Below are 57271 nucleotides of genomic sequence, written 5' to 3'. Positions count from 1 at the left end.
GCCCGATTCGTTCGCGAGACCCAGCTCGACCGGCACCTTCGAGCCATCCTTCATGCGGCTGATGTAGTCGAGATAGGTCTGCTCGTCGGCGTCGAATTCGGCGTAGATGGGCGAAACGGAAACGAGCGTCGTGAGCGGCGCGGCGGCGGCTCCAGCCGAAACGACGTTGCCCACCGTGATCTCCGCGCGCGACACTCGCCCCGCAACCGGCGCGACGATGCGCGTGTAGCCGAGGTTGATCTGCGCGGCTTCGAGCGCGGCCTGCGCGGCCTTGAGATTCGCGTTCGCTTCACGCGAAGCGTTCTGCTTCTCGTCGTAATCGCGCTTCGCGATGGCGTTGTCGCCAATCAGGCGCTGCGCGCGCTCCCAGTCGCTTTGCGCGTAGCCCGTGCGCGCCTGCGCGGCGGCAAGCTGCGCGGCGGCCTGATCGACGGCCGCCTGGTACGGACGCGGGTCGATCACGAACAGCGTCTCGCCCTGCTTCACGAGCGCGCCATCACGGAAGTTCACCGAAACGATCGTGCCCGAAACCTGCGGACGTATTTCCACTTTTTCGACGGCGGCCATGCGGCCCGAGTAGGTCTGCCAGTCGGTGATGGTGCGATTGAGCACCGCTGCGACATCGACCTCGGGCGCAGGCGGCGCTTCCGCGGCAACGGCGGGATGCGAGTCGAGGCGGATTGCGCCGAAAGTGCCCAGGCCCGCGACCACGATCACGCCAAAGACTGCCAGCGCGATACGGGTTCGGGATTGCGAAAAGAGTGACATGTCGGACTCCAGAAATAATGGTTGATGTTCTTCACTGGCTCGGCAGCACCGCCGCTATGGCGCTTCGCTTATGACGCGCCCGCGTCGAAGCAACACTGAAAAAACCGCACGGCTTCGTTGAGCGCGGCCGGATGCGCGGCGAGGTTCGCGTGCGAGACGCTCGGGTAGCGCACCACCTGGGTGCGCACACCCGCGTCGATCAGTCGGCTTGCGTACTTCTCCGCTTCGATGTGCAGCACGTCGTTCTGTGCGGTCACGATGAGCGTGGGCGGCAGGCCGCCAAGGCGCAGCGATTCGAGCGGCGCCGCGTACGGATGCATGCGCTGCGCCGCGTCGGGCAGATACGCGCGATAACACGCCGCGCATTCGCTTGCGGTGATATCGGAACTCAGGCGCGCCTCGTCGCCAAGACGCGTGAGGCTCGGGTCCAGCATCGGCGCGAACAGTGCCTGCGCCGCGAGCTTCACGTCGCCGCGATCGCGTCCCATGAATGCGAGCACGTTGGCGATCTGGCCGCCTGCGTCGTGGCCCGCCGCGATCACGCGTTTCGGGTTGCCGCCGAAGGCGCGCGCCCGCGTGAGCGCCCACAGCGCTGCGCGATGCGCGTCTTCGGGTGCGGCGGGAAACGGGTGCTTCGGCGCAAGCGAATACCCCACGCTCACCACCAGCGCCGGTAAGCGTTCTGCGAGAAAACGCCCAACCGCATCCGCCTCTTCAATCGACCCGCGCACGAAACCACCGCCGTGGAAATACAGCAACACCGGCAGGCCGTTCGCAGCTTCGGGGCGGTACAGACGCAGCGGAATCTGCTGCGCGTAGCCTTCGATCACCACGTCGGTCGTGAGCAGCGCGCGCGCCTTGCTGGGCCTGGGGGACGCGGTAACAGGGACAGCCGCCGGAACTTCGGCCAGCGGCGCTTCATCCGCGGAGATCCAGGACGTTGGGCGTTTAAAGACATCCATGTCAAATCGGCGCAATGCGCGAGAGTAGATTCGAATGGAACGAATTGTGGGTTCGGCAGACTTCCAAATAAATGCCTATAATCCGGCAACACAATTCGGCGCACCTGAACAATCTGTCTCCCCTTTCTGCGCGGGCGTTTCCTGTAAACGCTGTGCGCCGTGCGACCGAAGCTTTTTGGAGAGTGGCAATGGACCGCCTTCAGGCCATGCAGGTGTTCACCCGCGTCGTCGATACCAACAGCTTCACACGCGCTGCCGAAACGCTCGACATGCCGCGCGCTTCGGTCACGACGATCATTCAGAATCTCGAAGCATTTCTCGGCGTGCGCCTCATGCACCGCACCACGCGCCGCCTTTCGCTCACGCCCGACGGCGCCGCGTACTACGAGCGCTGCGTGCGCATTCTCGCGGACGTCGAGGAAACGGAAACCACATTCCAGGATCGCAACCGCAAGCCGCACGGCAAGCTGCGCATCGACATGCCGGGCTCGATCGGGCGGCTCATCGTGATTCCGTCGCTGTGCGAGTTCCACGGCCGCTACCCGGACATCGACCTGCAACTGGGCCTCTCCGACCGCCCCGTCGACTTGCTGCAGGAAGGCGTGGATTGCGTGGTGCGCGTGGGCGCGCTGCAGGATTCGTCGCTGGTCGCGCGGCGCATCGGCATTTTCGAAGGCGTATCGTGCGCGGCACCCTCGTATCTGGAGCGCCACGGCACGCCGCAAACGCTCGAAGAACTGGCCGAACATCGCGCCGTGAATTATTTCTCGTCGCGCACGGGGCGCGTGATGGACTGGGCTTTTCTCGTCGACGGAAAGGAAGTGGAGGTCAAGCTCAAGAGCATGGTCTCGGTGAACGACGCGGACGCTTACGTGACCTGCGGCATCGAAGGCTTCGGCCTGATTCAGGGGCCGCGCTACATGGTGCTGCCGCATCTGAAGTCGGGTGCGCTCGTCGAAGTGCTGCCCGATTACAAGCCACTGCCCATGCCGATTTCAGCCGTGTACCCGCACAGCCGCCATCTGTCACCCAAAGTGCGCGTATTCGTGGACTGGATCGCCGAAGTGTTCGACCGCTGCCCGCTCCTCTCCGGCCGCGCCTCGCTCGACAAGGCCTGCACGATGCGCACGCTCGAAGAGCGCGAAAACGCGCCGGCGCTCGAAACGCCGGTGATTTCGGAGTGGGCCGCATAGGCTGGGCCGCATAGGCTGGGCCGCATAACGCCGTAGCACCGCGCCCGCCCTCTAAGCCGCGCCCGCACAGGCTTTCGCGGGTGCGGCGCAGCGATTGTTCCGGATTTTCGACAATTCCTTTCGCGTTGCGGCCGTTTATCGCAAACGGCTGCGCAACTACATTTGCTCCTGTCGCCGCGACTCACGTGGCACCAGTAGAAAAGGAGCAGATCATGAAACGCACTCTCGCAACCGCCATTGGCGCCACGCTCGTTCTCTCGCTCGCCGCCAGTGCTTCGGCCTTCGCACAGGACAACAGCGCCCCGAAAACCCGCGCCGAAGTCAAAGCCGAAATCACCGCCGCGTATCGTGACGGCACGCTGCCCTCTCTGAACAAGACGAGCTATCCCGAGCAAAGCCTGATCGGCCGCACGCAAGCGCAACGCATCGCGCTGCAGGAAAGCCACGCAAACAACGCTCAACGCGTTGCGCAGGCTGGCGAATAAACCCGCAAGACGCATCGGCATTTCGATTGCAAGACGAAACACGTAGGAGTCCAATATGAACTCGACCGTACCCTCCGAACTCGAACAGTGGGACAACACCACGCCCGTGTGGACGCCGTTTCGGCATTGAAGCTTGAAGCGCGGGAAGATGTGAAATGAAGATGTGAAAAGGCCCGGCGGTTTTGTAACCGTCGGGCCTTGGCTTTACCGGTTCACGAAATCCGGCTCGAAGAACACCCAGCGCACCACAGGAAAGCGCGCCTGCAGATCGGCTTCGATCTCGTTGATCGCTTCGACCATCGTGCGGCTGTGGTCGTAGTCGAGCATTTCGCACTGCACGGCCACCACCACCTCCTTGCCCCATTGCAGGGTAATAAGGCTGATGATGCTGCGAATCTCGGGCCGCGCGCGCAGGAACGATTCGATATCGCGCCGCATTTCCGGGCTTGCCGACTCGCCCACGATCATCGACTTCACTTCGCGCGCAATGAACCACGAAATCAGCATGAGCAGCACGCCCACGCCGATCGAGCCGCATGCGTCCCACACCGGATTGCCCGTGATGACTGTGAGCAGCACCGCGGCAAAGGCAATGGCGAGACCGGCGAGCGCGGCGATGTCCTCGCCCGCCACGACGAGCAGGTCCGAGTCGCGCGTTTCGCGCGCCCAGCGCCACAGCGATTTCGTAGGAGACCCTTTGCGGATCTCGCGCAGCGCGCCATAGAGCGAAAACGCCTCGAGCACGACGGAAATGCCGAGCACGACGAGCGCCACGTACACGAATCGGAGCGGCTCGCGCAGGATCAGACGATGCACGCCCTCGTACACCGAGAACGCGCCGCCCACGAAAAACAGCAGCAGCGCCACGAGCAGCGAATAGAAGTTGATCGCGCGGCCCGTGCCCATGGGGTGCAGCGGCGTGGGCGGCTCGCGCGACTGGCGCAGGCCGAAGAGCAACAGCAGCTGGTTCCCGCAGTCGGCCGTGGAGTGAATCGCCTCCGCGAACATCGAACCCGAACCCGTGAATGCGGCGGCTGCGTACTTGCAGACCGCAATGCCGAAGTTCGCTGCGAGCGCGTAAAAAATGGCTTTCGGCGAGTCTCCGCTCATACGGTCCTCACAGCGCTTCCACGCGCGCCGGACCTTCGCTCATCTCGCCGATCACGCGCGCGTCGTTGAAACCCTCCGCACGGAAAATCGCCAGCACTTCGTCCACGCTTTGCGGCGCACAGGCCACGAGCAGGCCGCCCGAGGTTTGCGGGTCGGTGAGCAGCGTGCGCGCGCTTTCGGGCAGGCCGGGCGCGAGCGTGACAGCGTCGCCGTATGAAGCCCAGTTGCGGCCCGAGGCGCCTGTGAATACGCCCTCATCGACGAACTTCTGCACGCCCGGCAGCCACGGCAGGTCGGCGTAGCGCACGCGCGCCGTGAGATTCGCTCCGCGTGCGATCTCGAGCGTGTGGCCGAGCAGACCGAAGCCGGTCACGTCGGTCATGGCGTGCACGCCCGGCAGTTCGGCGAGTGTCGCGCCGGGCTTGTTGAGCATCGTTGCGGCGGTCACCATGGCCCGGTAGCCGGCGTCGTCGAGAATCTCCTTCTTGAGCGCGGCGGAGAGCACGCCCACGCCCAGCGGTTTGCCGAGCACGAGCACGTCGCCGGCTTCGGCCGACGCGTTGCGCTTCACGCGCTCGGGATGCACCACGCCGAGCGCCGCGAGCCCGTAAATAGGCTCCACGGAGTCGATCGAATGGCCGCCTGCCACGGGGATGCCCGCCGCCGCACACACGTCCTCGCCGCCGCGCAGCACCTGCGCGATCACGTCGTGCGGCAGCACGTTGATGGGCATGCCCACCAGCGCGAGCGCGAGAATCGGCTTGCCGCCCATGGCGTAGACGTCCGAAAGCGCGTTGGTCGCGGCGATGCGGCCGAAGTCGTACGGGTCGTCCACGATCGGCATGAAGAAGTCCGTGGTCGCGACGATCGCCTGTTCGTCGTTGAGCTTGTAGACGGCGGCGTCGTCGGCGGTCTCGGTGCCGACCAGCAGGTTCGGAAACGCGGTGGTGAGCGGCGTGCTGCGTGCGAGCAGCGCGGAAAGCACGCCCGGCGCGATCTTGCAGCCGCAACCGCCGCCGTGCGAAAGGCTCGTGAGGCGCGGCACCGCAGCGCCGATGGCGGGTTTGTCGTTCATGTCTGGAATCGCCCTGAAAGTGCCGGATGAATTTTCCTATTATGGGGCAATCGCCAAACGGGCGATGCGGGCGGCGCCGCTGCGCAGCCGCTCAGACGCGCCCGGCGGCCTGGCCCGCGGCGTTCGCGGCCATATCGCCCGCGTGAAGCGCATCGACGAGCCATTGCGGATCGTCATGTGGCAGATCGTGCCCCGCCCACGGATGTTCCACATGTGGCGCGCCCCAGGCCCGCGCGAGCCGGGTCGAGCAAACGGGATTCACAAGCCGGTCGCCGCGCGACGACACCACGAGCACCGCACAGCGCGGCGCGCCGCGCGCCTTGAAGCGCGCCGCGGCAGCTAGCTGGCGTAGCGCGTTCGCGCGGCTCACGTGGGCGCCCGCGCGGATCTCGCGCCACGCTTCGAGGTCGGCGGCCAGCGTGTCGCGCCGCGCGCAGGTTAGGCCGTGGATCAGCCTCTCGGCAATACCGTTGCTGTCGTTGCCCTCCCAATCCCGCGCCACGCGCACGAGCGCGGGCCACGCCGAGGGCCGCAAGCGCTCGTACACCCGGCTATGCGGCCGCATGCTCGTATTCACGAGCACGAGGCGCTCGATCTCTCCGGGGTAACGCAGCGCCCACTCCGTCGCCACCATGCCGCCCAGCGACATCGCCAGCACGCGGTAAGGCGCGCTCGCGCCGCGCCGTTGCGCCTGCTCGCGCAGCGCGTCCACATAGGCGCCGACTGCTAGCGGCGAGCGAGCGTGCGCTTCGGTGCCGTTGCCCGCCAGGTCGATGGGCAACACGCCATCGCGCGCGGCGAGCAGCGTGGCAAACGCACCCCAATGGCGCGATTCGCGCGTGAGGCCGCGCAGCAAGATCCACGGTCCGCTCATACGCCCGGCCTGTGATACCAGTGCGCGATCGCGCTTTGCAGCACCTGTTCGCGCGTCACGCCCTCGGGCAGCCAGCGTTGCGACGAATACGCGGCGCGCGTGAGGAATTCGAACAGGTTTGCGTGACGCCGAAGCACGCGTGCCGTGCGATGCTGCATCACCGGATTGAACATGCCCTGGCGCGAGAAAATCTGGCGCGGATTCTTCTTGATCCATAGCCACGAGCCCAGTTCGAGCGTGAGCGGCAGGAAGATGTTGCCGGCGGGCGCACGATCGTACGCACAGTCCCACAGGTCGCCGTGCAGCAGATATTGATGGCTCTGCGGCTCGAACGTGTAGCCGTGATGCGGATGCGCGCGCTCGAACATCGTCTTGAGCACGTACATTTCAGGCAGATGTCTCATGAGCCGGCGCGTGCGCGCGTACGGGAACCAGATGCTGTCACTCCAGCCGTATCCCGAATGGCAGTCGAGCGCGAAAGAAAGCGGGCGCTGCGTGAGTTCTTCATCGACGATCTTCAGGAGCGCGCTCGCCTCGGTTTCCATGGCCGCGCCGCGCCTGCCGCGATACCACGGCAGCCACGAGCCCACACGTTGTCCGCCCGCGAGAAAGGGCACACGTTCGTCGGCGTCCTGCGGCGCGTTGCGCATGAGATCCACACCGTTCGGGTTTGCGCGCGTGGCAAGCCACATGCCCCCCGGATTGACGATCGGTGCGAGCACGATACGCACGGATTCGAGCTGATGCATGAGCAGTTCGTCCCACGCGAGACGCCCCACCAACGCGCGCATGTAGTCCAGCACCAGTTGCGAGCCGATGCGCTCGAGCCCGTGTATGCCGCCGAAAAAACCAATGGCGGGCGCGGCCGGATCGCGCGAGCCGATCGCGGCGACATGCAGTGCAAAGGTGCGGCCCCGCACTTCGACTTCGCCCGCGCTGCGAATGTCGAACCAGCGTGCGCCAGCGTCGAGGATCGCCTTGAGGTCCTCGTATTCCGCGAAGCTGTCGGGTAGGAAGCTCAGTGCCTGCATATGGCGCCGGGTTTCGTCGCTTGTCTGGATGGGTCCGCCCAACGCCGGGTCGCGCTGCGCGGCCGCATTGTCTACAACTGCCTTGCGCCCGCCGCTCCTGTCGACAATGAGTCAGCAATAAGTCAGGAAAACCAGGGACAGCATGCGCGCTGCCCATCAATATAGCCGCTTCCTCCGATATTGAGCGTGACAGATGTTTGGCGTCATGCCTCTGTCACATCTCTCGCGTTGTTTTCTCTGCGCGCGAAGCCGCAAAACATGTAGTCGTCTAGACGTCGCGACACCTTCACTCAACCGTCACAGTCGCTTCCTAGAATGAGCCCTCGACTACACAGCGACGGATTGTTATGGACGCCATTCGCATCGAACGCCTCTCGAAAAGCTTCGACAGCGGCCGCAAGGCACTCGACGAAATCAACCTGCGCGTAGGCGTTGGCGAGATGGTCGCGCTCATCGGCGCATCGGGCTCGGGCAAATCGACTTTGCTGCGTCATATTGCGGGCTTTACCGCGTCCGACCCGCAGCCTTCGCGCATCGAGATCCTTGGTCGTCCTATTCAGCAGGACGGACGCATCGTGCGCGAAGTGCGCCGCATTCGCCGCGACATCGGCTTCGTGTTTCAGCAGTTCAATCTCGTCAATCGCCTCACGGTCGAAACGAATGTGCTGATCGGCGCGCTGTCGCGCTTGCCGTTGTGGCGACGCCTCACGGGCCGCTTTCCGCGAGCCGAGCGCGAGCTGATGCTCGCCGCGCTCGGTGAAGTGGGCATTGCGCACAAGGCCCCTGAGCGCGCCGCGAATCTCTCGGGCGGCCAGCAGCAGCGCGCGGCGCTCGCCCGCGCACTCGTGCAGCGCGCGCGCCTCATTCTCGCCGACGAACCGATCGCCTCGCTCGACCCCGCATCGTCGCGCCGCGTCATGGACATGATGCGCATGCTCAACCGCGATCACGGCTTGACCGTGATCGTCTCGCTGCATCAGGTGGATATCGCCATGGAGTATTGCCCGCGCACCATCGCGCTGCGCGACGGGCGCGTGGTGTACGACGGCGCTTCTGCGGCGCTCACGCCTGCCCTGCTGCAACAGCTTTATGGCAGCGCCGCGCGCGAACTGCTCGAGCCCGATGCCGCACCTTCAGTTGCAACGCGCTTCGGCGCGCAGCCTCGCGCGGCGTAGTCACTCAACCCATTTTCAACCCGCAACGTTTCCCCTCACCACGGACCGCCCCAATGAAACTGCTCCGCTCCATGCTCTCCTGGTGCGCCGCCGGCGCCGTCGCGTTTGCTTCGCTCGGCAGCGCGGCCGCTCACGCGGAAGACCTCAGCTTCGGCATCATCTCGACCGATTCGTCTGCGGTGCTCAAGCAACGCTGGCAACCGTTCATCGACGACCTGAACAAGCAGACCGGCCTGAACGTGAAGGCGTTCTTCGCCACCGACTACTCGGGCATCATCGAAGCCATGCGCTTCAACAAGGTGCAGATCGGCTACTTCGGCAATGCTTCGGCCATGGAAGCCGTGGACCGCTCGAATGGCGAGATCTTCGCGAAGGTGCTCTACGCGAACGGCGACACGGGCTACAAGTCGGTGCTCATCACCAACGTGAACAGCCGCGTGAAGACGATCGACGATGTGTTCAAGAATACTAAGGATCTCACGCTCGGCTGGGGCGACCCCAATTCGACTTCGGGCACGTTGATTCCGGGCTACTACCTCTTCGCGCAGCACGGCATTTCGGTGAACGCGACGAACTTCAAGACCGTGCTGCCGTCGAGCCATGAAGCGAACCTGCTCGCCGTTGTGAACAACAAGGTCGATATCGCCACCAACAACAGCATCGAGCTTTCCACGCTGCAACAGAAGCACCCGGACCGCTTTGCCCAGGTGCGCGTGCTGTGGACCTCGCCGCTCATTCCGTCCGATCCGCTCGTGTATCGCAAGGATCTGCCCGAAGCCACCAAGCAGAAGCTGCGCGACTTCTTCTACCACTACGCGAAGACCGATCCGCGCGAGAAGAAGATCATGGCCGACATCACCGGCTATGCAGGCTTCGCGCCCGCCACCGACGCGCAGCTCCTGCCGATCCGCCAGGTCGCGCTGTTCCAGCAGAAAGAGAAGATCGCCGCCAACACGAATCTCTCCGACGACGACCGCAAGAGCCAGATCGCGGCCATTGACGCCAAGATCGGCGCACTCGCGAAGCAGTAATGGGCGCAATGGATTTCGACAGCTCACGCGCCGTGCGGCAGGCCGACGTTACCGAGCCCGTCGCCGGACCGGCGGTGACGCCGGCCGCCGCCGCGCCGCAAGCGGCTCAAGCGGCCCAAGCGGCCCAAGCGGCGGCCGTCCTCGCGGCGAGCAAGCAGGCAGGCAAGCGCAGCTGGTCCTCGCTCGTGCTCTGGGCCATCGTGTTCGTGCTGCTCGGCGTGGCGTGGCACGGCGCCGACATGCGCCCGCTCGACCTCTTCTCCGACTCCGCGAACATGGGCACGTTCGCGCGCGGCTTCTTCCCGCCGGACTTCACGGAATGGCGCACGTATGCCCACGAGATGTGGGTCACGGTCGCGGTGGCGCTGTGGGGCACGGCGCTCGCCATTGTCTGCGCGGTGCCGTTCGGGTTGATGTCGGCGCACAATCTCGCGCCCGCGTGGGTGCTGCATCCCGTGCGGCGTTTGATGGACGCGTGCCGCGCCATCAACGAGATGGTGTTCGCGATGCTCTTCATCGTGGCCGTGGGCCTCGGGCCGTTCGCAGGCGTGCTCGCCTTGTGGGTGCATACCACGGGCGTGCTCGCGAAGCTCTTTGCCGAAGCCGTGGAAGCCATCGACCCGCGCCCCGTGGAGGGCGTGCGCGCAACGGGCGCCTCGCCGCTCGACGAGATCGTCTACGGCGTGCTGCCCCAGGTCATGCCGCTGTGGATCTCTTACGCGCTCTACCGGTTCGAATCGAACGTGCGCTCGGCGATGGTGGTGGGCATGGTGGGCGCGGGCGGTATCGGCGTCGTGCTGTACGAGGAAATCCGCTCGTTCGATTATCAGCAGACCAGTGCCGTGCTCATCATGGTGATCGTCGTCGTCACGGCCATCGATCTCATCTCCGCAAGACTGCGTGCGCGCGTGATCTGACACCGCAGTTCGACCCAACGCACACCTCACCCCGCGCGAGCCAGAACAGAATCCTGATAAAACGGCTCGTGCATCCTCTTTTCTGGCGATTTGTGGCAATTTGTGGCAATCACGGGCAATCGGTGGAATAATCGCTTCCTTGCGGCCGCAACGGCCCGCATCCGCCCTAACCTACCGAACCAGTCTGCTGCCTCATGGCCAGTTTCGTCGTCTTGCTGGTCCTGCTCTCGGCGCTCATGCACGCGAGCTGGAACGCCTTCCTCCATCTTTCGGGCGACCGCCTCTGGCTGCTCGGCATGTTCTCGGTGCCGTACATTGTCGTGAGCGCGATCGGCGTGTGCGTGCTGCCGCTGCCCGCGCAGGCGAGCTGGCCGTACATCGCCGCTTCCGTGGTGCTGGAGTTCGTCTACTGCTTCACGCTGATCCGCGCGTATCGCAGCGGCGACTTCGGGCAGATCTACCCCATCGCGCGGGGGCTCTCGCCGATGCTCGTATTCGGCGGCGCGCTCATGTTCGCGCATGAAGAACTGCATGCGCTCGCGGCTACCGGCGTTGCACTCGTTTCGCTCGGCATCATGTCGCTCGCCTTCCGGCGCGGCATGCGTTTTTCAGGCGAGAGCGTGCCGTATGCGCTGCTCACCGGCCTTTTCATCGCGATGTATTCGGTCATCGACGGCATCGGCGCGCGCCTGGCCGGCAACGGCATCAGCTACATCATGTGGGTGTATCTGCTCTGGAACGTCCCGCAGTTTCTCGTGGTCTGCAAGCTGCGCGGCGGCGCTGCGCAGATGTTCACGTCGAAGTCCGCGGTCGCGCGCGGCATGCTCGCGGGCGTACTCGCCCTCACGGCGTATTGCCTCGTGATCGAGGCATTCCGCTTCTTGCCTATCGCGATGGTTTCCGCGCTGCGTGAGCTTTCGTCGATCTTCGCCGTGCTGATCGGCTGGCTCTTCATGAACGAGAAGCTCACGGCGCGCCGCATGGTCGCGTGCGCGCTGGTCACCTGTGGCGCGGTGCTGATCCGGTTGTGACCGGCCCGTAGTCGCTCACACGAACGCGGGTAGCGTCGTATCGATCGCCTCGGCCAGCGTCTCGAACGCCGGCGCGATTTCCTCATCGGGCACGCACGCATAGCCGATCAACAAGCCCGGGTTCGCGCGCTCGCGCGACGAGTAATACCCCGAAAGCGGCCGCACCACGATATTGCGCGCGAGCGCGGCTTCGGCCACGGCGCGGTCGTCGCTGCCCTCGGGCAATTGCATGACGACGTGCAGGCCAGCGTCGCCGCCCATGGCGGGCAATGCGTCGCCGTAGCGGCGCGAAACGACGTCGAGCAGTACCTGGCGGCGCTGGCCGTACAGCGCGCGCATCTTGCGGATGTGCGAGGTGAAATGCCCTTCGGCGATGAATTCGGCAAGCACGGCCTGCTGCAGCAATTGCCCCTCGCGATATAACTCCGCGCTCGCGGTCGCGAAGCTTTCCGCGAGCGCTTCCGGCGCAACGAGATAGCCCACGCGCAAGCCCGGAAAGAGCGTCTTGCCGAAGCTCCCCACGTAGATCACCTGCCCCGCCGTATCGAGCCCCTGTAAAGAGGCGAGCGGACGGCTGCCGTAGCGGAACTCGCTGTCGTAGTCGTCCTCGATGATCCAGCACTGGTGCTGGCGCGCGTACTCGAGCAGCATGCGGCGGCGCGCGAGGCTCATCACCATGCCGAGCGGATACTGGTGCGAAGGCGTGACGAGCATGAGCCGCGGCGGCGGCGCGGCGAAGTCTTCCGGCGACGGATTGAGGCCTTCGCTGTCCACGGCGATCGGCCGCGTGTTGAGGCCGGAGACGTGCAGCACGCTGCGCACGCCCCAGTAGCAGGGGTCTTCGGTCCAGATGGTGTCGCCGGGGTCGGAGAGCAGGCGCACGGCCAGGTCCACCGACTGATGGATGCCCGTCGTGATGATGATCTGCTCGGGCGAGCAGCGCACCGAGCGCGAGGTGCGCAGATAGTCGGCGAGCACGTGGCGCAGCAGCGCGAGGCCGCCGCCAGGCGCGTAGGTCAGCAGGTCCGGGCGCAGGCTGCGCCAGTACTTGTTGTGCAGACGCGTCCATACGCGCGAGGGAAAGCGGGAGACATCGGGCACGCCCGGCATGAACGCGCCGCCCTGACGCTTCGACACGCCCGCGCTTCCGATCAGGCGCGCGCCGCGAACCGAGAGCGAGCGCGCCGCGGGGCGCTGCGAATGGCCGGCGGCGACGGTCTCCGGGCCGCTTGCCGCTGGAACGCCAGACGCCACCGCAGCGACAGACTCCGCGCCGTGCGCGATCTGGCTGTTAGTTGCAAGCCCCCCGGCAGGCAGCACGGCTCCTGAAACATCGCCATTTTTCCGCGTCTGAATAGAGCCAATTTCCGTCGCCCCGACGATCTCGTCGGGCGACGTATCGGCCACGAAGGTGCCACGCCCCGTGGCCGACGTGACATAGCCTTCGAGCACCAATTGTTCGTAGACCTGCGTCACGGTATTGCGCGCAATCCCCAGCTCCGCCGCCAGCAGCCGCGACGACGGCACCCGCGCGCCAGCAGGCAGCTCGCGCGAAAGGATCGCCTGCTGCAGCAGCTTGTGCAGCTGCCGGTACACCGGCTGGGCGCTGCCGCGGTCGAGCCGTTGGGCCAGCCAATCGGAGAGAACACTCGCACGCATCGAAATTGGCTCCTAAATATTGCACTGAATGGCTCTGAAATTTAGAGCCAAACGTGAGTATAGTCGCGACATGGACTGTTTGCCGGTCCGCCAACCAACCCTAGAACTGACACCGATTCCACAGGAGATGAACGTGAGCAAGAACGCCGATCTGCAAAGCCGCAAGAACGCCATTACCCCGCGCGGCGTGGGCGTGATGTGCGACTTCTACGCCGAGCGCGCTGAAAACGCCGAGCTGTGGGACGTGGAAGGCCGCCGCTTCATCGACTTCGCCGCCGGCATCGCCGTGTGCAACACGGGCCACCGCCATCCGAAGATCGTCGCCGCCATCAAGGCGCAGCTCGACCGCTTCACGCACACGGCCTACCAGATCGTGCCGTACGAGTCGTACGTCTCGCTGGCCGAGAAGATCGCCCAGCGTGCACCGGGCAGCTTCGCCAAGAAAGCCGCGTTCTTCACGACCGGCGCCGAAGCCGTGGAAAACGCCGTGAAAATCGCACGTGCCCACACGGGCCGTCCGGGCGTGATCGCCTTCGCAGGCGGCTTCCACGGCCGCACGATGATGGGCATGGCGCTCACGGGCAAGGTCGCTCCGTACAAGCTCGCGTTCGGCCCGTTCCCCGCCGACGTGTACCACGCTCCGTACCCCAACTCGGTGCACGGCATCAGCACGGCTGACTCGCTCAAGCACATCGAAATGCTGTTCAAGGCCGACATCGATCCGAAGCGCGTGGCCGCGATCATCTTCGAACCGGTTCAAGGCGAAGGCGGCTTCTACCAGGCGCCCGCAGACTTCGTGCGCGGCCTGCGCAAGATCTGCGACACGCACGGCATCCTGCTGATCGCCGACGAAGTGCAAACGGGCTTCGCGCGCACCGGCAAGCTGTTCGCGATGGAGCACTACGACGTCACGCCCGACCTCATGACGATCGCCAAGAGCCTGGCCGGCGGCATGCCGCTGTCGGGCGTGGTGGGCCGCGCGGAAGTGATGGACGCCGCAGCGCCTGGCGGCCTCGGCGGCACGTACGCGGGCAACCCGCTGGCCGTGGCGTCGGCGCACGCCGTGATCGAGATCATCGAAGAGGAAAAGCTCTGCGAGCGCGCCACGAAACTCGGCGACAAGCTCAAGGCCAAGCTCAACGCGATGAAGGCCGACGTGCCGCAAATCGTCGACGTGCGCGGCCCGGGCGCGATGAACGCCGTGGAGTTCTGCAAGCCCGGCACGAACGAAGCCGACGCCGACTTCACCAAGCGCGTGCAAACCGCTGCGCTGAACCGCGGCCTGCTGCTGCTCGTGTGCGGCGTGTACTCGAACGTCGTGCGCTTCCTGTTCCCGCTGACGATCCAGGACGCCGTATTCGACGAAGCGCTCGCGATCCTCGAAGAGTCGATCAAGGAAGCCATGGGCGTGCCGGCGTAAGCCTTCACAACTTTGAGGCCCGCGTGCAGTGGACTATGTCGCGGGCCATCCACGAAACGGCACACCGGCGATTGCCGCTGTGCCGTTCGTCGTTCTAAACGAATCGAATCTACGCCTACCGGGAGTTCGGGCATGAATCTGAAAGACGCATCGCTGCTGCAAACCAACGCCTATATCAACGGCGAATGGCAAGGCGCCGAAGACGGCGCAACGTTCGAAGTGAAGAACCCCGCCACCGGCGCGCTGATCGGCACGGTGCCGCGCATGGGCGCGGCCGAAACGCGCCGCGCGATCGCCGCCGCCAATGCTGCATGGCCCGCATGGCGCGCGAAGACCGCGAAGGAGCGCAGCAGCATCCTGCGCAAATGGCACGACCTGATGATGGAAAACGCCGATGACCTCGCGCTGATCCTCACCACGGAACAAGGCAAGCCGCTTGCCGAAGCGAAGGGCGAAATCGGCTATGCCGCGTCGTTCCTCGAATGGTTTGCAGAGGAAGGCAAGCGCATTTACGGCGACACGATCCCCACGCCCGCCAACGACAAGCGCATCGTCGTGACGAAGGAACCGGTGGGCGTGTGCGCCGCGATCACGCCGTGGAACTTCCCCGCCGCGATGATCACCCGCAAGGTCGGCCCCGCGCTCGCGGCAGGCTGCCCGATCGTGCTCAAGCCCGCCGAAGCCACGCCGTTCTCGGCGCTCGCACTGGCCGTGCTGGCCGAGCGCGCTGGCGTGCCGCGCGGTATCTTCAGCGTGGTGACGGGCGACCCGAAGGCGATTGGCGGCGAACTCACGAGCAACCCGACCGTGCGCAAGCTTTCGTTCACCGGCTCGACGCCGGTGGGCCGCCTGCTCATGAGCCAGTGCGCCTCGACCGTCAAGAAGGTCTCGCTGGAGCTGGGCGGCAACGCACCGTTCATCGTGTTCGAAGACGCCGATCTCGACGCGGCCGTAGCGGGCGCCATCGCATCGAAATATCGCAACAGCGGCCAGACCTGCGTGTGCACGAACCGCTTCTATGTGCACGACGCCGTGTATGACGCGTTCGCGGCCAAATTGCGCGACGCGGTTGAAAAGCTCAAGGTCGGTCTCGGCACGGAGGCCGGCGTGACGCAAGGTCCGCTCATCAACGAAGCGGCCGTGCTGAAGGTGGAATCGCATATCGAGGACGCGCTCGCGAAAGGCGCCCAGGTGATCGCAGGCGGCAAGCGCCATGCGCTCGGCCACGGCTTTTTCGAGCCGACCATCCTCACCGGCGTCACGCCCGCGATGAAGGTTGCGCGCGACGAAACCTTCGGTCCGCTCGCGCCGCTGTTCCGCTTCTCGTCGGATGAAGAAGTGATCAGGATGGCGAACGATACCGAGTTCGGTCTCGCTGCTTACTTCTACAGCCGTGACATCGGCCGCGTGTGGCGCGTGGCTGAAGCGCTCGAATACGGCATGGTGGGCATCAACACCGGCCTGATCTCGAACGAAGTTGCGCCGTTTGGCGGCGTGAAGCAGTCGGGCCTGGGCCGCGAAGGCTCGCACTACGGCGTGGATGACTACGTGGTCATCAAGTACATGTGCATGGCGGGCATGTAAGCCCACGAAAAAAACGGGCGCCTTCGCAGGCGCCCGTTCGGATCGCACAAGCCGGCGCCACTATGCGCCGGCTTTTTTACGCTTACTGCGCCGCGCCGGCCGGCGTCACCTGCGTCGCGTAAGCGGAAACGAACACGGCGTGGATCGTGTCGCCGACCTTCAAGGTCTTGAGGTCGATATCAGGCGTGGCCTGCAGCGTGACGGTCTGATACGCGCCGCGCAACGTCACTTCACGTTTCTTCGCGTTGATATGCTGCACCGTGGCCTGAACTTCGACCTGACGCGCGGCGTCGTAACCCGACGACGCGGGCAAATAAACATTGGTGTCCACACGCTTGCGAATGCCCTTGTCCTTGCCCGTTACCTTTTCAGCGGTCACGAGCAGTGCGTTCTTGTAGAGCACGTCGACCGTGTCGCCCACTTTCAGTTGATCGAAGTTGCTCACCTGCTGACTGAGTGCGATATCGACTTCATTGCCTTGCGGGCCGCGCAGCGTGACGACGCGCGCAGCGCGATCGATGCCGACGATCTTCGCGTGAATATGCACCGGCTCTGCGTTGGCGATCACTTCCTGCGCTGCGCTGGCAAGCGCACTTTGCCCTTGCGGCGCCGACGCCGGCGCGTCGTTTTGCGCTAACGCCGCCTGCGAAATGCCTACGCCCACTACCCATGCCGCCGCCAGAATCGCTGCCTTCGTCATTCGCATTCTCCTCATCAAACCGGTTTGAATTGACTGCCGTATTTGCATCGGCGTGTGGCGCCGAAGTGCGACCGATTCTACGCGCGGCGCCTAAAACGGGGACGCTACGTGGCCGGAAGCGGATCAAGCGATCGCCAATAAATACGGCTGATTTCCAAGGGGTTTGCGGGTACTCAAATTCCTCCGAGATTGCGCGTTGAAACGAAGCGCGTAATTATTGCGTAGCGCGAAATACTTTTTTCGCACGGCTTTGCAGCAGTGTGCATCGACATGTGCTCAATACCACGCCCCCGAAGGCAGCTGGGCGAGGATCGGCGGCGTGACCGCGCCGTAGTACGACGCCGTCGTGCCACCGGCGGTCGTGCCTCCTGCGAGACCCGAGGTGAGATGCCCGATCAGGCATTTGGTGCAAGGCGGCTGGCCCTTGGAATTCGCGCAGACCGGGTTGGAGTTGCACGGCGGCTGCACGTTGTTGTTCGCCCCGATCACGTAGTCAATCTCGAACGACGCGAAGCCGACGATAGGCGTGTCGCCACCGCCGCCGGCACTCATGGTCGACCCGTCTGCGACGACCGGCAGCGTCACCTGCATCGGAGGCGTCACTGGGAAGCTGTTGTAGATCGACGTCTTCACGCCCGGCTGGATGGAGATGTTGTTACCGACCGTCAGAGAGGGGCCGTTGCCGTTGGTCATCAGGCAATCGATCGTTGGAACGCTGCTCGGGCTCATGCCTGAGCAAGGACCGTACGCCCCCGGATTCGAGTCGAGTGTGAGGGCTGTCCACTGCGCGGCCACGCCGGTGCAGTTTGAAAGCGGAGCGTAGCCGGTCATTGCTCCATTGCCGAGCTGGATCTCCTGACCCGCTATCGGCTGGCCGTTCTTCCAGTAAGAAGGATTCTGATAGACACACTGGTTCATGGCGATCGGAAAAAGAACACCCGGCAGCGCAGTGCCCGGCGCGGAGATGATGGCAACGGCCGTTGCGCTCGCCTGCACGCTTGTCACGCCGAACATCTGTCCGAGCGTGAGCGGCAAATTCTTGCCACCGGCCAGCCCGACGGTGACGAGCACGGCGGGCTTGTCGGTGGGCGACGTGATGGTTTGCGACAAAGACGTGGGAACATTCGCCGCCGGCACGTTGGCAACGTCGTAATAGCCGACAAGGATGGTTTGCGCCGAAGCCGCCTTCCCGTTGGCGGAATTGTCGCCTGCATATTGCGTGGCCGCGGTGTCCGCCGCGGTCGTGGCAGCCGTCCAGGTGGCGGGTACGGCGCTCGCCGCCAGTTGACCCGGCAATGTATGAGCCCCGGCAAGCGCTGCCGCATCCGCGGCATTTTGCAGTTGATGGCGCACGACGACCCAGCGCCCGATGTCGATCGCAATTGCGGCGGCGAAAAGCAGCATGGTGAGAAATACGGCCACCTGGATGGCGACTGTGCCTTTCTCGCGGCGCGAAAGTCGCGGCATGCGCGCCGGGTGCCGACGTCGAGTCATCTTGTCCATGTTGGACCTCACAATGTTTGCAGGTGCGTGGCGCCCTTATTCGCAACTCATCATCGTGGACGACGTGAGCGTGAGCGCGTTCTTGAACGAAGCGGGCAACGGGCTGATGGCCGCTCCCAGCACGAGCCCCTGGAACGTGTAGCTCACGGCAACCGTCAACGAGTTGCCGGAGGTGCAGCCGGTGCCTGTCGTGCAGCTGTTTGCCGCCGTGCAGTTCGTGACCGTGACCGTGGGCGTCGTCGCCTTGCCGAGGCCGATCAGCATGCTCGAAAGCCCGCCTGTCGCGATGGACTGAATTGCCGAGGCAGAGAGGTAGACCGGCTGCCCCGTCGAGGTTTCGCCAAACGCCACGCCCTGCCTCGCAGCCGCACGGCTCGCGCTGGTGATCACCGTCTTGTCGTAGAGCATGAAGCCAATCTCCGCGATGCCGAACAACAGCATCAACAACATCGGCAAGACCAGTGCGAATTCGACGATCGTCGAGCCGCGCTCGCCGCGCGGGGACCGCCGGGCAGGCCGGCCAGATGTGACGGCCTTACGCCGCCTGGCCACGAGCGCCCGATGTGCCGCGCCTGCTATCGCTTGTTTCATGTGTGTCTCCCTGCGTGTGTGCCATCCACAGCGAAATCGCGCTCAATTGCCGCCCGAGAGGCTTGGCCCGAGCGAACGGTAGATGCTGATGAACGCCGGCCCCATCAGCACGAGGAGCAGCGTCGGGAAGATGCAGAACATCAGCGGAAACAGCAGCTTCAGCGCGATCTTCGCCGCCTGCTCTTCCGCGCGCATGCGCCGGCGCGTGCGCAACGTGTCGGAGAGCACGCGCAGCGACGCACCGATGCTCGTGCCGAACTGTTCGGCCTGAATCAGCATCGTCGCGAAGCCGTCGATGTCCTCCACGCCGGTGCGCATCGCGAAGTTGCGCAGCGCCTTCTCCTTCGAGAAGCCCGAGCGCATTTCGAGCAGCATCAAATCGAGTTCGCTCGCGATCACCGGGCTGCGCAGCCGGATCTCCTCGGCCACCTTCATCATGGCCGCATCGAGGCTCAGGCCCGCTTCGACGCAGACGGTCATGAGGTCGATCGCATCCGGAAAGTCCTCGAAGATGATCCGCTTGCGCCGCGCGATACAGCGCGACAAGACAACACCTGGCAAGTAGTAGCCCACGGCGGCGAGCGAGACGAGCAGGATCGGCAACTGGCCCGGATCCAGCTGCGCCATCGCCCCCACGCGCCACGCGGCTGCCGCAAGCGGAAGCGAGATGGCCAGCACGGTGCGCGCACCGAAGTAGATGCCCACGGCGCCCGGCGCACGCCAGCCCGCGTTCATGAGCTTCACGCGCAGCGCCGAGACATGCCAGCCGTCCCTCGGCACCGAGAGCTTCGAAAGCGGCGCCGAAAGGTCCGCCAGCTTCTCCAGCCATGCCGACTCGCCGTGACCGCCTGCGCCTGCGACTGCCACAGCGGCCACGCCGCCCTCGCCCCCCTCACCGGTTGCCTGCTCGATGCGCCGGCGCATATTGCGCGGCGAGAGCGCGTACAGCGCACCGAAGGTCAGCGCGCACACGCCGCCGAACAGGCAGGCGAGCAACAGCCACTGCGTTGTGCCGAGCGTTTGCATGATATTTCCCCGTCGAAATCTGTCTTTTTCTGCTTGAAAACCAGCCCGGCCTACGCGCGGATTCTCACGATGCGTCGAATCCACAGCGCCCCGAACACCATGTCGAACGCCGCGATCTGAAGCAGCATCACGCCGGCCGGATCCGTCCACAGCGTGGCGAGAAAGGTGGGATTGGTCACGTGGATGAGCGCCGCCGAGCCGAACGGCAGCAAGCCGAGCACCCACGCCGACAGCTTGCCTTCGGCCGCGAGCACGCGGACCTTGTCGAAGAGCCGGAAGCGCTCACGGACAAGGCTCGCGATACCCTCGAGCAGCTCGGCCAGATTCCCGCCCGTCTCGCGCTGGATCAGCACGGCAATCACGAGGTAGCGCAGATCGGCCACCGGCATGCGGTTCGCGAGTCCGGTCAGTGCGTCGCCAAGGGATGCGCCATAGTTGATCTCATCGAACGTGATGCGGAATTCGCCGCCCGCGGGCTCGGCGAACTGCGTGCCGACGAGGTCGATCGCGCCGGAGAAGGCATGCCCCGAGCGCAGCGCCCGCACGAGCATGTCGCAGACTTCGGGCAACTGGCGCACGAACTGGAGCAGTCTGCGCGCGCGGCGCCACCGTATATAGACGACTGGCGAGAGCGCACCGGTCACGGCAACCGCGAGCACCGCCAACGGCGACAGATGCACGAACCATACGGCCGCGCCCCCCGCAAGCGCGAGCCCCGCGCACATGCCAAGGAACTCCATGACCGACCAGCGCACGCCCGCCTGCATGATGAAAGCGTCGAGCGCACGAATACCGGGCGTCATGCTCAGTACACGGTCGAGCAACGATGAGTTGCTCAAGCGCCGGGACTTGAGGATCGAGAGCGTTTCCTTGCGCGCTTCGCCCCCCGCCGCCAACGCTTCCAGGCGGGCCTGCAGCCGGCGGGCCACCGCGCTGTGGCGGCTGTTCCACCACTCCCACACGCCCTGGCATCCCAGCACTACGGCGACGAACAGGAGCACAGCCGCCGTGATGAATGTCGAGCTCATGCGTTTCTCCTTGCAAGGATCGAGCAGGATTCAGATCGTCTCGAAGCGACGGCCCGGGTCGAAGACCGCATCCGGCACGTTCACGCCGAAGGCGGACAGCCGGTCGCAGAACTGTGGGCGCACACCGGTTGCGCAAAAATACCCGCGCACGTTGCCGCCCGAATCGATGCCGTTGCGCCGGAACGCGAAGATTTCCTGCATGTTGACCACGTCGCCTTCCATGCCGGTGATCTCCGAGATGCTCAGGATCTTGCGGCGCCCGTCGGTCAGCCGCGCGACCTGAACGATCACCGAGATCGCCGAGGCGATCTGCTGGCGCATCGTGCGCGGCGGCAACGCAATGCCGCCCAGGCTGATCATGTTCTCGAGGCGCGTGAGCGCGTCGCGAGGCGTGTTCGCGTGAATCGTTGCAAGCGACCCTTCGTGACCGGTGTTCATCGCGTTGAGCATGTCGAGCGCCTCGGCGCCACGCACCTCGCCGAGAATGATGCGGTCCGGCCGCATGCGCAGCGCGTTGCGCACGAGCGAACGCTGCGTGATCTCGCCTTTGCCTTCGATGTTGGGCGGCCGCGTTTCGAGCCGCAGCACGTGCGCCTGGCGCAGCTGCAGCTCGGCGGCGTCCTCGATCGTCACGATGCGCTCGTTGTCGGGAATGAAGCCCGAGAGCACGTTGAGCAAGGTCGTCTTGCCGCTGCCCGTGCCGCCCGAAACCAGGATGTTCACCTTCGCGCGCGCAAGGCCGTCGAGGACCTCGGCCATGGGCGGCGTGAGCGTCTGCAAACTGACCATGTCGGCCACCTGCAGCGGCTTGACGGCGAAGCGCCGGATCGAGACGAGCGGGCCGTCCACGGCCAGCGGCGGGATGATCGCGTTCACGCGCGAACCGTCCGGCAGACGCGCGTCGACCATCGGGCTCGATTCGTCGATCCGCCGGCCCACGCGCGAGACGATCTTCTCGATCACCTTCATCAGATGAGCATCGTCGTAGAACTGGATGTCGGTGAGTTCGAGCCGCCCCTTGCGCTCCACATAGGTCTGGCGCGCCGTATTCACGAGAATGTCCGACACGCCCGGGTCGCGAAGCAGCGCCTCGAGCGGACCAAAGCCAAACATCTCGTCGTAGACGTCGATGGAAAGCTGCCTGCGTTCGGCGTCGCTGGCCGGCGCCTTGCGGTCCTCGAGAATGCGCCCGATCAGCGCCGTGATCTCCTGGCGGATCTGTTCCTGCGGCATGCGCGAGAGCCGTTCGAGCTCGACGCGTTCGAGCACCGCCTGATGCATCTCGAAGCGCAGCGCCTGATAGGCGTCGGATTGGGCGCGGCCGGCGGCGCTCCCCGCACCGCCCACCTCCGTGCGCTGCCCGATGATCTGTTCACGAAGCGACATGGCATGTCTCCGTTAAAGGGTTCCGAGCTTCGGCGTCGCCTGCCTGCCGACGAGGCGCGCGAAGAGCGACTCGCCCTTCGCGCTCGTGCTGCCGGTTGCGCGCACCGGTGCGGCGATGTTCGCGGCGAGCGCCTGCAGGCTGCGCGTCACGGGGCTGCCGCGCGCGGCGTCTGCGATCGGCACGCCCTGATTGAGCGCATCGGCAACCGCGCGCGCGTCGTCGGCAATCACCTGCTGCGGCTTCATGCCGAGCACGCCGGGCGCCGCTTCGCGCGCCTGTTCGCCGTAACGCGTATGGCGGTTCAGCACGACGCGGATCCTGTCGTGGCCGTAGCCGAGCGACTGGAGGATATCCATGAGCCGGCGCCCCGCGCGCAGGTGCGGCATGCTCGTCTGCAGCACGACGTGAATCTCGTCGCTGCGATCCAGTGCGAGCATCGAAAGCGGGCTGATCGACTGCCCGAGATCGAGGATCACGCAGTCGTAGCGCGGTATCGCGACGCCGAGCACCCATTCGAGCCGCTCCGGACGGATCTCGCCTGCCTTGATCGGATCGCCGGCGCCGGCCAGGATGTCGAAGTGGCTGCCGACATGCATGACACTCGCATCGAAAAACGCCGCGTCCATGCGGTCGACGTGCGCACAAAGCTGATCGAGCGTCGAAGGCGGCGTCTCGGACGTCACGAGGAACGCGGCATCGCCGTAGAGCTGGTTCAGGTCGATCAGCAGCACGCGTTGCGCATGCATGGACGCGACGAGGTGCGCGACGTTCGCCGCGATGAAGCTCGTGCCTGCACCGCCCCGGCAGGACATGAACGAAACGATGCGCGTGGCGCGCGCGCCGCGCTGGCCGCGCCGCCCAGCGGCACGCTGCAGCGCCTCACCGATCGCGCCGCGCTCGGGCCTGCCGGTCAGCACGTCGCGAAAGCCCGCCCGCATCGCTTCGATCAGCGCCTCGGGCGACGCCTCGGGGAGCAGCAGGATGCACGTGAGGTGCTCATGGCGGCGGCACAGTTCGCTCACCGCCGCGAGGTCCGCGCCCTGCACCGACTGCGCGTCGACGATCAGCGCGTCGAACGCTTCGAGCGTGTCGGCGCGGCCGGCGAGTTCGAGGGGCCGGCCGTTCACCCGCGTGGTGCGATAGGTGCCGCATTCGGCGATCAGGCGCAGCAGCCCGACAAGCCGCGCCTCATCCGTTGAGGTAACGAGTATGTCGATCATGTTCGTATCCTTGCACTGAAGATTGCCCGCGGGTCTCCCACGCCGGCCGCCTCACTGGCCGGCGCTCCCGTTCACGCCCATCGAGTAGGCGTGGTCGGCGACAGGCGGCTGCTGGTAAGACTTGTCGTAGAGCGTCATCGCCGAGTCTGCCGCTTTGCCGTCGATGCTCAGCGGCGACGAGGCGTGCTGCGCGGCGTCGGGATCGATGATCTGCGCGCGCATCGACGTCCTCACGGCGTCGCCGAAGTGCGCGTCCCAGATGGGCGTGCTGGTCATGCAGCCACCGAGTGCGGCCGCTAGCGGCACGATCAGCAGTGCCTGGCGAATGAAGGCGATAAGTTTGAGTGTCATGACGTTCCCCTGGGCACGGATCAGTGAACTTCGGCTGCGGTCGCGGCGATGCGGGCAGCGTCACGCTCGATACGCTGAGCGTCGCCTGGCGGCTGCGGCGGCGTGAGCGGGGCCGCAGTGACCGGCTGGGTGGCGACGGCCTGCGCGACGACCACGGCATCGCTCTCGTGCGGGGGCGCCATTTCGCCGACTGTCGCCGGGCGTGCGACCGGCGTCGCCGGAACGCTTCCCGCCGCGGGCTGGGCCGGTGCCGACGGTGCCGACGGAGCGGGCTGCGGCGTGCCGGCAGGCTGCTGCGGTTGCGCGGACTGCGGCGCGGCAGGCGCAAAGCGGCCTGTGTCGCGTGCATGACGCCCTTCCATGTTGCCGGTCGCGTACACATCGGCTTCGTTGACCTGCGTGAAGCTGTCGGTCGGCATCGGCAACTGTGCGAGCGACTTCACCGGCCTCACGAGATGCGGCGTGATGATGAAGAGCAACTCGGAGCGGTCCTGCTGGAACGACGTGCTGCGCATCAGCGCCCCGAGCACGGGAAGCTCGCCGAGGCCCGGAATCGCCTTGAGCGAACCCGTGATGTTGTTGCTGATGAGGCCGCCGATGGCGAAAGACTCGCCGTCGGCCATCTGCACGGTCGTCGAGGCGCGCCGCGTCGTGATGAGCGGCAGGATCGTCGAGCCGTTGATGTTCGACGCGGTCAGCGTGACGCCCGTCGGCGACAGCTCCGACACCTCCGGGGCCACCTTGAGGTTGATGCGGCCGTTGCCGACCACCGTGGGCGTGAACTTGAGCCCCACGCCGAACTCCTCCTTCTGCAGCGTGTACACGTTGGCACCGGAGCCGCCGCCGCTTTGCGGCACGGGAATGAAGACCTCGCCGCCCGCCAGGAAGGTCGCCTCCTGGCCGCTGATCGTCACGAGATTCGGTTCGGCGAGAATCTTGACGAGCTGGTCGGTTTTCTGCGCATCCATGGCGAGCTGGAACGGCTTGTTGTTCGCCTTCGAAAACGCGAATGCACTCGACACGCCCGCGAGCAAATTACTCACGAGCGCACCGGTCCAGGACCCGAAGCCGCCCTGGATGTTGATCGCCGAGCCGAGCTGGTCGATCAGCGTCTTGTCGACTTCGGCCACCTTCACTTCGAGCATGACCTGCTGCGGCGAATCGACGGTGAGCATGTTGATCACGCCGCCCGTCTTCGTGTTGGCGCCCGGGGCGCCCGCCGGGGTCACACCGAACACCTTCGCGATTTCGACGGCCTGCTGCGCCGCCTGGGCGCTCGACACGTGTCCGGCGAGCACGAGATTGTCGGCGGCCGTGGAAACGCGAATGTCGCGCTCGTCGGGCAGAAGCTGCGCAAGCGCCTGGTGCAGGCCGCCCGCGTCCGCGCTCACGATCACGTCGATCACCTGGCACGTCCCGCTGCGGCCCTGCACGATCATGTTGGTCGTGCCCACCGACTGGCCGACGAGATAGAGCGTCTTGGGCGACACCATCGTGGCCTGCGCGATCTCGGGGTTGCCGAGCGTGCGGTTGCGCACCGGCTCGTCAACGGGCACGAGAATCGATTTGCCGAGCGGCACGACGACACTGCGCTCGCCGCTGATCTCCCCCGCGCAGTTCGGCCCGCGCAGCGGCCCGGCGACTGCCTTGGGCGCGCCGGCGCTGCCCGGCGTCGGCCCCATGCTGATTGTCATCTGCATCGGTCCTTTGCCGATCTGCCCCATTTGCATCGGCGCGGCGGCGGTGCCCTTCGAGAGTGCGCCCTCTTCGGCCGCCACCTGTGCGCCTGCGGGTCCCGCACACATGAGGCCGGCGCTGACCCAGATCGCCGTGGCGATCGTCCATGGACGGTGACCTCGCTGGTCGGTCCCGAGCCGCTTTACTTTATGGTCGTTCATCTTGTGGTCCCCCGTAGCAGAGGGTGTGGATCGGCATCCACACGCTCCTCACGTTATGTACCTGTCACGGCTCGCATCTAACGTGCGTAGCCGCTCCAGATGGATTCAAAAGCATTCCTGACTTCCCTGCACACCCGAAAGCACGCCGACGCAGTCTCGTTTCGGCGCCACACGTGCGTGATACTTCACCTTCACCGGCTTGGGCGCTTCAACCGGCAGTGGAACGGGCACCGGCTGGCCAAGCAGCGTTTGCTTGGTCGCACCGTCCGTCTTGAGCATGTCGTGGTCCACCTGGTTGCGCAGCACCAGCGACAACGTGCCGACGCTGCGCGCGAGATCGAGTTGCTCCGCCTGTTCCGGCGTCACTTCGAGAGTGACCGCGTTGACGACCTTCGGCGCGGTATCGTCGCGATTGACCTGCTGCGCCACGGCCAGCACGAGGATCTTTTCGAGGACGATCTTGGAGATGCTTTGACCTTCGTTGTGGTTGGCGCCCTGCTGGGTATTCACGATCACGTCGACATAGTTGCCCGGCAGCGTGAAACCCGCCACGCCCACCACGTCGTTCACGCGCACCGTAATCGCGCGGTGCCCTTCGCCAATCACAGCCGAGAGACCGCCTTTCGTTCCCACCGGCGCGAGCTTCGACTCGAGCACCGGTTCGCCGCGCGTGAGACTCGTGCGCACCACGCGCCCATCGAGCGACTTGGGGATAGCAAAAGCGCCGGGCGGGACGCTGTCCCTCGGCCAGTTGATGGTGCGAACCATCGCTTCGTTCAGCGGCTGGCCGAGATTGATGTCGTCGGCAGCGACGGTAACGGGCACCGTTGTCCCCGATGATGTCTGAATGAGCCATCGCGACGCGAATAGCACCGCGGCAAAGCCGGTAAGCATGGCGATTGCCAGCATGGAAAGAGCTCGCCTGTTTTTCATGTCGTCCTCCTAATCAAATTGCGTCGTTCGGCGACATGCCGTGCGGCGCCTGGCTAATTGCGTGTGAGTGGGTTTGAGCGGCCGGACTATGCGGCGCGGGATAGCACGACGATGGTCCCGGCAGCAATGGCGGCCGCATAGGGAATCATGCCGACCGACCCGCCCGGAATCTCGTCCAGGCGAATCAGCTTGCGGCGGCCGTAGCGCAGCGAGCCGAACAGGCATGCGACGTTGCCGAGCAGCCTCGGAAGCCGTCCGCGCACGAGAACCAGTGCGAGCGCCCAGCCGCCGCCGAAGAGGAAGGTCATGATCGCGACGGACAAGGTGGCCTCGGCTCCGACCCAGGCGCCGACGAGCATCAGGAGCTTCACATCGCCCGCGGCTGTGCCGCCGAGCAGATAAACAGGAAAGAGCAGGGCGAAGCCCGCGAGAACGCCCTCGATCCATTGGGCGAAACCCGCGAGCGGGCCGCTCAGCCAGATCTGCACCACAAGCGATGCGATCAGCCCGAATGCGATCAAAGGATTGGGTACGCGGCGTGCCGTGAGGTCTGTGCTGGCCGCCAGCACTACGGTCAATGTCACCGCAAGCGGAATGGGCTGCGGCGGAAGTTGCGCGATGATCATGGTCTACCCCGTTTCGGTTTTTATGTAGTTCAAGCGGTTGCGGGAAGGTGTCTCTTGGCTGGACACGCCCGGCGCGCTGCTTGTTCTATCGTCCGGCACACCGATCGCCGGACATGTGGTCATTTATTCGTATTCGGGTGGACGCCTTCAGGCGCCCCCCGAACGATGCTGCGGTTACAGCGCGGTCACGATTGCCTGGAATGCCGTGTTGATCTGTCCGCCGAGCGTCTTGACAGTGGTCACGATGACCGCAGCGATCAGTGCGACGATCAAACCGTACTCGACTGCCGTTGCGCCTTCTTCGTCGTTGATGAAGCGCTTGGCCGTAGCGATGATGTTTTGCATGTCTAACTCCATTTGATTGATAAATTGGTCACCCCGACCTGCCCGTCTTCTCGTGTGATTCGATCAACGAGTTCGTCGAGCAGGTGATTACTTTTTAGTTGATTTCTCACCGGGGAATTGTGCGCTCAGCAACGTTTATGAACGGTTTGTCTGCGGCGCGCTTTTAGCTAAATCCTCCATTGAACAAAGGCCTTCAGAAACCGATGAACCGCGCGAGATAAGGCTCTCGGGTAAGCGATATCAGGGGAAGCCAGTAGAAAATCAACGAGTATCGGCCACAAGCACGGGTTAGTTCTTATGCAACTTGTAGCAACGCTGGAAACGGCCGGAAACGCTTCCACAATAGGCGGAAGCGTTTCCATTGCGATATCTTAAACTCCCATTTATTTAGGCATCCATATTTTTTTATGCCTGTTTTTAAGCACTATTTCTATCATTCAGTCAAAAAGATTGCCTCTGACCACGAAAATTTTGCTTGACTTAACAACTATCTACACGAAGCAGATACGCACCGACGCAGTGCACCAGCGGATGGCGGACCGATATGAGTGGAATCCCTTACGCGCACACGAGATTGCCCAGCCAGGATGCAGGAGAGCCATGTCGCGGGCTTTTGTAAGTTGGCACACCAAACGTCCAGCACTGTCGTGCAACCGCAACGAGAGACAACACCAACAGACTCGATACAGCACTTACAGACGATTACACATGGGGCACACCTTGCGACCGGTGCTGCTCATACAATCGACGCGTCGAAAGCGTTAGGGAGACAAACGTGAGAAAAGCACGAACGATCATTGCAACGGCGGCCTGCTTGCTGGCTTGCGCTTCGGCTACGGCTTATGCGCACGGAGGCGGGAACGGCGGTGGCAGCGGTGGCGGGAACGGCGGTGGGAACGGTGGTGGAAACGGCCATGGCGCCGCGTTGGGCGCGGGTGTTGGCCATGCGGATGGGATGTCATTTGGCCATATGAGCCACACGGGGTTCAGCAACACGAACAGCCACGTTTCGGCGGACCGTGACAAGGGACTCGCGCGAGCGGGCGACCGGGCGGGACATCACGCGCGCGGCCACAGTCTCCATGCGGACGGAAGGTCGGCAAGTCATATGAGCGAGCGCGGCTTGAGCGAAACGAACAGCCACATCTCGGCGGACCGTGACAAGGGCGACGCCAGAGCGGCAGACCGTTCGGCGTTGCCGTCGCTGCCGCACCTGGCCGACCCAACCTGAGCGACACCGCGCCGAGGAAAAACCAGGGCGCACAGCACAACAAAAAAGCCGCGGATCCAATCGATCCGCGGCTTTCGCGTTTCAGAGCGACCGAAAATCAGACACGCTCGATAGCAATCGCAATCCCCTGTCCCACGCCGATACACATCGTGCAAAGCGCGAAGCGCCCTTGCGTGCGATGGAGCTGATACGTTGCGGTCGTCACGAGCCGCGCGCCGCTCATCCCAAGCGGATGCCCAAGCGCAATCGCGCCGCCATTGGGATTGACACGAGGATCGTCATCGGCAACGCCGAGCATGCGCAGCACAGCGAGCCCTTGCGAAGCAAAAGCTTCGTTCAGCTCGATGACATCGAACTGATCGATGGTCATGTTCAGACGTGCGAGGAGTTTCTGCGTAGCGGGCGCGGGACCGATGCCCATCACACGCGGCGCGACGCCGGCCGTTGCGATGCCCAGCACGCGCGCACGCGGCACGAGCCCGAAGCGCTTGGCGTTTTCCTCATTGGCGAGCAGCAGCGCACAAGCGCCGTCGTTCACACCCGAAGCATTGCCAGCCGTGACCGAACCGTCCGGGCGCACGACGCCCTTGAGCTTGGCCAGCGCTTCGAGGCTCGTCTCACGCGGATGCTCGTCACGCGAGAAAACAATCGGATCGCCCTTCTTCTGCGCAATCGTCACCGCGACGATCTCCTGCGCCAGCGTGCCGTCGGCCTGCGCGCGCGCCGCCTTTTGCTGGCTGCGAACCGCAAACGCATCTTGATCGGCACGGCTCACGTTGTAGTCGACCGCGACGTTCTCGCCCGTTTCCGGCATCGAGTCCACGCCGTATTGCTGCTTCATCAGCGGATTGACGAAGCGCCAGCCAATCGTCGTATCGTAGATCGCGGCATCGCGAGCGAAGGCGCTCGCCGCCTTGCCCATGACGAACGGCGCGCGGCTCATGCTTTCCACGCCGCCCGCAATCATCAGCCCGGTTTCGCCGGACTTCAGCGCGCGCGCGGCAATGCCCACAGCGTCCATGCCGGAACCGCACAGGCGGTTCACCGTCGAGCCCGGCACGGCTTGCGGCAAGCCAGCCAGCAGCGACGACATGCGTGCGACGTTACGGTTGTCCTCGCCTGCCTGGTTCGCACAACCGTAGATGACGTCGTCGACCGCCGTCCAGTCCACGTCCTTGTTGCGCTCCATGAGCGCCTTGAGCGGCACGGCGCCGAGGTCGTCGGCGCGAACCTGAGCAAGCGCGCCCGCGTAGCGGCCGATAGGCGTGCGAATCGCGTCGCAGATGAATGCTTCCGTCATGTGAGTCTCCTTTCGATCGCAGGCTCTTGATGCGATCCCATGCCAAGATGATTGAGATTGACTGACTGCGCGGGCGAAAATGGGAGATCGAACGCGCACGTCCTCGTGCGATTTGTTCGACTAGCGAACCAATGATCGTTAATCGAACAATTTGACGGCCATAATAGGCGCGTCCTGGGACGGGTGTCAAGCACGCGGACATGTGGCGCCAAAAGCGAAAAAGCCGCACAGGGCGAGTGCCCGTGCGGCTTCGCGAGTTCAGGCGGGCGCGAAGCGCCGGCCAGTGCGTCTAACGCTTAACGCGACATCATGAGCATGCCGACGTTGTGCATGACCCAGATCGTGCCGAAGATCAGGAATGCGGCGGCCAGCACCGTGTACGCGAGCGACAGCACGTTCCAGCCCTGCCCCGGCGACGTGTTCAGATGCAGGAAGAACACAAGGTGTACGACCACCTGCACGAAGGCGAGCACGGCGATCGCGATCATGGCCGTGGTGGCGTCGAGTGAGCCGTGCAGGACAACGCCGAATGCGCCGGCAGTCAGCAGCACAGAAAGAATGAAGCCCGCCACATAGCTGCCGAGGCTGCCGTGCGACTCTGCATGAGCATGAGATTGAGCCATTTAGAGCACGCTCCCCAGATAGACAAAAGAAAACACGCAGATCCACACCACGTCGAGAAAGTGCCAGAAGAGGCTCAGGCACGTGAGGCGGCGGATTTCCTGCTCGCCGAGCTGCCGCGCGCGAACCACCTGGATCATCATCACGAGCATCCACACGAGGCCAAAGAACACGTGCAGGCCGTGCGTGGCGACAAGCGTGAAGAACGACGAAAGGAACGCGCTGCGTTGCGGGCCGGCGCCTTCTGCGATCAGGTGCGAGAACTCGCGCAGTTCGAGCACGAGGAACGACGCCCCCAGCACGAAGGTGACGGCGAGCCAGCCGAGCACCATGCCGTTCTTGCGCTGCTGCGCGCCGAGCATCGCGAAGCCGTATGTGATGCTCGAAAGCAGCAGCACGGCCGTTTCGAGCGCAACACCCGGAATATCGAACAGGTCCTTGCCCGTCGGGCCGCCCGCGAACTGGTGGCCCAGCACGCCGAACGTGGCGAACAGCGCCGCGAACAACACGCAGTCGGTCATCAGGTAGACCCAGAAGCCGAATACCGAGTGCGACTCAGGATGATCGTGGTGATCGAGTTCGGCAAGGGTTGCCGCATTGGTTTTCTGCAACATCAGATTGCCTCCTCGGCGACCAGGTCACGCTTGGCCACGGCGACGCCGGTGCCGAAGCGCCGTTCCTCGATCTCGCGGACCTTCGCGGCCGGAATGTAGTAACCGTCGTTCTTGCCAAAGCTCTTGATGATGATCGTCAGCACAATGCCGACGAAGGCGAGCACCGCAAGCCACGTGATGTGCCAAACGGCGGCAAAGCCCAGCACGAGGCTAAGAATGCCGATGATGAGGCCCGCCGCCGTGTTGGACGGCATATGGATGTCCGTGTATTTCGCGGCGAGCCCGTACCCGCGGCCCGTTTCCTTCATATGCGCGAAGGCGTCGATCTCCTCAACCTGCGGAATGATCGCGAAGTTGTAGACCGCCGGCGGCGAGGACGTTGCCCATTCGAGCGTGCGGCCGTCCCACGGATCGCCATTCACGTCCTGGCACTCAGCCTTGTTGCGGTTCACGAAAGCCATCACCCACAGCAGGACCTGGAACACGATGCCGAGCCCGATGATCGCTGCGCCAATGGCGGCAACGACGAAGTACGGATGCCATTCCGGCACGTCGTAGTGATTCGTGCGGCGCGTGGCGCCCATGAAGCCGAGTACATAGATCGGCACGAAGGCCACGTAGAAGCCGATGAACCAGCACCAGAACGACGCCTTGCCGAGCTTTTCGCTCGGCTTCAGGCCAAACACCTTCGGGAACCAGTACTGCAGGCCCGCGAGGTAGCCAAACACCACGCCGCCGATAATGGCGTTATGGAAGTGCGCGACGAGGAAGAGCGAGTTGTGCAGCACGAAGTCCGCACCCGGAATCGCCATCATCACGCCGGTCATGCCGCCGATCGAGAACGTCACCATGAAGCCGATGGTCCAGAGCACCGGCGCGGTGAAATGGACGCGGCCGCGATACATCGTGAACAGCCAGTTGAAGATCTTCACGCCGGTTGGAATGGCGATGATCATCGTCGCGATGCCGAAGAACGCGTTGACGTCGGCGCCCGAGCCCATCGTGAAGAAGTGGTGCGCCCACACGAGGAACGCCAGCACCATGATCGCGCACGAGGCGTAGACCATCGTCTTGTAGCCAAACAGCGGCTTCTTGCAGAACGTGGCCATCACTTCCGAATAGATGCCGAACGCAGGCAGCACGAGGATGTACACCTCGGGGTGGCCCCACGCCCAGATCAGGTTCAGATACAGCATGGCGTTGCCGCCGCCGTCGTTCGTGAAGAAGTGCGTGCCGACGTAGCGGTCGAGGCCAAGCAGCGCCACGGCGATCGTGAGGATCGGGAACGTGGCCATGATGAGCACGTTCGAGCACAGCGCCGTCCACGTGAACACCGGCATCTTCATGAGCGTCATGCCCGGCGCGCGCATCTTGATGATCGTGACGAAGAAGTTCACGCCCGTGATCAAGGTGCCGACGCCGGAGAGCTGGACCGCCCAGATGTAGTAATCCACCCCCACGTCCGGACTGAACTGCAACTCGGAAAGCGGCGGATACGCAAGCCAGCCCACCTTCGCGAACTCGCCAATCACGAGCGACAGGTTAATGAGGATCGCGCTGAACACCGTCATCCAGAACGAAAGCGAGTTCAGGAACGGGAACGCCACGTCGCGCGCGCCGATCTGCTGGGGCACGACAAGGTTGAAGAAACCGACCATGAGCGCCATCGCCATGAAGAAGATCATGATGACGCCGTGCGCCGTGAAGATCTGGTCGAAGTGGTGTGGCGGCAGGTAGCCGGGCGAATTGAACGCCAGGGCCTGCTGCACGCGCATCATGACCGCGTCGGTGAAGCCGCGCACGAGCATGAGCACCGCCACGATCATGTACATCACGCCAATGCGTTTGTGGTCCACGCTGGTGAGCCACTCGGTCCAGATGTACTTCCACTTGCCAGTCACCGTAACGAGACCGAGCGCGCTGATCACGATCAGCGCCATGAACGCCGCCGCGATCACAATGATGGGCTGATCGAACGGGATCGCCTCTAATGTGAGTTTTCCGAACATGCTGCTTACCCCTTGGTCACGCAAGACGGGTCAAAATTCGTGACGTGCCCGTTGTTGTACTTCGCGATGATGTTATTGAAGAGCTTCGGGTCGACGGTCGAGAAGTACTGCACCGGCGCCTTCTCCTGCGGCTTCGCAACCGTTGCGTACTCGTCCATCGAAAGCTGGGTGGACGACGCCTTCACCTTCTGCACCCACGCGTCGAAGTCCTGCTGGCTCGTGGCGAGCGTGCGGAACTTCATGTCCGAGAAGCCCTTGCCGCTGTAGTTGGACGAGAGACCGTCGAAATCGCCTGCTTCGTCGGCGATCAGGTGCAGACGCGTTTGCATACCCGCCATGGCGTAGACCTGGGTGCCCAGCTGCGGGATGAAGAACGAGTTCATCACCGCGTCCGACGTGATGCGGAAGTTGACCGGCGTGCCCACCGGCACTGCAAGCTGGTTCACCGTGGCAATGCCGAGGTCCGGGTAGATGAAGAGCCACTTCCAGTCGAGCGCGACGACTTCGACGTTGATGGGCTTCACACTCGACTCCAGCGGCTTGTACGGGTCGAGTTCGTGCGAGGTGCGCCACGTGAGGATGGCGAGGAACAGAATGATCGCGGCCGGAATGGCCCAGACCACCACTTCGATCGCCGTGGAGTGGGCCCACTTCGGCGCGTAGGTCGCGTTGCGGTTCGAAGCGCGGTAGCGCCACGCGAACACGAGCGTCAGGATGATCACGGGCACCACGACCAGCAGCATGGCCCACGTGGCCGTGAGGATGAGCGACTTCTCGGCCGCGCCCACGCTGCCCTTCGGGTCCAGCACGGCGAAATTGCCGCTGCACCCCGCAAGAGAAACGAGCAGCCCGCTGCCGAGGGGGATTAACCACCTTTTAAAGGCTTTTCTGTCTTTCATGTTTGCCTGTTCTTCCGTTGTCCACCAAAACGCGAAACACCCAACACATTTGCATCGCAAAATCGCCACGCAAAATGCACCCGTATCGTATTCAGCGCGATTCTACGGAAAGCACCAATCTCAAAATTTGATCTTTGCTAAGGATTCGCGAGCGGGACAAAGCTCGCCCAGGCAAGCGCGACGGAAAGCCGCAATTATCTTTCTAATAGCTTTCATACCGAGAACGGCCGCTGCACGGCGGTTTCAGCACGACGCCCTGTGCACGCGCAGGCAAAGAAGGGGATCGAAGTGATGCGCGGAGCTGCCGACGAATTGTCAGAAAATATGCCAATTCATTCGAATTTCGACGTCGCTTTTATCCTGATTTTAATGTCATGACATGCCAATATTCAGACTTAAATAATCGGCTCATACGTCAATATTTTTCGACCACAGTTAATTGACTGAAATCAAATAATTGAATGTCAATTGATCCAATGTGCGCATTTGACGCATGTCATGGCACGCCGTGCGATCGACGTTTGCTCGGGCGCCCCGCCCCGAAGGTTTGTGCCCCCTTCAACCCCGCCGCTTGTTGGCGAAACCGATCGCTTGCGCTATCTTGATAGCCTCCCAAGCGCCGCAGCAAGATCGACCGCCACGCCCATGAATTCCGCTTCCAGTGCCTCGCCAAACCGCTCCGCCGACCAGCAGGAGATCCCCGAAAAGCCGGGCGACTCCTATGTGCAGTCGTTCGCGCGCGGGCTTTCGGTCATCCGCGCGTTCAACGCCGAGCATCCGGAGCAGACCTTGACCGACGTCGCCGCCGCCACGGGCCTCACGCGCGCCGGGGCGCGCCGAATTCTGCTCACGCTGCAGACGCTCGGCTACGTCGAAGCGGAGGGGCGGCTCTTTCGCCTCACCCCGCGCATTCTCGACCTCGGCTTCGCGTACCTCACGTCGATGCCGTTCTGGAATCTCGCCGAGCCGGTGATGGAGGCGCTTTCGCAGGAGGTGCACGAGAGCTGCTCGGCGGCTGTGCTCGACCGCACCGAGATCGTCTACGTGCTGCGCGTGCCCACGCACAAGATCATGACGATCAACCTCTCGATCGGCAGCCGCCTGCCTGCGTATTGCACCTCGATGGGGCGTGTGCTGCTCGCCTCGCTCGACGACGCCGCGCTCGACGAAACGCTCGGCTCCTCGCCGCTCTACGCGCATACGGCGCGCACGGTCACCGACGTTGGCGAACTCAAGAAGATCATCGCGCAGGTGCGCCAGCAGGGCTGGGCGATCGTCGATCAGGAACTGGAAGGCGGGCTCATCTCGATCTCCGCGCCCATTCGCAACCGGCAAGGCCGCGTGATCGCCGCGATGAACATCAGCGGCAACGCGCAGCGCACTTCCGCCAAGCAGATGGTGAAGACCTTCCTCGATCCGCTTCAGCAAGCCGCGGCGCGCGTGTCCGGCATGGTCGCGCGGCGCACCTGAAGGCGACTGTTCGCCGCTTCCCGCAACTTCTCGCAACTGAGCGCGCCACCCGGCGCGCTCGAAGCCATTTCAGGCGACCTCGGCAAACACCTGCACGAGCCAGTCCGCGAAAGCGCGCACGCGCAGCGACAGCTGGCGGTTCTGCGGATACAGCACCGAAACTGGCAACGGCGGCGGCGGGTGGTCAGGCAGCACCACGCAAAGCTCGCCGCTCGCGAGCAGTTCGCGCACGCGATAGCGCGGCACCTGCACGATGCCGAGCCCCGCCAGCGCGCCTGACGTGTAGAGTTCCGCGCCATTCACGGCCACTGGACCCGGCAGCGTCACGTTGAGGACACCTTCGGGCGTCGTGAATTCGAGCGGAAGTGCACGGCCCGTCGCCGGCGAAACATAGTTCACGGCCCGATGGCCTGCGCGGCCAGGATGTTCCGTGCGTGTGCCCGCGAGCGCCTCGATCGACTCCGGGTCGCCGTGCCGTTCGAGATACGCGGGGCTCGCACAGGTCACCTGCTCGAGCAGCGCCACGCGCCGCGCGATCATCGACGAGTCGGCCAGTTCGCCCGCGCGCAGCACGCAGTCCACGCCCTCGCGCACGAGATCGACGAAGTGGTCGCCCGAGCCGATAAAAAGCTCGATGCGCGGGTAGCGCGCGAGAAAGTCGGGCAGGCGCGGCATCACGAAATACTGCGTGAGCGTGCCCTGCATGTTCACGCGCAAACGCCCCTGCGGATCGGTGTCGCGAAACGCCTCCTCGGTTTCCTCGAGGTCGGCGAGCAGGCGCATGCAGCGCTGGTAATAGGCGTCGCCGTCGAGCGTCGGCTTCACCTGGCGCGTGGTGCGCTCGAGCAGGCGCACGCCCAGGCGCGCTTCGAGACGCTTGATCGAATTGGTGACCGTCGCGCGCGGCAGGTTCAGATCCTCGGCCGCCTGCGTGAAGCTGCGGCGGTCGACGATGCGCGTGAAAATCTGCATCTCCTGGAAACGGTCCAAGGGCATTCTCGTTGAGTTCTCGGGTCGCCTGAATCTTCTCACGGCAACCGCACCCAACCAAAAATCCCCCAGCCCGTTCGAGCCCTTAAGCGGCTGTTAAGCGCGGCGCTGGCTACCCCGCCGCCGCCTGCCGCACGAGTTCGACGAACGCCTCGCCCGCTTCCTCCAGATGCCCGGAGTTGTCGATACGCGCGAACGCCGCGCCCGCCGGCACCTCGAACGGCGCGCGCCGCGCGAGGCGCGCCGCAACCTGCTCGGGCGTTTCGCGCGCGCGGGAAGCGAGGCGCGCGGCCAGCACGTGCTGCGCGGCCTCGATATGCACGAGCGTCATGCGCGGGTAGCGCTCGAACGCCTCGCCGGCGTAGGCACGCGAGCCGTTCACCACGACGGTGCAGCCAAGCGTCATCCACTGGTCGATCTCGACGCCCACGCCATAGTGCAATGCATGGCTGCGCCATTGCAGCGCGAAGAGGCCGCGCTGCGAGCGCGCCTCGAACTCGGTTTCGGTGAGCGCGACGTGGTTCTCGCCGCCGCTGTCCTCGCGCGTGATGTAGCGATGCGCGAACACGACGTCCTGACCCGACAGGCGCTCGCGCGCGTACCGCAGCAGCGTGTCCTTACCCGCGCCCGAAGGCCCCATTACGTAGATCAGACCGCCCTTCATGCGCGCTCCCCCGCGAACGGCAGGCGGCGCCACAGCGCGAACGGCGCGCCCGGCTCGGGTTCGACGAAGAGCGCCGCGCCCTGCACCGGCAGCGGGCCGGCATCGCGCATCTGCGTGTTCCAGGCATCGACGAGTTGTGCGCACGTTTGCGCGTCGTTCAGCGAATCGGATAGCGTCATGTGAAAGCGGAATTCTTCGAACACGTACGGGTAGCCCCACTCTTCGACGTACGCGCACTGGCGCGACGTGAGCGGCGCGTCCAGGCGCTTCGCAAGTTCGGCGGGCGTTTGTGGAGCGCGCAGCGAACCGAGCGCGCGCAGTGCGTTGGCAGCCAGTTCGCGCAATGCGGTTTCGCCGGCATCGTCGGGGCGCAACGCCACGAAACGGCCGAGCAACGCCGCCTCGACGTTGGCTTCGAAGCGCGCCTGCTCCTGCGCCCACTGCTGCGCGGCGGCAAGGAGCGCCGTGGGCGTGACGCCTCGCGCGAGACGGAACGGCGGCACGAAGGTGCCGTGCCAGCCATAGCGGCGTGGCGCGACCGTGAGCGTTTCCAGCGGCTGCGGCAAGCCGGTGAGCCACGGCGGCGGCGCGAGGGTGTCGCCGGTTTCCGGATCGCGGCCAAGCCACGCGCAGCCCGCCTGCCACCACACCGACTCGCGCGGCGGCGCATAGTAAAGCGCGAAGCGCGCGGCGGAGCGGAAGGCTTCGTGCAGCACGCTCATAGGTCGTGCTCCACCATCAGCTGCACGCGGTCGGCGGCGAAGTGCGTGACGCCGTACTTGATCGGCACGCCGTCGAGATCGACGTCGACGTTCTCGACCCACAGCACCGGCTGCTGCCGGTTGATGTTCAGGCGGCGCGCCACTTCGGCATCGGGCAGCACGCTGCCAATACGGCTCCACTTGCGCAGATAGTCCGTCACGCCGTATTCGGCGAGGGCCTTCGACGTACTGTCGACACGCTCCATGACGACGGGCAGATCGGCGAAGCGCGCGGCGGGATACCAGCTGCGCGCGTACGTGAGCGGCACGCCATCCGACTCGTGCAGCGTTTCGAGCCGGTACACGAGCGCGCCCGCGCGCAGCCCGAGCGCCTTGGCGACCGTGGGGTCCGCCTTGCCGCGCGACGACGCGAGCAGCTTGCCCGCCGCCGCATGCTGATGACGCTTCAGATTCTCCGTAAAGCGCGTGCGCTTGCCGATGGTGTAATCGATTGCGCCGGGCTGCACGAAGGTGCCGCGCCCCTGCTCCACGCTCACGAGGCCCAGCGCCGCGAGGCCCAGCATCGCGCGCCGCACCGTGTGGCGGTTCACGTCGAAGCGGCGCGCAAGCTCGCCCTCGCTAGGCAGCCGGCCGTCTTCGCCAAAGCCCTTCGCAGCGATCTCAGCCGCGAGGATCTGTTCGATCTGCCGCCACACCGCCACCCCCGCGCCGCGCTCAAGCAGGCTGGACGGCGCCTCGTCGTTCGATGTCATGGTGCTGTCATTCCTCTCGGTTCCAATAGCGTTTTGTGCATTGTAGTGCGCAGGGCGTGATGGAAATATGAAAACCTCCGTTGCGCTCGCGTTGGACGACTGTACCACTAAACGTCTAGACGTTTAGATGAATAGATGGTTCAATCGATGTGCAGACCCGTGCTGTTCGCCAGGCGCAGTTGCCATGTTCGTTCTCACCCGTTCACGACACAGGAACTCCGATGAACGCTTCCTCCACCCCATCCTCCGCGGCGGCCACCCGGCGCGCATGGATGGCCGTTCTCGCGCACACCCCGCGCGCCGAGCTTGAAGCGGCGCTCAGCGACGCGCTCGCCGGCGCACCCGAGCCCGCTTTCGACTGGCTGCGTCCGCCACAAACCGGACTTGCCATGGTGCGCGGGCGCATTGGCGGCACCGGCGACGCCTTCAATCTGGGCGAAGCCACCGTCACGCGCGCCACGCTGCGCCTGCGCGACTCAAACGCCAATGGCATTGAAGGCGCCGATGCCAATGCGCCCGGCCCGGTCGGCGTGGCCTGCCATCTGGGCCGCGATAAACGCCGCGCCGAGCTGGCCGCGCTCGCCGACGCGCTGCTGCAATTGCCCGCACGCCACGACCAGTTACGCGTGCAGCTGATCGAACCGCTCGCGGCGCGCCTCGCCGCACGACGCGACGCACGCCGCGCCGACGCCGCCAGCACGCGGGTCGAGTTCTTCACGATGGTTCGAGGTGATGCATGAGCAACGAACGCAATGCCATGACGCCCGATTTGCTCGCGGCGCTCGCGCCCGGCTTCGGCGATCCCGTTCACGACACGCAGACCGTGTTCCGCACACTGCTCGACGCGCTCGCGCGCCCCGGCACGATCGGCGTCATCGAAACGCCGCTGCCCGCGGCCACGGCGGCGAATGCCTCGCCCGCGCGCGCCGGCCTCGCCGCCTTCGCCTCGCTGCTCGCACTCGCGGATTACGCCACGCCGGTCTGGCTCGCCCAGCCCGACGCCGCGCTCGCGGCCGCGCTGCGCTTTCACGCAGGCGCGCCGTTTGCGCAGGAAGCGCGCGAAGCCGCGTTCGCCTACGTTCATAACGCGGCCGCGCTGCCGCCGCTCGAAGCCTTCGCGTGCGGCACGCCCGAATCGCCGGAGCAGTCGGCCACCGTGTTCGTGCGCGTCGATTCGCTCACGGGCGGCGCGCCGCTCACGCTGCGCGGCCCTGGCATCGAAACGACCTGCAGCATCGCGCCCGCCGGCCTGCCCGAGCGCTTCTGGCGCGAACGCGCCGCCCTCGCGCCGCACTTCCCGTGCGGCATCGACTTCTATCTCGTGTGTGGCGACCGTCTGATGGGCCTGCCGCGCACCACTCTCGTGGAGATGCACTGATGTACGTCGCCGTCAAAGGAGGGGAACGCGCGATCGAAGCGTCGTGGCGTCTGCTCGACGAAGCACGCCGCGGCGACACGCGCGTGCCCGAGCTGAGCGTTGCGCAGATCCGCGAACAGATGCGCCTCGCCGTGGCGCGCGTGATGGCCGAAGGTTCGGTCTACGACGAAGAACTCGCCGCGCTCGCGATCAAGCAGGCAGCAGGCGATCTCGTCGAAGCGATCTTCTTGCTGCGCGCCTATCGCACCACGCTGCCGCGCTTTGGCTATACGCAACCGGTCGAAACGGAAAACATGGTGGTGGAGCGCCGCATTTCCGCGACCTTCAAGGATGTGCCCGGCGGCCAGGTGCTCGGCGCGACCTACGACTACACGCAGCGCCTGCTCGACTTCGCACTGCTGGCCGAAGGCGACAGCGTGGAGACCGCCACGCCCGAGGCGCCGCGTGCCACGCCGCCCGAAGAAGCCATGCCGCGCGTGGTCTCGCTGCTCGACAAGGAAGGCCTGATCGAACAGGAAACGCGCTCGCCGCAAGCGCGCGAACCCGGCGACCTCTCGCGCGAACCGCTGGCGTTCCCCGCCGACCGCACGGTGCGCCTGCAGAATCTCGCCCGCGGCGACGAGGGCTTCCTGCTCGCGATGGGCTATGCCACGCAGCGCGGCTACGCGCATTCGCACCCGTTCGCGGGTGAAATCCGTTTTGGTTCGGTCTGCGTAGAAATGATGCTGGACGAACTCGATGAACCCGTCGAAATTGGCGAGATCGACCTGACCGAGTGCCAGATGATCAACCAGTTCGCGGGCGCGAAAGACGTGCCGCCGCAATTCACGCAAGGCTATGGCCTCGCGTTCGGGCACGCGGAACGCAAGGCCATGGCGATGGCGCTCGTCGACCGCGCGCTGCGCGCCGAGGAGCTGGGCGAGACGATCGCCTCGCCGACTCAGGACATCGAATTCATGCTCTCGCACAGCGACAACGTGGAAGCCTCGGGCTTCGTTCAACACCTGAAGCTGCCGCACTACGTAGATTTTCAGGCGGAGCTGGAACTCGTGCGCAAGCTGCGCGCGCAGCACGAAAGCGGCGCCGATGTCGACGCCGAAGCGCAAAACAAGGAGGCCGCATGAACGCGCCCGATACCTTGCAATCTCCCGCAGCCGAACTCGCGTCGCACGAAACACAGGCCGTCTCGGGCTATAACTTCGCGTACCTCGACGAGCAGACCAAGCGCATGCTGCGCCGCGCGCTGCTCAAGGCCGTGGCCGTGCCGGGCTACCAGGTGCCGTTCGCCTCGCGCGAAATGCCGCTGCCGTATGGCTGGGGCACGGGCGGCATTCAGGTGACGGCGGCCATCATCGGCGCGAAGGACACGCTCAAGGTCATCGACCAGGGCTCGGACGATACCACGAACGCCGTGAACATCCGCCGCTTTTTCGCGCGCACCACGGGCGTGGCCACCACGCGCCGCACGAGCGAGGCGTCGATCGTCCAGACGCGGCACCGCATTCCGGAAACGCCGCTCACCGACAAGCAAATCCTCGTGTACCAGGTGCCGATGCCCGAGCCGCTGTTCCGGCTGGAACCGCGCGTGGCCGAATGCAAGAAACTGCACGCGCTCGCCGACTATGGCCTCATCAGCGTGAAGCTTTATGAGGACATCGTGCAGCACGGCAGCATCGCCACGACTTACGACTACCCGGTGACGGTGAACGGCCGCTATCTCACGTCGCCCTCGCCGATTCCGAAGTTCGACAACCCCAAGCTCCATATGAACGCCGCGCTGCAGTTGTTCGGCGCGGGCCGCGAGCGCCGCATCTACGCGATTCCGCCTTACACGCCGGTGAAGAGCCTCGACTTCGACGACCATCCGTTCGAAGTGCAGCGCTGGGAGCATGCATGCGCGTTGTGCGGCTCGCGCGAAAGCTTCCTCGACGAGATGATCGTCGACGACGCGGGCAAGCGCATGTTCGTGTGCTCGGACAGCGACTACTGCCATGATCGTCGCGACCATATCGATGCGCACGCAACGAACGAAGCAGGAGAAAACGCATGACGCCGCTGTTAAGCGCAAGATCGCTCACGAAGCAGTACGGCGGCCGCAACGGCTGCCGCGACGTGAGCTTCGACCTGTATCCCGGCGAGGTGCTATGCATCGTCGGCGAGTCGGGCTCGGGCAAGACTACGCTGCTCAACGCGCTCGCGCTGCGCACGGAGTCCGACTCGGGCACGCTGCACTACACGAACGCGAATGGCGAAACGCTCGACCTGCGCACGCTTTCCGAGCCGCGCAGGCGCCTGCTTGCACGCACCGAATGGGGTTTCGTGCAGCAGAATCCGCGCGACGGCCTGCGTGCCGGCGTTTCCGCGGGCGCCAATATCGGCGAGCCGTTGATGGCCGTGGGCGCGCGCCACTATGGGCAGATCCGCCACACGGCGCAGCAATGGATGCAGCGCGTGGAGCTGGACGCCCAGCGCATCGACGAATTGCCCTCGGCGTTTTCGGGCGGCATGCAGCAGCGCCTGCAAATCGCACGCAACCTCGTCACGGGGCCGCGCCTCGTGTTCATGGATGAGCCCACGGCGGGCCTCGACGTGTCCGTGCAGGCGCGCCTGCTCGACCTGCTGCGCACGCTCACGGGCACACTGCATCTTTCAGTGCTGATCGTCACGCACGACATTGGCGTGGCGCGCCTGCTCGCGCATCGCCTGATGGTGATGCAAGGCGGCACGGTGGTCGAATCGGGCCTGACCGACCAGGTGCTGGACGACCCGCAACATCCCTATACGCAGACGCTGGTGGCCTCCGTGCTGCCGGTCTAGGATGATCGACATGACTTTCACTTCATCATCGGCTGAATCGTCGGCGGCGCGCGAATCCCGTGGCACGCGCGCGTTCATCGAACGCCCCGCGCTCATGCTGCGCGCCGAAGACGTGCGCAAGACCTTCACGCTGCACGGCCAGGGCGGCATCGGCATCGAAGCGCTCGCAGGCGTTTCGCTCGACGTGGAGCGCGGCGAATGCGTCGTCCTGGTCGGGCCGTCGGGCGCGGGCAAGAGCACGTTTTTGCGCTGCCTGTACGGCAACTATCTCGCGAGCGGCGGCTCGATCGCGATCCGCGACGAGGGCGCGCCACTCGAGCATCTGGAGATCACGGGCGCGGCGCCTCACGACATCCTGCGCCTGCGCCGCAACGTGGTGGGCTACGTGAGCCAGTTTTTGCGCGTGATTCCGCGTGTGAGTGCGCTCGACATCGTGGCCGCGCCGCTCGTTTCGCGCGGTGTGGAGGAAGACGAAGCGCGCGAGCGCGCGCAAACTCTGCTTGCACGCCTGAACGTGCCGCAGCGCCTCTGGCCGCTCGCGCCCGCCACGTTCTCGGGCGGCGAGCAGCAGCGCGTGAACATCGCGCGGGGCCTGATCGCGCAGCACCGCGTGCTGCTGCTCGACGAACCCACGGCCTCGCTCGACGCGGAAAACCGCGAAGTCGTCGCGAGCCTGATTGGCGAGGCGCGCGAGCGCGGCGCGGCGATCGTCGGCGTGTTCCACGACGAGGACACGCGCGAGCGGGTCGCCACGCGCGTGCTCGAACTCACCGCGCCGCGAGCGAGCGCAAACGATGCGCCGCTCACCGCTGCAGCCTGAATACCGCCTGAACGGCACAACCCGATATCTGATACGGAGCCTGACGATGTTGATCAAAAACGCTCGCATCGTGACGCGAGACGAAGTTTTCACCGGCACGCTTAGCGTGGAAGACGGCAAAATCCGCGACATCTCGCGCGGCTCGACCGCCGCGAGCGAAGCCGAAGACTGGGAAGGCGACTTCCTGCTGCCCGGCCTCGTCGAACTGCACACCGACAACCTCGAAAAGCACCTCGCGCCGCGCCCCGGCGTGCACTGGAACACCGACGCCGCATTCGTCATTCACGACGCGCAGATCGCTGCCGCCGGCATCACCACGGTCTTCGACGCGCTCGCCATCGGCACGCGCCTCGCCGTGGGCGTGCGCGGCCGCGACGTGCAGCTTGCGAGCGCCAACGCCCTCAAGCGCTTTTCCGAGCGCAACCTGCTGCGCGCGGAGCACTTCCTGCATCTGCGCTGCGAAATCGCCACCGAAGACGTGATCGAGCTATTCGACACGCTCAGCGACCACCCGCTGCTGCGCCTCGCCTCGGTGATGGACCACACGCCGGGCCAGCGCCAGTGGCACGACCGCGAGCAGTGGCGCAAATTTCAGGAGCGCCACGGCAAGTGGACCGACGAGCAGACGAACACCATGCTCGCCGAAATGGCCACTGAGCAGGAGCGCTACGCCGACGCACACCGCCTCGAAATCGTGCAGCGCTGCCGCGTGCGCGGCATCCCACTTGCGAGCCACGACGACACGCTCGTCGAACACGTCGAGCAGGCCGCCGCCGAAGGCATCGTGCTCGCCGAGTTCCCGACCACGCGCGTCGCCGCCGAGGAAGCGAAAAAGCGCAGCATCGCGACGATCATGGGCGCGCCGAATGTCGTGCGCGGCGGCTCACACTCGGGCAACGTCTCGGCGCTGGAACTGGCGCAGGCCGACCTGCTCGACATCCTCTCGTCCGACTACGTGCCGTCGAGCCTCCTGACCGCCGCGTTCGACCTCGTGACCAAGGCAGACTGGACACTGCCGCGCGCGCTCGCCACGGTCTCGTGGGAACCCGCGAGCAAGTCGGGCCTGCACGACCGCGGCGCGATCGAGCCTGGCCTGCGCGCGGACTTCGTGCGCGTGACGATGCTCGACACGCTGCCCGTGCCGCGCGCGACGTGGCGCGCAGGTGTGCGCGTGGTCTGACGCAGTCCTCGCGGTGCAACCGCTCATTCTGCTGCACCGCGACAAAAACGGCGCGCCGGTTGGCTTCATCCAGACCGAAAGCCGACGGCGCGCCATCGATTCGATTTCAATCTCCCTTCATATCGTTGACGACGCCGCGCTCACGCCGCCTCGCATTCCTCCGACTGTTGCGGCCGAGCATCGTGCAACCCCTCTAAAGCGCCTCGCAACGGCCCGCCCGTACTGGCTCGTACGCCTTATCCCACAAGGCTTTGCGTTAAATCGTACAAGCGCACGGGCGTACACTTAGCGGGTCACTTTCCCGCTATCCGGTATTACACTAGCGACGCAGCAATTTTGACCTGGTAAGCTTGCCGCGCTTTGCTGGCTGCAGGCTGGCGGGTCCAACAATAATCCAGCGCGAGCCGCGCCGGAAAATGCGCCTTGGCGGCACGACCGCACGCGGCGCGCCCTGAACCATCTCGAGGAGTACCCATAGTGAAGAAACTGCTTGCCACCCTCTCGGTTGCCCTGCTCGCCGTCTCGGCCGGCGTCGCCCACGCGAAGGACTGGTCCACCGTGCGTTTCGGCGTCGACGCCAGCTACGCACCGTTCGAATCCAAAGCACCCGATGGCAAGCTGGTCGGCTTCGACATCGACCTCGGCAACGAAATCTGCAAGCGCCTGAACGCCAAGTGCGTGTGGGTCGAGCAAGACTTCGACGGCATGATCCCGGGCCTGAAGGCCAAGAAGTTCGACGGCGTGCTCTCGTCGATGACGATCACCCCGCAGCGCGAGCAGCAGATCGCCTTCTCGGCGAAGCTGTTCAACACGCCGACGCGCCTCGTCGCCAAGAAGGGCTCGAGCCTCGCGCCGAGCGCTGACTCGCTCAAGGGCAAGTCGGTTGGCGTCGAACAAGGCACGATCCAGGAAACCTATGCCAAGGAAAACTGGGCACCGAAGGGCGTGAACGTCGTTCCTTACCAGAACCAGGACCAGGTCTACGCCGACCTGATCTCGGGCCGTCTGGACGCAGCGCTGCAGGATGAAGTGCAAGCGGATCTGGGCTTCCTGAAGACCCCGCGCGGCGCTGGCTTCCAGTTCGCCGGCAAGGAAATCCCGACGGGCGCCGCCGCTATCGGCCTGCGCAAGGAAGACGCCGACCTGAAGACGAAGATCGACAAGGCGATCGCCGACATGATCAAGGACGGCACGTACAAGAAGATCGAAGCCAAGTACTTCGACTTCGACGTGTACGGCGGCTAAGCACCCTAAGCACCGCATCGCGCCGGCGCTGCATCACGGCGCACGAAGCCCGGACTAGCGTCCGGGTTTTTTCTTTTGCGGATTTTTATTTCGGATTCCGTATTTTATGGGCGATGCCGGACATGCGCTCGGGCGGGCTGGTTCCGGCGCTGCGCTGAATCGGCTAAGATCGGTCTACGGCCCCTGCGTGTTCCTGCGGGGCCACATTCACTCCAACACCTTTTGCGGGCCGACGCGCCTCGCGCATTCATCATGCAAACCCGAAACCACCCGTTGATCGCGCCCGCCCTCGGTACCGCGCGGGAACTTGTCAGTTTCCACTACGGCAAAGCCGGCGCTAACCAGAAGGTCTACATCCAGTCCTCGCTGCACGCCGACGAGCTGCCGGGCATGCTCGTCTCGTGGGCGCTGCGCCGCAAGCTCGCGGAGCTGGAAGCCGCGGGCCGCGTGCGCGGCGAAATCGTGATCGTGCCGGTGCCCAACCCCGTGGGCCTGAATCAGCACTGGCTCGGGCACATGATCGGCCGCTTCGAATCGAACACGGCGCAGAACTTCAACCGCAATTTCCATGAGCTCACCGCGCTCGTTATGCCCAATATCGAGGCGCGTCTCGGCTCCGACGAAGCGGCGAACCGTACGGCCATCCGCGCGGCCATGGGTGAAGCGCTGGCCACGCAGCAGCCGAAGACCGAACTCGATTCGATGCGCCTCGCGCTCCAACGCCTTTCGTACGACGCCGACGTCGTGCTGGACCTGCATTGCGACTGGGAAGCCGCCATGCACATCTACACGAACCCCGAGCTGTGGCCCGATGTTGAACCGCTCGCGCGCTATCTCGACGCGAAGGCGTCGCTCCTCGCGCTCAACTCGATCGGCAATCCGTTCGACGAGATTCACAGCTTCTGCTGGTCGGAGCTGCGCGAACATTTCGGCAAGCGCTATCCCATTCCGTACGGCTCGATTTCGGTCACGGTCGAGCTGCGTGGCCAGCGCGACGTTTCGCACGAGCTCGCCGAACACGACGCCCAGGCCATCGTCGACTATCTGATCGGGCGCGGCGTGATCGAAGGCACGGCGGCGCCGCTGCCGCCGCTCGCCCATGTGGCCACGCCGCTCGCGGGCACGGAGCCGATCGTCGCGCCTGCCAGCGGCGTGCTCGTGTTCCGCGTGGATTGCGGCACGTGGGTGGAGCGGGGCGCGGCAATTGCCGATGTCATCGACCCGCTCGCCGACACTGTGACAACGCTGCACGCGGGCGTGAGCGGCGTGATGTACGCACGCCACAGCGCGCGCTTCGCGACGGCCGGCATGGAAGTCGCACGCATTGCCGGTGAAAAGCCCATTCGCAGCGGCTCGCTCCTCTCGCTGTAACGGCAACGCCTTACCGTAAAAGGGCTCGCACCACCGGTGCGAGCCCTTTTTTCATGAGCTTTCCCCGTCATTTCAATTATTTCGGATAGCTAATTTCAAACTTCCATGAATCGATGGCAATCAGCCATGTAAAGCGCGCATTGATCGGCCGTTAATGCGTTCTTGAGATTAATCAATTCCAACTTGAAGCCAGATTCAAAAGATCGATTAACCCGGCAAATAGAAGAAAGCTTAGAAAAAAATTTTATATGGCCGAATGCCGCAATTCGGCCTTTCAAATTGACAGCAAAATCGGCCGCAAACCCTGTATCGGCGGGCTTCATGCGCCGTTCTCCCCGTGCGCAAGCCGTGTGTCGCATCCACACAACAGAACGACGACAATTTCCCTACAAAGCCTTACTGTCACATTCCTTTCGTTGTCGACCCTTAAATTGCAGCCCGTCGCATTGACCGGCCCATAAGAGGCTGGAGTAGTCATCTTTCCTTTACCCGGAGAAACAGTTGAAAAAGAAAATTCTGACCACCGCTATTCTTGCCTCGATTGCAGGCGTTGCCCACGCACAAAGCAGCGTGACGCTGTACGGCGTGATCGACGCGGGTGTGAACTACATCAGCAACGTGAAGAATGCGACGAACGGCAGCTCGCATCAGTTCTCGTATGGTGACGGCGTAGCTCAAGGCAGCCGTTGGGGCCTGCGCGGCACGGAAGACCTGGGCGGCGGCCTGAAGGCGATCTTCGTGCTCGAAAACGGCTTCAACAGCGGTAACGGCACGGCTGGCCAGGGCGGCGCGATGTTCGGCCGTCAAGCGTTCGTCGGTCTGACGCAATCGAACATCGGTTCGCTGACGTTCGGCCGTCAATACTCGTTCAACACGGACATTCTCGGCTCGCAGTACTCGACGGGTGGCAACACGGTTTCGGGTAACTGGGCCTACCACTTCAACGATATCGACCAGCTGACCTCGAGCCGCATCAACAATGCGGTCAAGTTCCAGAGCGTGAACTTCTCGGGCTTCACGTTCGGCGGTCTGTATGGCTTCTCGAACTCGACCTCGTTCGCCGGCGCACCGGCAACGGGCACGACGGCCAACCCGGTCGCCGGCTCGTCGCGCGCATACAGCTTCGGCGCGAACTACGGCTACGGCCCGTTCAGCCTCGGCGCTGCGTACACGAACATCACGTACCCGGGCCAGACCACGCCGTCGACGACGACGACGATCGCCAACGTGCCGCAGGGCACGCTGCGCGACCTGCGCTCGTTCGGCGTGGGTGGCCGCTACATCGTCGGCCCGGCAACGCTGTGGGCCCTGTGGACCAACACGCTGCTCTCGCCGATCGCCGGTTCGTCGACGCTCTACAACGCGTACGAAGCAGGCGGCAAGTACGCCTTCACGCCGGCTCTGTCGGCAGGCCTTGGCTACACGTACTCGCGCACCTCGGGCAGCCAGACGGCTCACTGGAACCAGGTCAACGCATCGCTTGACTACGCGCTCAGCAAGCGCACCGACGTGTACGGCCTCGTGTCGTACCAGGACGCGTCGGGCACGCTCGCGAACGGCCAGAAGGTTCAGGCGCAGATCGGCGACTCGGGCTCGAACATTTTCCAGCCGTCGGGCACGGGTTCGCAGGATCAAGTCGCGGTTCGCGTCGGTATCCGCCACAAGTTCTAAGCAACAGCGGCAGCCGGCGGCTCATCCCGCCGGCTCTGCTCGGCGCGCCGCAGCGCACGCTGCACGCCGCGCCTTACCGGACGGGGCATCCCTTGGGATGCCCCGCTTTTTTTGGTTCATCGCAGTTCTGCCGCGGCGCAAGGGCAAAACCGGCGGACGCTGGACGCCCTTCGTCACGCCTTCTTGACGAACTCCGACTTGAGGCTCATCGCGCCAAAGCCGTCTATCTTGCAATCGATATCGTGGTCGCTGTCCACCAGGCGGATATTCTTCACTTTGGTGCCCATCTTGATCACGCCACCGGAACCCTTGAGTTTCAGGTCCTTGATGACCGTGACGGTATCGCCGTCCTGAAGGACATTGCCCGCCGAATCGCGATACACCCTGCCCGCCGTTTCGGCCGGCGCGGCGGCTTGCCGCGACCATTCGTGCGCACACTCCGGGCAGATGTAGACGTCTCCATCTTCGTAGGTGAACTCGGAATTGCATTTCGGACAGCGTGGCAATGCGCTCATGGTGAATCCCTGGTGCCGACGGGGGCAATAAAAGCGCGCAAGTATAGCGGCTGGCCATGCGCGCGGCCTGCGACGTTATGCCCGCCACGGCCCCACCCTGGCCCCGCTTCTGGTACGCTGCGCTCTCTCACCTCGCAGCTATCGAACCGATGGAACTCCCTTTCAACGAAGCCGCCGTCTCGGTCACGCGCAACGCGCTCTCCGCAGCCGGTCAGGTCTTCCCCATGCGCGACATCGAAGACGTGCGCATCGTCATCGGGCGGCGCAGCCGCGCCGTGCCCATCGCGATCAGCCTCGTCGGCGCCGCCGGCGCTGTCGTGGGCGGCGTGCTCGGCTCGGCGGCCGGTCTCGCGTGCGGCGTGATGGTGATCGTGGTGGGCTGGCTCGCGTGGCTCTGGCAAGAGGCCATCCATCGGCTCTATGTCGTGACGGGCGGAGAATCGCGCGAGGCAGTCACGAGCCTCGACCCGGCATTCCTCGAACGCGTGGTCGAGGCAGTACGCATCGCCAAGGCCGCGCAAGCGGCCCAGGCCGAAGGCGGCACGACGCGGCCAACGGCGCCCTGATTCTGCCGGTGGCGCGGCAGACCTGCCCCTCACTCCATCTCGATCGATTTCACGTGCCAGATATCGCGGGCGTACTCCGCGATCGCACGGTCCGATGAGAATTTCCCCATTCCCGCCACGTTTTCGATCGCGCTCGCGGTCCACGCCGGCACGTCCATGAAGCGCTGGTCGGCGGCTTCCTGGGCCTCGATGAACGCCGAGTAGTCGGCCAGCACGAGGTAGTGGTCGCCCCAGTCCACGAGCGTGTGGAAAATATCCGTGTAGCGCGCAGTATCTTGCGGCGAAAAGAAGCCCGTGCGGATCTGGTCGAGCGCGCGGCGCAACTCGGCGTTTTCCTCGTAGACCTGGCGCGGCCGGTAGCCCGCGCAACGCAACTGGTCCACCTGATCGGACGTGTGCCCGAAGATGAAGATGTTGTCCTGCCCCACGGCCTCGCCGATCTCGATGTTCGCACCGTCCAGCGTGCCCATGGTGAGCGCGCCGTTGAGCGCGAGCTTCATGTTGCCGGTGCCCGACGCTTCGGTGCCCGCCGTCGAGATCTGCTCCGAAAGGTCCGCTGCGGGTATCAGCATTTCGGCCACGCTCACACCGTAGTTCGGCACGAACACCACCTTGAGGCGATCGCCCACCACGGGATCGTTGTTGATCTTCGCGGCCACGTCGTTGATGAGGTGAATGATCATCTTCGCCATGCGGTAGGCCGAGGCGGCCTTGCCCGCGAACAGCACGACGCGCGGCACCCAGTCGCGCTCCGGCGCTTCCAGAATGCGGTTGTAGCGCGTGATCACGTGCAGCACGTTGAGCAACTGACGCTTGTACTCGTGAATGCGCTTGACCTGCATGTCGAACAGCGCGTCGGGATTGAAGACAATGCCCGTGCGCTGCAACGCGCGGTGTGCGAGGCGCACCTTGTTGCTGCGCTTGGCCGCGCGGAACGCGGCTTCGAACGCGGCATCGCCACGCAGCTTGCGCAGCGCGCCCAATTCGAAGAGATCGCTGCGCCAACGCGGCCCGATCGCTTCGTCCACGAGGTGCGCGAGTGGCGGGTTCGCCTGCGCGAGCCAGCGGCGCGGCGTGATGCCGTTGGTCACATTCGTGAAGCGGTCGGGAAAAAGGCGCGCGAAGTCGGCGAAGATATCGCGCGTCATCAGTTGCGAGTGCAACTTCGAGACGCCATTCACCTTTTGGCTCGCCACGATCGCGAGATAGGCCATGCGCACGCGGCGCTGGCCGTATTCGTCCACGAGCGAGATGCGGCGGATCTGGTCGAGATCGTGCGCGCCGCGGTCGCTCGCTTCGCGCAGGAACGCCGCGTTGATGTCGAAGATGATTTCGAGGTGGCGCGGCAGCAAACGCGCCAATAGTTCGACGTCCCAGGTTTCCAGCGCTTCGGGCATCAGCGTGTGGTTGGTGTACGAGAACACGCGGCGCACGTGGGCCATCGCATCGTCCCACGGCAGATGATGCACATCCACGAGCAGGCGGATCAATTCAGGAATCGCCAGCACCGGGTGCGTGTCGTTCAGGTGCACCGCGACCTTTTCGGAGAAACGCCCGAAGGTGCTGTGCGTGCGCAGATAGCGGCGAATCAGATCCTGCATCGTCGCCGAGACGAAGAAGTACTCCTGGCGCAGGCGCAATTCGCGCCCGGCCATCGTCGAGTCGTCGGGATAGAGCAGCCGCGAGACGTTTTCGGAGATGTTGCGCGATTCCACCGCGCGCTGATAGTCGCCCTGGTTGAACGCCGAAAGATCGAGTTCTTCATCCGCGCGCGCGGACCACAGCCGCAGCGTGTTGGTCGCGCTCGTGGCGTAGCCCGGAATCACCGTGTCGTACGCCATGGCGTTCACATGCTGCGTGTCGACCCATTCCACATGCCCGTTGCGCTGCAAGGTGCGGCCGCCAAAATGCACGGGGTACTGGACCTCGGGCCGCGGAAACTCCCAAGGGTTGCCGTAGCGCAGCCAGTAGTCGGGCGCTTCGACCTGCTCGCCGTTCACGATCTGCTGGCGGAACATGCCGTAGTCGTAGCGAATGCCATAGCCAAAGCCCGGAATGCCGAGCGTCGCCATCGAATCGAGAAAGCACGCCGCCAGCCGGCCGAGGCCGCCGTTGCCGAGCGCGGCGTCGGGCTCGTAATCGAGCACGGTCTCCATGTCGACGCCCACGCTCGCGAGTGCCTCTTTCATCTGCTCGTGAATGCCGAGCGCGATCAGCGCGTTCGAGAACGTGCGGCCGATGAGAAACTCCATCGACAGGTAATAGACGCGTTTGACGTCCTGATCGTACTGGCGGCGCGTGGTGATCATCCAGCGCTCGACGAGGCGGTCGCGCACGGCGAGCGCCGCGGCGTGCAGCCAGTCTTGCGGACGCGCCGTCACGGCGTCCTTGCCGACACCGTACATCAGGCGATTGGAGAGAGAACGGCGCAGCGCTTCGACGCTGCTTTGCAACTGATCGAACTCGAGACCGATGGCTGTCATCGACGACTCCTGTCGAAGAAGCAGAGCGTCCCAAAATGGTGCAGGACGCGCGGTTGTTCCGGGCCTGCGCCGCGCGGGGCGGAACGGGACGATGACGCATCGGCGTCGCGGCGCAAAAGGCCGGCACCGCTCGCCAGCGAGCGCAGATCAATTTGCAGAGTAGTGCATTTTCAAATCGTGTGCGGCGGCGCGCAAATCGCTCGCGGACCCTGGCCGCCCGGCAGGCGGAACCCGCCGACCGCCTCGATCCCTTGCCATGCGGACGGCTCCGCGCGCGCAGCGCGGCGGCACGCGTGCGCGTGACGGGACTGGCAGTTAGTTGCGATATGACGGCGCTCGATGGCATTCGACGACGATTGCGCGCGGCCCAAAGCCTTACAGTCACCCCACGCTCTGAAGCGTCTCCTGCAAAACCAGCCGGGCTCTGTAACAATCGCAAAGTTCGTCCGTGCGGCCCGCGCCGCAGCCTTCATCGTCCCACCCGCCCGAGACTGTCTTGTCCGAAACCCTTTCCGCGGCGCGCGAATCCCGCAATACCGGCCATACCGAGCCCCCCGACGCGCCCATGTCCGCGAAGACCCGCCGCGCCATGGGCGCGGTGATGCTCGCCGTCGCGCTCGCCACGCTCGACACCGCCATCGCCAACACGGCGCTGCCTGCCATCGCCACCGATCTGCACGCGGCCCCCGCCGCCTCGGTGTGGATCATCAACGCGTACCAGCTCGCGATGGTCGCCACGTTGCTGCCGCTCGCGGCGCTCGGCGACATCATCGGCCACCGGCGCATCTATATCAGCGGCCTCGCGATCTTCACGGTCGCTTCGCTCGCCTGCGCGCTCGCGCCGACGCTCACCGCGCTCGCCGGCGCGCGCGTGCTGCAGGGGCTCGGTGCGAGCGCCATCATGAGCGTGAACACAGCGCTGATCCGGTTTCTTTACCCGCCGCACCGGCTGGGGCGCGGGCTCGGCATGAACGCGCTGGTCGTGGGCGTTTCATTCGCCGTGGGCCCGACCATGGCCTCGCTGATCCTCTCCGCGGGCACCTGGCCTTGGCTCTTCGCGATCAACGTGCCTCTCGGCGTGCTCGCGCTCGTGTTCGCGCTGCCCGCGCTGCCGCAAACGGCGCGCGGGAAGCACGCGTTCGATCCCGTCGCGGCGGTGCTCAACGTGATTACCTTCGCGGCGCTGATCTTCGCGCTCGGCGAAGCCGCGCAGCGCGCGCCCGGCGTCGAAGTGGCCATTGCCGCCGTCGTGGCGCTGGTGTTCGGCGCGCTGCTGATCCGACGTGAAGCCGGACATCCCGCACCCATGCTGCCCGTGGATCTGTTCCGCCGGCCGGTATTCGCGCTTTCGTCGGTCACCGCGATCTGCTCGTTCGCGGCGCAGGGCCTCGCGTTCGTTTCGCTGCCGTTCTATTTCGAAACCGTGCTGATGCGCAGCCAGGTGGAGACCGGCTTCCTGATGACACCCTGGCCCGTGGTCGTGGCCGCCGCGGCGCCCATTGCGGGACGTCTCTCCGACCGCTATCCGCCGGGCCTGCTCGGCGCAATCGGTCTCGCGATCCTCTCGGCCGGCATGGCGTCGCTCGCTTTGCTGCCTGCGCACCCCTCGGTGACGGACATCGTCGTGCGCATGGCGATCTGCGGCGCGGGCTTCGGCTTTTTCCAGTCGCCCAACCTGCGGGCGATCATGGCGAGCGCACCGCCCGAACGTAGCGGCGGCGCGAGCGGCACCATCGCCGTCTCGCGTCTGCTCGGGCAAACCACGGGCGCGGCGTTGGTCGCGCTGTGCTTCGGGATCGTGGGCCGGCACGGCCCGACGCTCGCGTTGGGCCTTGGCTGCGCCTTTGCGGGCGCGGCGGCCATTGCGAGCGGGCTGCGGCTCTTCGCGCCGTCGCACCGGTCGGTGCAGGGCGGGTAATACAGGTAATGCGGGCGATGCGGCCCGCTAAGGCCTGAGGCAAAGACGCGCTGGAGAAGCGCGCCTTTGCGAGCCGATCTATCGGCTCAGCGCGCGAAGTAACCCTTCACCGCCGCCACGAACGTATCGATATCGGCGGCCGTTACGTCGAGGTGCGTCACGAAGCGCGACGCGTACAGCATCTGCGTGAGGATGCCGCGCTCCTTGAGATACGCCTCCAGCGGCGTGCAGTGTTCCTGCGGGAACTGCACGAACACCATGTTCGTGGCCTGCGACATCACCTTGACCTGATCGATCTGCGCGAGACCGGCGGCAAGACGCGCGGCATTCGCATGGTCGTCGGCCAGACGCGCAACGTTGTGATCGAGCGCGTAAAGGCACGCGGCCGCTAGCACGCCCGCCTGGCGCATCCCGCCGCCCAGCACCTTGCGCCAGCGATGCGCGGCGTCGATGAGCGCGCGGCTGCCCACCAGCACCGACCCCACTGGCGTGCCCAGGCCCTTCGAAAAGCAGATCGACACCGAGTCGAAGCCCGCCGTGAGCGCCTCGAGCGGCTGGCCGGAAGCGACCGCCGCGTTGTACACGCGCGCGCCGTCGAGGTGCGTCGCGAGCCCGCGGTCATGCGCGAGCTGGGTGGCCTTCGCGACGTAATCCGCCGGCAGCACCTTGCCGCCGATGGTGTTTTCTAGCGCGAGCAGGCGCGTGCGCGCGAAGTGGTCGTCGAGCGGCTTGATCGCGGCGGCGATACGCTCGAGCGGGATCGAACCGTCTTCGGCGTTGTCGAGCGGCTGCGGCTGGATGCTGCCCAGCACGGCCGCGCCGCCGCCCTCGTACTTATAGGTGTGCGCCGCCTGTCCGACGATGTACTCGTCGCCGCGCGCGCAATGCGCCATCAGCGCGGCGAGGTTGCTTTGCGTGCCGCTCGGGAAAAATAGCCCCGCCTCCTTGCCCGCCTCCTGCGCCATGCGCGCCTGCAGGCGCAGCACGGTCGGGTCGTCGCCCCACACGTCGTCGCCGGTTTCGGCGCGGGTCATGGCGGCGAGCATGGCTTCGCTCGGACGGGTGACGGTGTCGCTGCGCAGGTCGATCATTGCGATGAAATCCTCGTGGTTGAAGCACGCGCGCGGCAAACGTGCGCGCGCCTTGTCGGGCGCGCGCTCTCGCGGCGTGAGAACCATCGAGTGTATTTTCAAACGGCGGCCCAGCGCAATGCCGGGGCGCTCGCGCCGCGGCTAGTGCGCGAGCAGCGGCAGCGGATCGACGGGCTTGCCGTCGCTGCGGACTTCGAACTGAACGCCGCCGGAGCCCATTTCCGCGATCGGCTGGCCTTGCGAGACGGCGTCGTCTTCCTTCACGAGCAGCTTGCCGTTGCGGCCATAGGCCGTGACGACCTGGTCGTTGTGCTTGATGATCACGAGCGGTCCGTAGGCCTCGATACCCGTGCCCGCGTAGACCACCCGGCCAGCGGCAGCGGCCTTGACCTCCTCGCCGGGCGTACCGCCGATCACGATGCCGGTGGACTTGCCCGGCACGAAGCGCTGCAGGATCGGGCCGCGTGCGGGCCACGCGAGCGCGATGGCGGGCGCGACAGGCGCGGGCATGGCGACGCCGGCTGCGGCGGGCGCGCTGGGCGTCTGCGCCTGCCCCGGTGGCGTGGGCGCCGGGTAGTTGGGTGGGGGGGCGACGCGCAGCACCTGGCCGGGCAGGATCTGCACGTTGGCTGAAGGCAGCTGGTTCCAGATCGCGATGTCCTGCGGACGCTGGCCGAAGGCCCCGGCGACGCGCGCGAGCGTGTCGCCCGGATTGACGCGGTAGTAGCCCGCCGGTACGCCGCTCGTGGACACAGGAGGCGCGCTCGGGGACTCCGCCCACGGCGTGAAGGTGCTGCTACAGGCGCTGCAGACGAGCGTAAGGGCGGCCAGCGCCGCATACGCGCCCGGGTTTCGCCGTTGTCGATTCATCTTGCTGTTCCTCGCTTGGTCCTCGCGTATGAAGAAAAATACGCGTAGGGGATGCGCGGCGGGCCGCAGGCGTTCGCTTGCGCGCCACATTCCGCGCGAATTGCATCGATGCCAGGCCGGAAATGGCGAACGTCCCCCATTATATCGTTCA

Annotated in this window: 54 protein-coding genes (1 of these 54 running past the window's edge); 21 read left to right on the top strand and 33 right to left on the bottom strand. The window is 65.0% G+C overall.

Features of this window, described 5'->3' with window-relative positions:
• Together U5A58_RS14250 and U5A58_RS14245 are read right to left on the bottom strand one after the other, a co-directional pair.
• A protein-coding gene (locus U5A58_RS14250) for an efflux RND transporter periplasmic adaptor subunit (protein ID WP_321961880.1) crosses the window boundary here: on the bottom strand, positions 1-768 show its 5' portion. Its footprint begins 450 nt before the window's first position; the window shows 768 of its 1218 coding nt (coding positions 1-768); its start codon is at positions 766-768; its stop codon lies off the left edge, out of view.
• A 68-nt stretch (positions 769-836) separates the two neighbouring features.
• Positions 837-1730: an alpha/beta hydrolase gene (locus U5A58_RS14245; RefSeq protein ID WP_321911473.1), complete on the bottom strand. Its 894-nt coding sequence runs from the start codon at positions 1728-1730 to the stop codon at positions 837-839.
• Between the two features lie 188 nt (positions 1731-1918).
• Between U5A58_RS14245 and U5A58_RS14240 the strand changes: the two genes are divergently transcribed.
• The gene (locus U5A58_RS14240) at positions 1919-2923 is read left to right on the top strand and encodes a LysR family transcriptional regulator (protein WP_133187772.1); all 1005 of its coding nucleotides are present in this window, start codon (positions 1919-1921) and stop codon (positions 2921-2923) included.
• Positions 2924-3135: 212 nt separating this feature from the next.
• Entirely contained in the window at positions 3136-3408 is a 273-nt protein-coding gene (locus U5A58_RS14235; protein WP_321961879.1) for a DUF4148 domain-containing protein, read from the top strand.
• 204 nt (positions 3409-3612) lie between these two features.
• Here the strand turns inward: U5A58_RS14235 and U5A58_RS14230 are convergent, their stop codons facing one another.
• The 4 genes from U5A58_RS14230 to U5A58_RS14215 form a co-directional block, all read right to left on the bottom strand.
• Positions 3613-4518: a cation diffusion facilitator family transporter gene (locus U5A58_RS14230; RefSeq protein WP_321961878.1), complete on the bottom strand. Its 906-nt coding sequence runs from the start codon at positions 4516-4518 to the stop codon at positions 3613-3615.
• A 7-nt stretch (positions 4519-4525) separates the two neighbouring features.
• Positions 4526-5593 carry a selenide, water dikinase SelD gene (selD, locus tag U5A58_RS14225; RefSeq protein ID WP_321961877.1) on the bottom strand — a complete coding sequence of 356 codons (1068 nt, stop codon included), beginning with the start codon at positions 5591-5593 and terminating at the stop codon, positions 4526-4528.
• Between the two features lie 91 nt (positions 5594-5684).
• Positions 5685-6467 (bottom strand): alpha/beta hydrolase, encoded by a 783-nt coding sequence (locus tag U5A58_RS14220; RefSeq protein ID WP_321961876.1) that lies wholly within the window; start codon positions 6465-6467, stop codon positions 5685-5687.
• The gene (locus tag U5A58_RS14215; RefSeq protein WP_321961875.1) at positions 6464-7498 is read right to left on the bottom strand and encodes a M14 family zinc carboxypeptidase; all 1035 of its coding nucleotides are present in this window, start codon (positions 7496-7498) and stop codon (positions 6464-6466) included. Before U5A58_RS14215 ends, U5A58_RS14220 begins: the two co-directional genes overlap by 4 nt.
• A gap of 347 nt (positions 7499-7845) precedes the next feature.
• On the opposite strand from U5A58_RS14215, the gene phnC reads away from it, so the two are divergent.
• The 4 genes from phnC to U5A58_RS14195 all read left to right on the top strand — a co-directional run bounded on the left by phnC (position 7846) and on the right by U5A58_RS14195 (position 11652).
• Positions 7846-8673, top strand: coding sequence for a phosphonate ABC transporter ATP-binding protein (gene phnC, locus U5A58_RS14210; protein WP_321961874.1), 828 nt, complete (start codon positions 7846-7848; stop codon positions 8671-8673).
• A gap of 53 nt (positions 8674-8726) precedes the next feature.
• Positions 8727-9704, top strand: coding sequence for a phosphonate ABC transporter substrate-binding protein (gene phnD / locus U5A58_RS14205; protein ID WP_321911483.1), 978 nt, complete (start codon positions 8727-8729; stop codon positions 9702-9704).
• A gap of 8 nt (positions 9705-9712) precedes the next feature.
• Positions 9713-10621, top strand: a complete 909-nt coding sequence (phnE, locus tag U5A58_RS14200) for a phosphonate ABC transporter, permease protein PhnE (protein WP_321961873.1) — start codon at positions 9713-9715, stop codon at positions 10619-10621.
• A gap of 194 nt (positions 10622-10815) precedes the next feature.
• Entirely contained in the window at positions 10816-11652 is an 837-nt protein-coding gene (locus tag U5A58_RS14195) for an EamA family transporter (RefSeq protein ID WP_321961872.1), read from the top strand.
• Between the two features lie 15 nt (positions 11653-11667).
• Here the strand turns inward: U5A58_RS14195 and U5A58_RS14190 are convergent, their stop codons facing one another.
• Positions 11668-13311 carry a PLP-dependent aminotransferase family protein gene (locus U5A58_RS14190; protein WP_321961871.1) on the bottom strand — a complete coding sequence of 548 codons (1644 nt, stop codon included), beginning with the start codon at positions 13309-13311 and terminating at the stop codon, positions 11668-11670.
• A gap of 127 nt (positions 13312-13438) precedes the next feature.
• On the opposite strand from U5A58_RS14190, the gene gabT reads away from it, so the two are divergent.
• On the top strand, positions 13439-14731 hold the full coding sequence (gabT, locus tag U5A58_RS14185) for a 4-aminobutyrate--2-oxoglutarate transaminase (RefSeq protein ID WP_321961870.1): 1293 nt from the start codon (positions 13439-13441) through the stop codon (positions 14729-14731).
• 132 nt (positions 14732-14863) lie between these two features.
• Positions 14864-16315: an NADP-dependent succinate-semialdehyde dehydrogenase gene (gene gabD / locus U5A58_RS14180; protein ID WP_321911492.1), complete on the top strand. Its 1452-nt coding sequence runs from the start codon at positions 14864-14866 to the stop codon at positions 16313-16315.
• Positions 16316-16397: 82 nt separating this feature from the next.
• Here the strand turns inward: gabD and U5A58_RS14175 are convergent, their stop codons facing one another.
• The 17 genes from U5A58_RS14175 to cyoA all read right to left on the bottom strand — a co-directional run bounded on the left by U5A58_RS14175 (position 16398) and on the right by cyoA (position 34597).
• On the bottom strand, positions 16398-17015 hold the full coding sequence (locus tag U5A58_RS14175) for a hypothetical protein (protein ID WP_321961869.1): 618 nt from the start codon (positions 17013-17015) through the stop codon (positions 16398-16400).
• 276 nt (positions 17016-17291) lie between these two features.
• The gene (locus U5A58_RS14170) at positions 17292-18518 is read right to left on the bottom strand and encodes a pilus assembly protein TadG-related protein (protein WP_321961868.1); all 1227 of its coding nucleotides are present in this window, start codon (positions 18516-18518) and stop codon (positions 17292-17294) included.
• 36 nt (positions 18519-18554) lie between these two features.
• Entirely contained in the window at positions 18555-19109 is a 555-nt protein-coding gene (locus tag U5A58_RS14165; RefSeq protein WP_321961867.1) for a TadE/TadG family type IV pilus assembly protein, read from the bottom strand.
• 42 nt (positions 19110-19151) lie between these two features.
• Positions 19152-20135: a type II secretion system F family protein gene (locus U5A58_RS14160; RefSeq protein ID WP_321961866.1), complete on the bottom strand. Its 984-nt coding sequence runs from the start codon at positions 20133-20135 to the stop codon at positions 19152-19154.
• Between the two features lie 50 nt (positions 20136-20185).
• Positions 20186-21163, bottom strand: coding sequence for a type II secretion system F family protein (locus U5A58_RS14155; RefSeq protein WP_321961865.1), 978 nt, complete (start codon positions 21161-21163; stop codon positions 20186-20188).
• Between the two features lie 30 nt (positions 21164-21193).
• A complete protein-coding gene (locus U5A58_RS14150; protein ID WP_321961864.1) occupies positions 21194-22549 on the bottom strand; it encodes a CpaF family protein in 1356 nt (451 codons plus the stop codon).
• A 12-nt stretch (positions 22550-22561) separates the two neighbouring features.
• Entirely contained in the window at positions 22562-23770 is a 1209-nt protein-coding gene (locus tag U5A58_RS14145; protein WP_321961863.1) for an AAA family ATPase, read from the bottom strand.
• A gap of 51 nt (positions 23771-23821) precedes the next feature.
• On the bottom strand, positions 23822-24121 hold the full coding sequence (locus tag U5A58_RS14140) for a hypothetical protein (RefSeq protein WP_321961862.1): 300 nt from the start codon (positions 24119-24121) through the stop codon (positions 23822-23824).
• A 20-nt stretch (positions 24122-24141) separates the two neighbouring features.
• The gene (locus tag U5A58_RS14135) at positions 24142-25926 is read right to left on the bottom strand and encodes a type II and III secretion system protein family protein (protein WP_321961944.1); all 1785 of its coding nucleotides are present in this window, start codon (positions 25924-25926) and stop codon (positions 24142-24144) included.
• A gap of 198 nt (positions 25927-26124) precedes the next feature.
• Entirely contained in the window at positions 26125-26952 is an 828-nt protein-coding gene (gene cpaB, locus U5A58_RS14130; protein WP_321961861.1) for a Flp pilus assembly protein CpaB, read from the bottom strand.
• 86 nt (positions 26953-27038) lie between these two features.
• The gene (locus tag U5A58_RS14125; protein WP_415774221.1) at positions 27039-27578 is read right to left on the bottom strand and encodes an A24 family peptidase; all 540 of its coding nucleotides are present in this window, start codon (positions 27576-27578) and stop codon (positions 27039-27041) included.
• A 174-nt stretch (positions 27579-27752) separates the two neighbouring features.
• Positions 27753-27923, bottom strand: a complete 171-nt coding sequence (locus U5A58_RS14120; protein ID WP_321961860.1) for a Flp family type IVb pilin — start codon at positions 27921-27923, stop codon at positions 27753-27755.
• 1328 nt (positions 27924-29251) lie between these two features.
• On the bottom strand, positions 29252-30454 hold the full coding sequence (pcaF, locus tag U5A58_RS14110; RefSeq protein WP_321961858.1) for a 3-oxoadipyl-CoA thiolase: 1203 nt from the start codon (positions 30452-30454) through the stop codon (positions 29252-29254).
• A gap of 296 nt (positions 30455-30750) precedes the next feature.
• Positions 30751-31077 carry a cytochrome o ubiquinol oxidase subunit IV gene (gene cyoD / locus U5A58_RS14105; protein ID WP_158760926.1) on the bottom strand — a complete coding sequence of 109 codons (327 nt, stop codon included), beginning with the start codon at positions 31075-31077 and terminating at the stop codon, positions 30751-30753.
• The gene (gene cyoC, locus U5A58_RS14100; RefSeq protein WP_321911501.1) at positions 31078-31689 is read right to left on the bottom strand and encodes a cytochrome o ubiquinol oxidase subunit III; all 612 of its coding nucleotides are present in this window, start codon (positions 31687-31689) and stop codon (positions 31078-31080) included. It abuts the gene before it with no gap.
• Complete coding sequence (gene cyoB / locus U5A58_RS14095) at positions 31689-33698, bottom strand: cytochrome o ubiquinol oxidase subunit I (RefSeq protein ID WP_321961857.1); 2010 nt, start codon at positions 33696-33698, stop codon at positions 31689-31691. Before cyoB ends, cyoC begins: the two co-directional genes overlap by 1 nt.
• Positions 33699-33703: 5 nt before the next feature.
• Positions 33704-34597, bottom strand: a complete 894-nt coding sequence (cyoA, locus tag U5A58_RS14090; protein WP_321961856.1) for a ubiquinol oxidase subunit II — start codon at positions 34595-34597, stop codon at positions 33704-33706.
• A 645-nt stretch (positions 34598-35242) separates the two neighbouring features.
• Between cyoA and U5A58_RS14085 the strand changes: the two genes are divergently transcribed.
• Positions 35243-36067 carry an IclR family transcriptional regulator gene (locus U5A58_RS14085; protein WP_321911506.1) on the top strand — a complete coding sequence of 275 codons (825 nt, stop codon included), beginning with the start codon at positions 35243-35245 and terminating at the stop codon, positions 36065-36067.
• Between the two features lie 69 nt (positions 36068-36136).
• Here U5A58_RS14085 and U5A58_RS14080 read toward each other — a convergent pair whose 3' ends face one another.
• The 4 genes from U5A58_RS14080 to phnF form a co-directional block, all read right to left on the bottom strand.
• Positions 36137-37057 carry a LysR family transcriptional regulator gene (locus tag U5A58_RS14080; protein ID WP_321961855.1) on the bottom strand — a complete coding sequence of 307 codons (921 nt, stop codon included), beginning with the start codon at positions 37055-37057 and terminating at the stop codon, positions 36137-36139.
• A gap of 112 nt (positions 37058-37169) precedes the next feature.
• Positions 37170-37721, bottom strand: a complete 552-nt coding sequence (gene phnN, locus U5A58_RS14075) for a phosphonate metabolism protein/1,5-bisphosphokinase (PRPP-forming) PhnN (protein ID WP_321934077.1) — start codon at positions 37719-37721, stop codon at positions 37170-37172.
• The gene (locus tag U5A58_RS14070; RefSeq protein ID WP_321961854.1) at positions 37718-38443 is read right to left on the bottom strand and encodes a DUF1045 domain-containing protein; all 726 of its coding nucleotides are present in this window, start codon (positions 38441-38443) and stop codon (positions 37718-37720) included. The genes phnN and U5A58_RS14070 overlap by 4 nt, the downstream gene beginning before the upstream one ends.
• The gene (phnF, locus tag U5A58_RS14065) at positions 38440-39195 is read right to left on the bottom strand and encodes a phosphonate metabolism transcriptional regulator PhnF (protein ID WP_321911513.1); all 756 of its coding nucleotides are present in this window, start codon (positions 39193-39195) and stop codon (positions 38440-38442) included. Before phnF ends, U5A58_RS14070 begins: the two co-directional genes overlap by 4 nt.
• 221 nt (positions 39196-39416) lie before the next feature.
• On the opposite strand from phnF, the gene phnG reads away from it, so the two are divergent.
• From phnG to U5A58_RS14020, 9 genes are all read left to right on the top strand, one after another.
• Positions 39417-39935, top strand: a complete 519-nt coding sequence (phnG, locus tag U5A58_RS14060) for a phosphonate C-P lyase system protein PhnG (protein ID WP_321961853.1) — start codon at positions 39417-39419, stop codon at positions 39933-39935.
• Positions 39932-40573: a phosphonate C-P lyase system protein PhnH gene (phnH, locus tag U5A58_RS14055; RefSeq protein WP_321911515.1), complete on the top strand. Its 642-nt coding sequence runs from the start codon at positions 39932-39934 to the stop codon at positions 40571-40573. Before phnG ends, phnH begins: the two co-directional genes overlap by 4 nt.
• Entirely contained in the window at positions 40573-41697 is a 1125-nt protein-coding gene (locus U5A58_RS14050; protein ID WP_321961852.1) for a carbon-phosphorus lyase complex subunit PhnI, read from the top strand. Before phnH ends, U5A58_RS14050 begins: the two co-directional genes overlap by 1 nt.
• A complete protein-coding gene (locus U5A58_RS14045) occupies positions 41694-42623 on the top strand; it encodes an alpha-D-ribose 1-methylphosphonate 5-phosphate C-P-lyase PhnJ (protein ID WP_321961851.1) in 930 nt (309 codons plus the stop codon). The genes U5A58_RS14050 and U5A58_RS14045 overlap by 4 nt, the downstream gene beginning before the upstream one ends.
• A complete protein-coding gene (phnK, locus tag U5A58_RS14040; protein WP_321961850.1) occupies positions 42620-43390 on the top strand; it encodes a phosphonate C-P lyase system protein PhnK in 771 nt (256 codons plus the stop codon). The genes U5A58_RS14045 and phnK overlap by 4 nt, the downstream gene beginning before the upstream one ends.
• A 10-nt stretch (positions 43391-43400) precedes the next feature.
• Positions 43401-44210 (top strand): phosphonate C-P lyase system protein PhnL, encoded by an 810-nt coding sequence (phnL, locus tag U5A58_RS14035; protein ID WP_321961849.1) that lies wholly within the window; start codon positions 43401-43403, stop codon positions 44208-44210.
• Between the two features lie 46 nt (positions 44211-44256).
• Positions 44257-45390: an alpha-D-ribose 1-methylphosphonate 5-triphosphate diphosphatase gene (locus U5A58_RS14030; RefSeq protein ID WP_321961848.1), complete on the top strand. Its 1134-nt coding sequence runs from the start codon at positions 44257-44259 to the stop codon at positions 45388-45390.
• Between the two features lie 477 nt (positions 45391-45867).
• On the top strand, positions 45868-46635 hold the full coding sequence (locus U5A58_RS14025) for an ABC transporter substrate-binding protein (protein ID WP_321911524.1): 768 nt from the start codon (positions 45868-45870) through the stop codon (positions 46633-46635).
• Positions 46636-46887: 252 nt separating this feature from the next.
• Positions 46888-48006: a succinylglutamate desuccinylase/aspartoacylase family protein gene (locus U5A58_RS14020; RefSeq protein ID WP_321961847.1), complete on the top strand. Its 1119-nt coding sequence runs from the start codon at positions 46888-46890 to the stop codon at positions 48004-48006.
• Between the two features lie 95 nt (positions 48007-48101).
• On the opposite strand, the gene U5A58_RS14015 is transcribed toward U5A58_RS14020, so the two are convergent.
• Entirely contained in the window at positions 48102-48329 is a 228-nt protein-coding gene (locus tag U5A58_RS14015) for a hypothetical protein (protein ID WP_321961846.1), read from the bottom strand.
• 178 nt (positions 48330-48507) lie between these two features.
• On the opposite strand from U5A58_RS14015, the gene U5A58_RS14010 reads away from it, so the two are divergent.
• Complete coding sequence (locus U5A58_RS14010) at positions 48508-49677, top strand: porin (RefSeq protein WP_321911528.1); 1170 nt, start codon at positions 48508-48510, stop codon at positions 49675-49677.
• A 173-nt stretch (positions 49678-49850) separates the two neighbouring features.
• Here U5A58_RS14010 and U5A58_RS14005 read toward each other — a convergent pair whose 3' ends face one another.
• Positions 49851-50192, bottom strand: coding sequence for a zinc ribbon domain-containing protein YjdM (locus tag U5A58_RS14005; protein WP_321911531.1), 342 nt, complete (start codon positions 50190-50192; stop codon positions 49851-49853).
• A gap of 149 nt (positions 50193-50341) precedes the next feature.
• On the opposite strand from U5A58_RS14005, the gene U5A58_RS14000 reads away from it, so the two are divergent.
• Positions 50342-50758 (top strand): DUF6232 family protein, encoded by a 417-nt coding sequence (locus tag U5A58_RS14000; RefSeq protein ID WP_321934070.1) that lies wholly within the window; start codon positions 50342-50344, stop codon positions 50756-50758.
• Between the two features lie 29 nt (positions 50759-50787).
• Here the strand turns inward: U5A58_RS14000 and U5A58_RS13995 are convergent, their stop codons facing one another.
• Positions 50788-53241 (bottom strand): glycogen/starch/alpha-glucan phosphorylase, encoded by a 2454-nt coding sequence (locus U5A58_RS13995; RefSeq protein ID WP_321961845.1) that lies wholly within the window; start codon positions 53239-53241, stop codon positions 50788-50790.
• A 565-nt stretch (positions 53242-53806) separates the two neighbouring features.
• On the opposite strand from U5A58_RS13995, the gene U5A58_RS13990 reads away from it, so the two are divergent.
• Entirely contained in the window at positions 53807-55159 is a 1353-nt protein-coding gene (locus tag U5A58_RS13990; protein ID WP_415774227.1) for an MFS transporter, read from the top strand.
• A gap of 86 nt (positions 55160-55245) precedes the next feature.
• On the opposite strand, the gene ltaE is transcribed toward U5A58_RS13990, so the two are convergent.
• A complete protein-coding gene (ltaE, locus tag U5A58_RS13985) occupies positions 55246-56250 on the bottom strand; it encodes a low-specificity L-threonine aldolase (protein ID WP_321961942.1) in 1005 nt (334 codons plus the stop codon).
• Between the two features lie 141 nt (positions 56251-56391).
• The gene (locus U5A58_RS13980) at positions 56392-57120 is read right to left on the bottom strand and encodes a peptidoglycan DD-metalloendopeptidase family protein (RefSeq protein ID WP_321961843.1); all 729 of its coding nucleotides are present in this window, start codon (positions 57118-57120) and stop codon (positions 56392-56394) included.
• Positions 57121-57271 lie beyond the last annotated feature (151 nt).

It is taken from the genome of Paraburkholderia sp. J7 (assembly GCF_905220155.1).
GTDB lineage: Bacteria > Pseudomonadota > Gammaproteobacteria > Burkholderiales > Burkholderiaceae > Paraburkholderia.
This window is presented reverse-complemented; position numbering and strand designations above follow the sequence as displayed.

Coding starts and splice junctions, on each gene's coding strand:
- U5A58_RS14245 (WP_321911473.1), bottom strand. CDS start 1,730: ATGGATGTCTTTAAACGCCCAACGTCCTGGATCTCCGCGGATGAAGCG.
- U5A58_RS14240 (WP_133187772.1), top strand. CDS start 1,919: ATGGACCGCCTTCAGGCCATGCAGGTGTTCACCCGCGTCGTCGATACC.
- U5A58_RS14235 (WP_321961879.1), top strand. CDS start 3,136: ATGAAACGCACTCTCGCAACCGCCATTGGCGCCACGCTCGTTCTCTCG.
- U5A58_RS14230 (WP_321961878.1), bottom strand. CDS start 4,518: ATGAGCGGAGACTCGCCGAAAGCCATTTTTTACGCGCTCGCAGCGAAC.
- selD (WP_321961877.1), bottom strand. CDS start 5,593: ATGAACGACAAACCCGCCATCGGCGCTGCGGTGCCGCGCCTCACGAGC.
- U5A58_RS14220 (WP_321961876.1), bottom strand. CDS start 6,467: ATGAGCGGACCGTGGATCTTGCTGCGCGGCCTCACGCGCGAATCGCGC.
- U5A58_RS14215 (WP_321961875.1), bottom strand. CDS start 7,498: ATGCAGGCACTGAGCTTCCTACCCGACAGCTTCGCGGAATACGAGGAC.
- phnC (WP_321961874.1), top strand. CDS start 7,846: ATGGACGCCATTCGCATCGAACGCCTCTCGAAAAGCTTCGACAGCGGC.
- phnD (WP_321911483.1), top strand. CDS start 8,727: ATGAAACTGCTCCGCTCCATGCTCTCCTGGTGCGCCGCCGGCGCCGTC.
- phnE (WP_321961873.1), top strand. CDS start 9,713: ATGGATTTCGACAGCTCACGCGCCGTGCGGCAGGCCGACGTTACCGAG.
- U5A58_RS14195 (WP_321961872.1), top strand. CDS start 10,816: ATGGCCAGTTTCGTCGTCTTGCTGGTCCTGCTCTCGGCGCTCATGCAC.
- U5A58_RS14190 (WP_321961871.1), bottom strand. CDS start 13,311: ATGCGTGCGAGTGTTCTCTCCGATTGGCTGGCCCAACGGCTCGACCGC.
- gabT (WP_321961870.1), top strand. CDS start 13,439: ATGAACGTGAGCAAGAACGCCGATCTGCAAAGCCGCAAGAACGCCATT.
- gabD (WP_321911492.1), top strand. CDS start 14,864: ATGAATCTGAAAGACGCATCGCTGCTGCAAACCAACGCCTATATCAAC.
- U5A58_RS14175 (WP_321961869.1), bottom strand. CDS start 17,015: ATGACGAAGGCAGCGATTCTGGCGGCGGCATGGGTAGTGGGCGTAGGC.
- U5A58_RS14170 (WP_321961868.1), bottom strand. CDS start 18,518: ATGGACAAGATGACTCGACGTCGGCACCCGGCGCGCATGCCGCGACTT.
- U5A58_RS14165 (WP_321961867.1), bottom strand. CDS start 19,109: ATGAAACAAGCGATAGCAGGCGCGGCACATCGGGCGCTCGTGGCCAGG.
- U5A58_RS14160 (WP_321961866.1), bottom strand. CDS start 20,135: ATGCAAACGCTCGGCACAACGCAGTGGCTGTTGCTCGCCTGCCTGTTC.
- U5A58_RS14155 (WP_321961865.1), bottom strand. CDS start 21,163: ATGAGCTCGACATTCATCACGGCGGCTGTGCTCCTGTTCGTCGCCGTA.
- U5A58_RS14150 (WP_321961864.1), bottom strand. CDS start 22,549: ATGTCGCTTCGTGAACAGATCATCGGGCAGCGCACGGAGGTGGGCGGT.
- U5A58_RS14145 (WP_321961863.1), bottom strand. CDS start 23,770: ATGATCGACATACTCGTTACCTCAACGGATGAGGCGCGGCTTGTCGGG.
- U5A58_RS14140 (WP_321961862.1), bottom strand. CDS start 24,121: ATGACACTCAAACTTATCGCCTTCATTCGCCAGGCACTGCTGATCGTG.
- U5A58_RS14135 (WP_321961944.1), bottom strand. CDS start 25,926: ATGTGTGCGGGACCCGCAGGCGCACAGGTGGCGGCCGAAGAGGGCGCA.
- cpaB (WP_321961861.1), bottom strand. CDS start 26,952: ATGAAAAACAGGCGAGCTCTTTCCATGCTGGCAATCGCCATGCTTACC.
- U5A58_RS14125 (WP_415774221.1), bottom strand. CDS start 27,578: ATGATCATCGCGCAACTTCCGCCGCAGCCCATTCCGCTTGCGGTGACA.
- U5A58_RS14120 (WP_321961860.1), bottom strand. CDS start 27,923: ATGCAAAACATCATCGCTACGGCCAAGCGCTTCATCAACGACGAAGAA.
- pcaF (WP_321961858.1), bottom strand. CDS start 30,454: ATGACGGAAGCATTCATCTGCGACGCGATTCGCACGCCTATCGGCCGC.
- cyoD (WP_158760926.1), bottom strand. CDS start 31,077: ATGGCTCAATCTCATGCTCATGCAGAGTCGCACGGCAGCCTCGGCAGC.
- cyoC (WP_321911501.1), bottom strand. CDS start 31,689: ATGTTGCAGAAAACCAATGCGGCAACCCTTGCCGAACTCGATCACCAC.
- cyoB (WP_321961857.1), bottom strand. CDS start 33,698: ATGTTCGGAAAACTCACATTAGAGGCGATCCCGTTCGATCAGCCCATC.
- cyoA (WP_321961856.1), bottom strand. CDS start 34,597: ATGAAAGACAGAAAAGCCTTTAAAAGGTGGTTAATCCCCCTCGGCAGC.
- U5A58_RS14085 (WP_321911506.1), top strand. CDS start 35,243: ATGAATTCCGCTTCCAGTGCCTCGCCAAACCGCTCCGCCGACCAGCAG.
- phnN (WP_321934077.1), bottom strand. CDS start 37,721: ATGAAGGGCGGTCTGATCTACGTAATGGGGCCTTCGGGCGCGGGTAAG.
- U5A58_RS14070 (WP_321961854.1), bottom strand. CDS start 38,443: ATGAGCGTGCTGCACGAAGCCTTCCGCTCCGCCGCGCGCTTCGCGCTT.
- phnF (WP_321911513.1), bottom strand. CDS start 39,195: ATGACATCGAACGACGAGGCGCCGTCCAGCCTGCTTGAGCGCGGCGCG.
- phnG (WP_321961853.1), top strand. CDS start 39,417: ATGAACGCTTCCTCCACCCCATCCTCCGCGGCGGCCACCCGGCGCGCA.
- phnH (WP_321911515.1), top strand. CDS start 39,932: ATGAGCAACGAACGCAATGCCATGACGCCCGATTTGCTCGCGGCGCTC.
- U5A58_RS14050 (WP_321961852.1), top strand. CDS start 40,573: ATGTACGTCGCCGTCAAAGGAGGGGAACGCGCGATCGAAGCGTCGTGG.
- U5A58_RS14045 (WP_321961851.1), top strand. CDS start 41,694: ATGAACGCGCCCGATACCTTGCAATCTCCCGCAGCCGAACTCGCGTCG.
- phnK (WP_321961850.1), top strand. CDS start 42,620: ATGACGCCGCTGTTAAGCGCAAGATCGCTCACGAAGCAGTACGGCGGC.
- phnL (WP_321961849.1), top strand. CDS start 43,401: ATGACTTTCACTTCATCATCGGCTGAATCGTCGGCGGCGCGCGAATCC.
- U5A58_RS14030 (WP_321961848.1), top strand. CDS start 44,257: ATGTTGATCAAAAACGCTCGCATCGTGACGCGAGACGAAGTTTTCACC.
- U5A58_RS14020 (WP_321961847.1), top strand. CDS start 46,888: ATGCAAACCCGAAACCACCCGTTGATCGCGCCCGCCCTCGGTACCGCG.
- U5A58_RS14015 (WP_321961846.1), bottom strand. CDS start 48,329: ATGAAGCCCGCCGATACAGGGTTTGCGGCCGATTTTGCTGTCAATTTG.
- U5A58_RS14005 (WP_321911531.1), bottom strand. CDS start 50,192: ATGAGCGCATTGCCACGCTGTCCGAAATGCAATTCCGAGTTCACCTAC.
- U5A58_RS14000 (WP_321934070.1), top strand. CDS start 50,342: ATGGAACTCCCTTTCAACGAAGCCGCCGTCTCGGTCACGCGCAACGCG.
- U5A58_RS13995 (WP_321961845.1), bottom strand. CDS start 53,241: ATGACAGCCATCGGTCTCGAGTTCGATCAGTTGCAAAGCAGCGTCGAA.
- U5A58_RS13990 (WP_415774227.1), top strand. CDS start 53,807: ATGTCCGCGAAGACCCGCCGCGCCATGGGCGCGGTGATGCTCGCCGTC.
- ltaE (WP_321961942.1), bottom strand. CDS start 56,250: ATGATCGACCTGCGCAGCGACACCGTCACCCGTCCGAGCGAAGCCATG.
- U5A58_RS13980 (WP_321961843.1), bottom strand. CDS start 57,120: ATGAATCGACAACGGCGAAACCCGGGCGCGTATGCGGCGCTGGCCGCC.